Genomic DNA, 56024 nt, shown 5'->3' on the forward strand with positions numbered 1-56024 from the left:
CATTCCGGTCACCCAGGTGGAAACGGTGGCTGGCAAGAAAGCTATTGAGAAAACTCCGTCAGGGCAGTTCATTCAGGTCAATGGCCAGTGGGTGAAGAAATAGCGCTTACTCCATCTCAAGGATCAGTGGCTCCATCAGCCTGTACACCCAGGCTGATCGGCCATCCTGCAGTGTTAACTCCACTCTTTCGTAGCGCACGCCCAGCCGTTCGTACCTGTCCAGTGCCCTGAGCTCGCCGGCGCTCACCTCAATTACTTCACCCTGGGTAACGGCGGTAGGGTCTGGTTGCAAGTCGAGCTTTTCCTTTCGGAATCCAGGCAGGCTGGCGGGTTCGCTGCTGCCGGCACGCCCCATTACCAGCCAGCGCACCCAGGGCCGGGTTAGGGTGCCATAAACAAACACCGAATAGGTTTCGTCCTCGTCTATGGCCGGCAATTCTCCGGTTGGGTTGTAGCCAAAACTGCTGACAAAGGTCAGCCAGAGGTAAGCGATGCCCACCATCAGAAGTGCCATAATCAGCGCCAGTGTGCGTTTGATCGATTTCCTCATAGATGACTACGCAGTCTCTCCGGCATGGCTGATCAGTACCCCGGGCGCACCGGTTTCCAGCTTGTCTCTCAGGCTGTCTGGAATGACGGCTTTGGCCATCTTTGAAGGCTGAATAACCACATAGGTGATGTCGGCATCGGCGATAAACTGCCCGTCACCGTGCCGGAGGAATTCCAGGTGCAGGGTGAAAGACGTATTCCCTAACCGGCCGGCCTTGATGCGTGCCTCCAGAACATCGTCAAACTTCGCTGGTGCTTTCCAGTTAACGGTCATGCTGACTACCTGGATGTCCAGGTCCTGATCAAGCAGGTGCTGGTAATCACCAAACAGTGTGCGGATATATTCATTTACAGCAATATCCACGAAATCCGCATAGCGGGCATTGAACACCACCCCCTGGGCGTCGCATTCACCGTAGCGCACCCGGAAGCGGAAACGGAAAGGATTGTTCTCGTCAGTCATTGGCCTTTGGTCCGATCGGGATATTTATAAGCCCTGCATAGCGAGCTCTGAGCGGCCCATCAGAATGGCTTAATTGATGCCTCGTGCCAAGTTTCGTAGTAGCTCCGCCGCAGAGACCTCCCGGCAACTTCCAGTATTCTGCCCGCACCACAACGGCGAGAAATCCCCTAATCCCTGTGCCTCAGCCGCTGCCCGCAGCGGGGCCATGGCGTTGGTGGCAAGCGGGAAAGCGGGAGCCAGGGCTGATATCGGCCCCAGCTCTCGCATCACCCGATTCATAATGCCTCTTGCCGGGCCCCCGGAGAACAGATTAGTGATGGCCGTGTGCCGGGCCGCCTCACTTTTCAGCGCCTCCCGATGAACCGCCCGGGTTGTCGCCTCCGGACACAACATAAACGCAGTCCCCACCTGGGCCGCCGCAGCGCCAAGTGCCAGTGCCGCCTTTACGCCCCTGGAATCGGCAATGCCGCCGGCTGCAATAACCGGAACACTCACCGCAGCAACCACCTGGGGTAAAAGGGCAAACGTCCCCATCTGCGTGCTCATGTCCTTTGTCAGGAAAATACCTCGGTGGCCACCGGCCTCAAGCCCCTGGGCAATAATGCCGTCGGCACCGTTGCCATCCAGCCAAAGGGCTTCTTCTACCGTGGTCGCGGATGACAGCACTGCAGCTCCAGCGGCTTTGACCCGTTGCAGCAACTCGGGCGCCGGTAGGCCAAAATGAAAGCTCACAACCGCTGGCCGGAATTCCTCCACAATGTCAGCCATCTCTGCGTTGAAGGGTTGCCGCCCGGGGCCATTGGCAATCACGCCTTCATCCAGCCCGAATTCCCGATAATAGGGCGCCAACACCGTCCGCCAGGCCTGTTCCGCTGAGTGGTCTGGTTCTGGCGGGGTATGGGCAAAGAAATTCAGATTGAACGGCCGATCGGTGCTGGCTTTCAGGGTTTCAAGCTCTGCCCTGAGTGCCGCCGCCGACAACATGGCACAAGGCAGCGACCCCAACCCGCCGGCATTGGAAACCGCCGCCACCAGCCGGCTGTCTTGCACGCCTGCCATGGGCGCCTGAATGATGGGTAAGTTCGTTCCCAGAAAGTTCAGCATGTTGATTTCCTATCCTGCATGACGGGCCCTGTTGTGGCTGCGGACCACAGCGGGTAGGGGATGCCGGCCAGGCGATTCATAACAAAAGCATGCGCCAGCAGCAAAGCGACGCCGGCCATCAGTATAGGTAATTGAGCCGTGTCTGGCATCAGCCCCAGACACACGATCAGCGCCGTAGCACCCGCAGGTGGGTGCCCTACCTTGAACACCACCATCAGGCAACTGGCCAGCCCAAGCGACACAGCGGCTGCCCCCACCCGAGGCAAATCGACACCCGTCATAAATGCGGAGGACTGATCCTGCAAACCGAACAGGTAGAGGCTGAACAGCCCAGTGAGTGCGCCGATGAGGTGTCCGCACAGGGTGTTTCTAGGTGAAGCGGGTTGGGCCATGGGCACGTAGAATAGAATAAAGGTAGTTGCCCCGAGCGACGGAAAGATAAACGCTTCCTGGGTGACCAGCGCAACAAAAGACACCAGCGCAATACTGAAACCACCATTGATCAGATTGAACACAGCCATAACGGTGGTTCGACTGTACCGCGTGGCCAGCCGTTCCAGGTGAAGTGCGTTCAGCAATCCTTTCGCTAACTGCCAGCGCAGCTGCTCGTTCCGGCGTCCCATGATCTTCTTTTGCCCTGATTTGGTGCATTGGTTAAAGGGGCGCGATGGTAAACACTGATGAATATCAAGGCAAACAGGGATTTTCGATATGGGTTAAGGGTATTGTGGATAATGTAGGGGCTGAACCTTAAAGTGAAAGGCCAACGTTGGCTGCTCTGCCAAGCCTATGGAATTTCTTGGAAGTCTGAGCCTTGAAGGCTAAGGTTCAGTGATGAGTTCGTTAGCAAGCAATCATGACGGTCAGCGATTTCAGAGTGTCGCCTATTGTCGTCGTCAGCACGGAACGTAATGGATGCAGCAAACCGGAATCTACGAGCAGCTAATCACCAAGCTCATCGAGAGTCGACTGGATAGAGACAAGTTCTATGTCGGCGAGCGCCAGCTCAACAGCGCCGGAGCCTCCGTGTGGCTGTCACGATTCCTGTCCAATATCCTGGAATTCGCCATTGAGGCCGTGCCCTCGGGCGATGATCGGCTGCAGGAGCAGATCGACCTTTCCAATCAGTTGCTGATGTGGCTCAAGGGCAAGATTTCGGATGAGGGCTTTCTGGAAGAGAACCTTCTGGATAGCCAGGGAAAAATCCTGACGGCACTGTACGAACTGGAAAACCCGGTTGCAGCCAACCTCAAACAATACGTAGAAGACATTTTTCCTCTCACCGGCCTTACCCAGAGTGAGCTGTTTTCCGGCAGCAACGCCGGCCTTTCACTGGAATCCGAACTTAAGCGCGAGATTCTTTCCGCCGACAAGATTTATTGGCTGGTGTCGTTTATCAAGTGGGCCGGCATTCGTATTTTCCGGAAAGAGTTGGAGGCGTATACGGCCAGCGGTCGTGAGCTGAAAATCATCACCACCTCTTACATGGGCGCAACCGATGCCAAAGCCGTTGAGTACCTGGCCCGCCTGCCGAACACCGAAGTGAAATTGAGTTACAACACCGAACGCGAGAGGCTGCACGCAAAAAGCTATTTGTTCCTCAGAAACTCCGGGTTTCACACGGGCTATATCGGGTCGTCAAACCTGTCCCGTTCAGCTCTGACCAATGGGCTTGAGTGGAACCTGAAGATCACGTCGAAGGAACTCCCGCACATTATTAACAAGTCCCTCAGTACCTTTGAAACTTATTGGGCATCTGAGGAGTTTGAGCTGTTTGATGGGCAGGCTGAAAGTACTGAAAAGCTCCATCGCGCATTAAAACAACAAAAAGGACTGGACGCGCCTGGAATCTCTCACTTTTTCGAAATCACACCATTTGCGCACCAGAAAGATATTTTGGAACAGTTGGCGGTTGAGAGGGATGTGCACCAGCGCTTCCGAAACCTCGTGGTGGCGGCCACAGGCACTGGTAAGACTCTGATCTCGGCTTTTGACTTTCAGCGGTTCCTGAAATCCAAACCAAACGCTCATTTTTTGTTCGTGGCGCATCGGGAAGAAATTCTGCGGCAGGCTCGCGAAGCCTATCGTGGCGTGCTGCGAAATAATGGCTTCGGCGAACTTTGGGTAGGCGGCCAGTTGCCTGAGCACTATCGACAGTTATTCGTATCGATCCAGACCCTGAACAACCAGCTGGATCAGCTGAAACTGACCGAAGACTATTACGATTACATCGTTATCGACGAAGTGCACCACATCGCCGCATCCAGTTATCGTGCGGTACTGGAGCACTTCTCGCCGGAGATACTGCTGGGGTTGACCGCAACACCAGAGCGACACGACGGTGGTGATATTCTCAGCGACTTTGGTGGCGTGATTGCCGCCGAACTCCGGTTGCCGGAGGCCATCAACCGCCGCCACCTATGCCCCTTCCAATACTTCGGCATAGACGACGATACTGACCTGCGCACCATCCCATGGAATCGCGGCCGTTATGATCCGGTGCAGCTCACCAATCTGTACACGCACAACCAGAGCCGTGTCGACAAGATTCTGCGCAGCCTGCGGGAAATCGTTACCGACATCACCAGCATGAAAGCTCTCGCTTTCTGCGTGAGCCGTGAACACGCAACGTTCATGGTGGAACAGCTCCTGCTGCATGGCATCAAGGCCGACATTCTCACCAGCGACAACAGCCACGAGCGGCAACAAAAACAGCAAGCTATTCGCTCCGGGCAAATTAATGTTCTGTGCGTGGTCGATATTTTCAATGAAGGCGTCGATATTCCGGAAGTCGATACCTTGTTATTTCTGCGCCCAACTGAAAGCCTGACCATCTTCCTTCAGCAACTGGGCCGGGGGTTGCGCCTGGCCGATGACAAAGATTGCTGCACCGTCTTGGACTTTGTTGGTAATTCCCGGCCTGAATATGATTTTGCAAATAAATTCCGGGCACTGGTGGGTAAGTCTGAACGCTCGATCACCGAGGAGCTCAAACAAGGCTTCCCCCATGCGCCCCTGGGTTGTCGAATTGAGCTCACCAAGAAAACCCAAAAGATGGTGCTGAGTAACATCCGCCAGGCCACTTTGACGATCAAACGGCTGGTGTCGCTGATTCGCCAGTTTCCCCAGCATTCCACTCAACCTCTGACTTTGAAGAATTTCATAACGCATCATCCCCACATCGACCTGAACGAGCTTTACAGGCGGGGCAGTTGGGCAGAGTTGGTTTCTAAAGCCAAACATGAGGATGTTTCAGATGACTCGACGTTCAAGCTAGCAAAAAAGGCGATCTACAACCGGATTCTGATCTGCGACGATCACCAGTACCTGCTGTTCCTCAGGAAACTATGCCAGTCAGGATTTCATTGGGGCGACACGAATAATCGCCAAGCGTTAATGTGCCATTACGATTTCTGGCAAAAAGCCGGGCCAGAGTTGGAGTTTTCATCACTCCCCCAAAGCCTGGCAGAGCTCAACAGGTTGGGGTTGGAGCAGGAACTGGTGGACGTGCTTGATTGGAAGCTGGCAAAAACCAAACACGAACAGCCAGGCATGCCGGAACTGCCGCAAGTGCCATTGCGCCTCCATGCCCGCTATTCCCGAGAGCAGATCCTGGCCGGATTTGGTGCTATGACCTTTGAGCACCAGCCGCCTTCAAGAGAAGGTGTTTATGTTATCCAAGATCAGAATACCGAGCTGTTGTTTGTCACCTTAGACAAAAACGAAAAGCAGTTTTCCCCAACCACCATGTATCACGATTACGCCATCAGCGAGCAGCTGTTTCACTGGCAGTCGCAGAACAGTGCCCGGCCAGATAAAGGGAAGGGGAAGGACTATATTCAGCACCAGATCATCCAAAAACGGTTGTTTCTGTTTGTGCGGGAGCAGGCGAAAGATGAATACGGTCGAACCATAGGGTTTGTGAATTATGGTGAGGTGGACTACGTGTCTCACACTGGCTCACAGCCCATGAGTATTACCTGGAAACTCCGAACGCCGATGCCGAATTTTATGTGGCAGCAGGCGGCGAAGCTGGCGGTGGCATGAGTTACGGACCCTACAACAAAAACGCCCAAAAATTCTTCACCCAATACCAGTCCCTGACCTTCGAACAGGTCCACAGCGACTGGCTCCCGCACTTGGACAAGCAAACCGGTCTGGCTCTCGATGTCGGCGCCGGCAGTGGCCGCGATGCGCTGGCTTTGGCGGAGCGAGGCTGGGATGTGGTTGCGGTGGAGCCCGCTGCGGAATTACGCCGCCTGGGTGGGGCGGCAACGGTCCATCGCAGTATCCAGTGGGTGGATGATTCCCTACCGGATCTAAGCGAGATCCGTAAACTAAGCTACCGGTTTGATCTGGTGCTGGTGTCTGCCGTGTGGATGCACCTGGCGCCTACTTCACGGGAGCGGGCGTTCCGTATTTTGACCGAACTGCTGGCGCCGTCTGGCATGTTGGTGATCACTCTGCGACACGGGCCACGAGATGGTGAGCGATCATTCCATGAGGTTAGTAAGACGGAGCTGGATGGCCTCGCACGCGATAGCGTTGTCATGCCAGTTACCTTGCAGTTAACGTCCTCAGTTGACCAGCTGCAGCGCCCCGATGTCTGGTGGGAAACGGTGCTCTATCGCATGCCTTAGATAACAGGTCATTGATATCCTAGGTTCTTGGCCAGAGACATCAGCGGTTTCATCTTACCTTCTAACGAGGCTGCAACCAGATCTGGGTTCAATATCTCATCTGCACTTAGGGATAGCCCCTCAAGGTAAGGTTGGACGATTCGCGGCCAACTTTTTTTGTTCTTAGAGTGGTGTATGTCGATAGCCATTAGATGCTGATCAATAAACGGTTTGAGTGTTTTTTCGCTCGGGATTGCCCGCCCCTTTTTTATGTTTGCTATCGGGTCTGATGGAATGAGATTCCAGAGTTCATCGTGACATATGAACGACCAGGGGATGAAGTGGTCGAGCGCAAACTCTCCTGTTGTTAGTGGTTGATTGGTGTAGATGCAGTGAGGATCGACATTTTCGGAAACAAGCTTCCAATAGTCTGTCTGCTTTTTTAGCGGGGATCTGTTTGTCGGTGGCTGTAGCTTGTTGAGTATCGCTGGTGTACTCGGATTTTTCTTTTGAAGATAGTTTGCCCACTCAAAAAGCGCCCATCCTTGTACAATCCGCCAGTTATCCGAGAGATATTTAAGCCATCTTTCGTGAAGTATTATCTCAGAGTGATCATCGCTAAACCTGTAAATTGAAGGGGAGTTGCTGGCAAAGCTCTGACCAGTTAATTCAATGACTTTGTTGTTGATCTTGGCGTCTGGTAGACCTTTCAGTTCCTTGTTGAAAAAAGGGCTTAATAATCGATAGGGGACATAACGCTCGAGAGATCTTCCTCCGATTTCGTTGAACTGATCTTCGATAGCGATTCTGAGCTCTTCGAAGCTTTTACGGTTGGTTATAGCGGAGCCTTGGATATCAAAATTCAGCATGTCGAGTGAACGAGCAATTTTGTCCTGAACCCCAAAGGATAAATTGAAAAATCTGTGCGGGTACCATGCAAACTGGAGCATGCGAATTGAAAGGCTGTTTAGCTTAATGCTCTGGTTGCGTTCTCCCTTTGAGAGATTTGTTTTTATCTCTTCCATTATGGCTAAGAAGAATAACAACTTATATGAGTTTGTTGTGTTGGAGAATATTGCGGACAGGGCTGAAACGTTCAGCTGAGGATCGTATGGTAAGCTTTGGTTAATGGGCATTGTCTTGCCTTAACATAAAACTCTGTCGCTTGAAGAAATCCGGATCCGGACTGAGCTTGAGTGCCTTCTGACGCTTGACCGGTCGGGGTCCATCGGATCAATTGAATGGCACTGATAGTTGCCGATTTCTACCGGACATGCAAGGAACGATGGAGTTTCAGTTTTCCTCTCGACTTTACCTGGATGTACCCAGTTTTGATGGACTTTCCGAGTAGCGGCTCCCTTGCGCGTTGAATGAACAAAGCGGTCGCCACCTTGCTTTCCCTGAAAACGAATACACAATGTAAATATCTTTCAACCATGAGCTTCACTCTCACCAGGAGTATCCGCAGTGACTGATAGTCCCCAAAAGGTGAAACCAAAAAAGGTGAAGCCCAACAAGAAAGATAGCCAGTTGCTGATTCGAATCAGCAGCGCCGAGCGCGAGCAGTTCATTGAATTTTGTGAACAGCTGGATGCCAGCGCCGCTCGCGAAATCAGGCCGTTCATTCGTGGCTTTATCAAGAAACACAAGCCCGGGAACTAGCCGATACCACGCCCAGGAGGCAGATCATGTCCAAAAAATCCAAGAAAACCGTGAAGAACCTCAAGAAGAAAATCAACGCCCGCAAGGCCAAGGTCGAAAAGCACGAGGCCAAGATCAAGTCGCTCAAGAAAAAGCTGAAAAAAGCGGCCTGATTCGTTGTAAAGGGTCACCATTCACCGTCTTTCTGTTCGCTCAAAGTCAGCTTCCTTAGTCTGGCTTTGAGGCCTTCCTCTTCCATTTCTGCAAGTACATTCGCCAATTGTTCAGCAAGCGATGCGTGCTTGCGATTCAAGTAGTGGTGCAGTGTAAAACGGGTGATCGGCTCCGGAAGTACCGAAAACTGGCTCCAGTCCCCGGTGGCCAGTGGAGAAAGGCCTTCAATGTCTGACACCAGGGCCAGGTCCACCCGGCCCCATTCAAGAAGAGTGCGAATCTGCTCGTAGCTTTCGGTGTACCGGTTCCATGCCGAGCGCTTCGGCGGTTTTCTCTGCAATGATGACGCCCCGGCGCACGGCTACTTTCAGAGGTTTGTCGCTGGGTTCCGGCAGTTTCTGGGCGTGTGGGTTTCTGATAACCGCGTATAGCCCGCCCTCCAGCAGTGGGTAGTTTACTTTGAGCAGGTTCGGGTAGTCAGAGGCCACCGACTCTATCCGGAACAGGTCGCCGTCCAGCTGACCGCTGTCAGCCATCAGCAACGCTCTGCGTGATGGCGACACCAGCGTTTGCATGCTCAGGCCAAGGCGGGCATAGGCTGTTTCCAGCAATCGCACCGCCATGGTGGTACTGGGAACGTCGTCGATAACCGCAATGTGTATTGTATTGCCTTGGTTGTCGGTGTTGGCATTGGCCAGGGGCAGGCAGCTAGTTGCCAGCGCCAGAATCAAAAACAGGAATTTGAAATGCACCAGGAGCTCCCCTCTGGTCCATTGAACGGCTTACCTGATACTAGTTCCTGTTAATGAAAATGCATGTGATTTTCTGTTAATGAACGTCACGGCCGGTGTAATCGGAAAAATCCGGTTTTTGTGACCGGTGATTGTCGTCGGTCATGTAGGCGGAGGTCAGCACGAACTCTGCGGTGGCGCGGTTGCAGGCAACCGGGATGTTCCAAAGGGCGGCGATGCGCAGCAGGGCTTTGATGTCTGGGTCATGGGGTTGGGGTTCCAGTGGGTCCCAGAAGAACACCAGCAAGTCGATTTCGCCTTCGGCGATCTTGGCACCAATCTGCTGGTCGCCCCCCAGAGGGCCGCTCAACAGGCTGTGCATATCGTCACGTTGCAGGCTTTCCCTTAACAGCCGGCCGGTGGTGCCGGTGGCATAAAGGCGCAGCGGCGCCAGGCGGGTACGATTCTCGTTCGCCCATTCCACCAGTTCCTTCTTCTTGTTGTCGTGTGCCACCAGGGCGACGGATGTTACGGCCATTGTGATGGTTTGCTCCTTTGCTGTGCCATGAAAGTGGCCAAGTGTTTCACAATCGGCAAGCATGGGGAATAGTACAAACGGGGCGGGCAACACAGTCTGCAGGGCTGGTCAATAGCCCCGCCGTCGGTGGCCATATTGGCGCCCGGGGCATGGGGTGCGATTTCCGGGGGCGATATGCTTGAAGGTATAACAAGACAACCCGGAGAAACCTCATGGTGCAGCAGGTCTATATCACCGGCGGTGCAAGCGGCATCGGCCTTCATTTAGCGCGAACGTACCTGGGTTCGGGGTCGGCGGTTACGTTATTTGATGTTCAGCCAACGGCGCAGGCGGTAGCGGAGCTGTCGGCTATTGCCGGGCCAGAGCGTGTGCGCGCCTATGCTATGGATGTAACAAAGCCGGGTGAGGTTAGAAACGCCTTCGCCCAAGCCGCTGAAGGCGGGCAACCCGATGTGGTGATTCATTGCGCGGGCATCGCCATAGCTGCGGATTTTGAGGCTATCGATGACGACGCCTATGCCCGGGTGATCAACATCAACCTGATTGGCTCTCGTAATGTGGTGGCTGGCGTGCTGCCTCATATGGCCGCCGGTTCGCACCTGGTTCTCGTGGCTTCCATGGCGGGGTTGGTGGGCTGCTACGGCTATGCGGCTTACTGTGCTTCCAAATACGGTGTGGTTGGCTTGGCCGAGGTATTGCGCATTGAGCTGGCAACCAAGGGTGTTGACGTGTCGGTGGTGTGCCCACCAGAGGTGGAGACCCCGATGGTAGAGGCCGAACGCCTCAATCGCCCAAAGCAGACGGAAGCCCTGAAGCTGATGGCCGGCACTTTGCAACTCGACGATGCCGTGGCGCAAATCCGCAAAGGCATCGACCGCCGCCGATTTATGATCATCCCCGGCTGGCGCGCCCGCAGCCTGTGGTTCACCAACAAACTTCTGCCCGGTTTCCTTACCCGAAAATTCGCCGACTTCCTGGTCAGCCGCTGAAATTGGGGTCAGACCCCAAGACATTTCGTCGGGTGAAATGTCCGGGGGTCTGACCCCAAATTAGATAATCCGGAAATCCGGGTGCAGGTTTTGCCAGTGCTGAGTCAGCTCCTGCCGGTGTCGTGGGATCATTGGTAGCTCTTTCAGAGCCTTGGGCCATTGGTCTCGGGCTTTGTCCAGAGTGTCCTGGAGATGTGGCTTAACGGCTCGCCAGGGAATGCCGGATTTCTCAGCCCAGCTCTGGAACTGCGCCATATCAGATTTGTACCAGTCTTTGGCTTTCGCAAGGTTGAGGGCAAATTCATGCTCATCTGCGATGTAAACGCGAGTGGTTACGATGTCGTAGGCTGGAGAGAGTCTAGGGGTGAAGTGGTCTGGATAGACTAGACTCCAGTTCTTGAGGTGAGCATCTCCGTTGGCGAGCAGGATGTTGACTAGAAGTCTCCGCGCCAGTTGTTGTACATCCGCAAGGTCATCTCCGGAATACTGGTAAAGAATCCGTGCAATTTGTTGGTAGTTCCCGCCCTGATACTTGTCGTGGGGATATTGAGTCAGAATCTGTGCGAAATCTTCCGTGTGGATGCGCACGCCGTGGGCCCGGTCGAACCGTTTGATGGCGAACGCGTATTGCTCATCCGGCAGGTTGATTTGTGGTAGCTGGTCCACTTGGCCCATTGGTACCAGTCGGATTTCGGGAATGTCGATGCCTGCCAGCTTGGCCAGGTGCATGGCCGTGTATTCGTTAAGGGGCACCTGTTCGTGGGTGGTGGAGGGCGTCTTGATGATCCAATCACCGAGCGCGCCGCTGTCCGCAACCTGATATCGACCATCTTGTTCCTGCATGGAGAATTTCATCTGTACGCCCGCCAGGGAGAAGCGGTTGCTTGTACCTTGCGCTCTAGGCTTTACGATGCTGGGTTTGGCGCCCTGATCCAACACAAAGGTAGGGACAGCCTCCGGTTCCAGAGGCGTGGCAACCAGAGCGCCAGGTAAGTCTTTCCCGAGCCAGGAGAAGAGCTCGAATTCGTTGTCAGGGTGTACCTTCAATGCTTGGGCCAGAAACTGTCGCAACGCTCCTTCCGGCAGCAGGTTGGACAATACCGGGTGTAGTCTTTGCCGCCGAACCCAGGGTGAAGCCATTACCTGATCGGATTTGGGAAATGCGGGGTGGGTGATTAGGCTAAAGGTAGGGCGCCTGCTTGTTGCGCGGTATTCCGGACTGAAGGTCAGAATACTTCGGCCATCCCGGAAGCCGGTAAGGTAGCCAACAGTGGTTTCGTGCAGGGTAAGTTCTAGCACGCTGGCAATTGGTGCTTCAGTCATCCTCGTCTCCAAGCAGTCCTTGCCATGGATTGTCCGCCACGTGGTCGCTGATCGGTTCAGCGGTGGCCGTTAAGTCCGTTTGTCCGGTCAAAAACTCTTCAATAGTGCGAACTTTGTCTTCCGGTATCAACATGACTCGCAGGTTAAGGCCTTTCGCCACCAGTTCCAGTGTCTCCAGCCTTGGATTACCACCAGACTCAAGCCGCTGATACTGCTGGCGAGGCATGCCGATGCGCATTTCCATATCCTGCTGGCGCAAGCCGAGTGCTTTGCGGCGTCGTTTCAATTGCTGGTGTAGGTTGCTCATTGCTTACTTTTATGCACCTAAAAGGTTTCATTGTTGGCTCAAAGAATCATATTAGTTTCTTATTGGTGCATTGCAACCTAAATTGGGGTCAGACCCCAAGACATTTCGTTGGGTGAAATGTCCGGGGGTCTGACCCCGAAGGTTACGGGATCAGTTCCAGCTCCTTGCGCATTTCTTCGGCGGTGGGTCGGAGCTGAGCCAGGCCCTTTCGGGTTCTGCGTTCGCTCAGGTTGTAGAGGATAGGCGAGGCGATGAACACGGAGGAGCTGGTGCCGATGACGATTCCGAACAGCATGGGCAGGGCGAAGCTGGATACCGCAGCACCGCCGGCGATGCCCATGGGTAAAAGAGCCAGGAAGGTGGTCACGGAAGTGAACACGGTTCGGGTAAGGGTGGAGGAGATGCTGCGGTTGAGCAATTCCAGCATTGGCATGTCGGGCGTTTGCCGCAGGTTTTCCCGGATGCGGTCGAACACCACCACCTTGTCGTTCACGGAATAACCAATCAGTGCCAGCAAGGCGGCCACGGCGGTCAAGTTGAATTCCACCCCGGCCAGGGCGAAGAAGCCGATGGTCTTGGTGAGGTCCAGGGCGATGGTGATGGTGGCGGCCATGGCGAAATGGGATTCGAAACGAATCCACAGGTAGGCCAGCATGCCGGCGCCGGCCAGCAGGATGGCCAGGATGGTGGCGTCACTGAAGCCACCGCTGACTTTCGGGCCGACCACATCCACTTTGGGGAAGCTGGCATCCGGTTGCAGGCTGGTGACGGCGGATTTCAGGGCGTCTACCGGGTGTGCTGTGCCTGTGCCGGATTTTACATCCGCCGGTAGCCGGATCAGGAAATCACCGTCCTGGCCGAACTCCTGAATGGACGCAGCGCCCAGTTGCTGGCTTTGCAGCGTTGCTCGCAACTCATCCACGGAGACCAAGGGCGCGCGCACTTCCACCAGAGTGCCGCCGGTGAAATCCACACCGTAGTCCAGGCCCGGTTGGATAAACAGGGCGATGGAGGCAATCGACAGAGCGCCAGACAGCACCAGGCCAATCATACGGCCCTTCATGAAGTTGATGCCCCTTTCGCTCATTCGGTCCAGCCAGGCAAACCCTGCGATGGTGAGCGGCTCCCGCTCCCGGCCCTTGATCCACCATTCCATGACTAAGCGGTTGAAGGCGACGGCGGTGAACAGGGAGGTGAGCAAACCGATGCCAATGGTTACCGCGAACCCTTTTACCGGTCCGCTGCCGAACATAAACAGCAGGCTGACGGCAATCAGCGTGGTGATGTTGGAATCCAGAATGGTGCTGTAGGCGCGCCCGAAACCTTCCCGGAGTGCCATCCAGGCGACCTTGCCTTTACGGGATTCCTCCCGGATGCGTTCGTTGATGAGGATGTTGGCATCGACCGCCATGCCAATAGTGAGGATGATGCCGGCAATGCCGGGCAGTGTCAGTGTGGCCCCGAGTATGCTGAGCAATCCCAGAACCAGGCCGATATTCACCGCTAATCCGGCACAGGCGATCAATCCCCAGCGGCCGTAGATGCCAAGCATGAAGGCGATCACCAGGGCTGCGCCCAGCACGCCGGTGCTCACGCCCATGGCGATGGCATCGCTGCCCAGGTCCGGCCCTACCGTGCGTTCTTCGATGACGTGCAGGGGCGCAGGCAGGGCGCCGGCTCTCAGTAACAGGGCCAGGTTGCTTGCTTCCGCTGTGGTGAAGGAACCGCTGATTTCGCCGCTGCCGCCGGCAATCACGCTGCGAATGACCGGCGCGGTGATCACATGATTGTCCAGCACAATGGCCAGTGGCCGGCCGATGTTCTGGCGGGTCATGTCGCCGAACAGGCGGGTGCCCTCAGAGTCGAGTTTGAAGTTGACCACCGGTTCGGTGGTGTCCTGGTTGAAGGCCATCTGGGCATCGCTGATGTGTTCGCCCTGCATGGCTACCCGTTTCTCCAGCACGTATTCCTGTTCGCCGGTGGCGTCGGTTAGCCGAAGAAGGGCGGAGCGCCGGCTTTCATCCGGCTTGGCAACCCAGTGGAAGGTCATCTGGGCGGTGGTGCCCAGCAGTTCCCGGATGTGGGCTGGGTCGGCCACGCCGGGCATCTGCACCAGGATATGGTTCTTGCCCTGGCGGGTGATACTGGGCTCTACCAGGCCAGTTTCGTTAAGGCGCCGGCGTACCACTTCCAGGCTGCGTTCTACGGCATCTTTGAGGAGCAGGTCTTCCGGTTGGCCCGGGTTGTTGGCAAGCAGTTCGGTGGCGTCAACCTCGAGCAGCAAGTGTGAGCCGCCCTGCAAGTCGAGGCCCAGGGCAAGGGTGTTTTCCAGATACCAGTCCGGGAACTTGTCGGCCAAGGTGGCCGGCAACAGATTCGGCATTGCGCTCAGTAGCCCGAGCACAATCACCAGGCCATACACCATGGCCCGTGAACGTAATGATTTCATCGGTAATCCTTGATAAACAGGGTCGCGGTCAGACGGGCGTTACGGCCGGTCTGCGTGATGTTCTGTGCAGGGGATTACGCGATGGGCGGTGCCCGCAGGGGCGGCGTGGTGAAATCGGTGAGGGACGCGGCTCGCTCGGTGCGGTAGTCGGCTGCCGGCACCGGAGCGTGCGACTGCGACCAGATCACTGCATCAAGAAGCCGGGCCAGCTGCTCCGGGCTATCGAGTAACGGCTCATCTTCCGTTGAGCCGGTTTCCGCCACCGCCAACGCCGGGTTGTGGCTGGCAACCACCAGATGGTCCAGGTGATTGACTACAACCTTGCCTGCCGGGCTCGGCTGGGCGTGCGCTTGGGTGATTGAACACAGAAGGACCAGGGCAAACACAGCCACAGCAAAACCGGACACCATCTGGCGCCAGGGCGGCAACTGCACTGCGAGGGATCTGTTCATGGAAATGTTCCCGGAAGATTCCTGCATTATTGGGGCAAGGCCCCCGGGATTCAAGTTGGGGTCAGACCCCAAGACATTTCACCCATTCAAATGTCCTGGGGTCTGACCCCAAATTATTACTGCGGGTGGCGGTTGAAGATGCCGATGATCGGGGTGCCATGGGCCCGCAGGACCGGCTCGATCTCGCGGTGCAGGGCGTGGTACCGGTAGAAGGGCACTCTCGGAAACAAGTGGTGAATTGAGTGCAGATTCTGCCCGAGCCAGAACCACTCCAGCGGTTTCATGTAAGCGGGCATGATCAGGCTGTTGGTGTTGCGGTAGCGTTTGGGCTCTTTGTAGGGAAGGTGCGGCCGATAGGCAAACCAGTAGGCGGTGAAGGCGCCGCCAATCAAATATCCGAGCAAGACTACCACCACTGCGCCGCTCTGGCTCACCAGCGACAGAAACGCAATTCGCCAACCGATGGATACAAACAGCTCTGCACAGTAGATGACTTTTTCCCTTCGGGATGCGCTGCCCCAATGTTGGCGGGCGAAGAAGGTGTTTTGTACCCACAGGAACCTGAGCACCGTCAGCAGGGCGCTGAAAGGTCCCTTGCCCATGCCGCTGATGATGAAATCCGGGTCTTTATCCGGCTGGTTGGTGTAGCGGTGATGGGTGAAATGCTCTAGCCGGTGAGACTGGTAGGGCACGGCAATCAAGGGAGCAACCAGATAACCGCACAGATGGTTGAGCCAGGTTAGCTGGTCTTTTTCACCGTGAATATTATTGTGAACGGCCTCGTGCAGCGGGGTGTAGGAGAAATACGTTAGCGCTCCGATCAGCAGTGTGGCAGCCCAGACAGGCAGAGCGCCGGCCATGAATAATGCCAGGGTGAGCGTGAAAGAAACGACGGTGGCAAAGGTCAGTGCCACGGTGGGCCAGGCTACCTCGCCCATGTGCTGTTTTGCGGCGGCGATGGCCTGCTTGTTGAGGGTGGTGAGGTCTTCGGTCATCGGGTGCTCCGTGTTGTTCTGACAATGCCTACAATAGACTTCGCGCGCCAGTGCAGACAGGGCAGCTATGGCCAATCAACAGGCATAAACGGCCTTGGCACCTTGTGCGCTTGTCCGGCTTGCGGGGGCGGGGCATACTCCCGAGCTATGTCAAATTCCGATACCCTTTTGCACCCAGTTACCATCAGCCAGGTCATGATCAACTTTGCCGTCAGGCAAGGAGTGGATCGCGAGACCTGTTTGCTGGGTACCGGTATTGCAGAGGAGGACTTGCAGGCGGCTGATGGCTTGATTACCCGCGCCCAGGAAATGCGGTTGATCGAGAACCTGATCCTGGCACTGCCAAACACGCCGGCTTTGGGGTTCCGTATAGGTCTGCAATACAGCGTGTCGACCTTTGGAATCTGGGGCTTTGCGTTGCGCACTAGCCGAACCTTGCGGGATGCCACCGCATTAGCCCTGCGATATCTACCGCTCAGTACCGCCTACTGCAAAATGCAGACCTTTGTGGAAGGCGATGACTTCGGCGTTGCGTTTGATCCCGATGACATTCCCCGCCATTTGCGCCAGTTTCTGCTGGAGCGGGATCTGGCCACAGGGCTTAATCTGTTCAAAGAGCTGAGCCTGGCAGGCTTTGACGTGCAGGCGATCGAACTGAAAGGCAAGCCACTGGCCTATGCCTCCTGCTTCGAGGAGCTTAGCGGCGTGAGGCTGACGTTTAATCGGCCGCGCAACGCGCTGGTTATTCTGCGGGCGGATGCCGACCGTCCACTGCCCACCTTCGACCCGCACCTGGTGCAAGTGCTGGACCATCAATGCCGACAACAACTTGAGCGGCGACAAACAGGCGGCTTTGCCGGGCAGGTGCGACAGCAGCTACTCGGGCCGCTGGGTTTGGTGGCATCGCTGGATGAGGTGGCAGGCACTTTGGCCATGTCACCGCGCAGTCTCCGGCGCAAGCTGGACCAGGAAGGCACCAGTTTCCGCAAACTATTGGAAGAAGAACGCCGCCAACTGGCATTGCAGCTGCTGAAGAACAGCGCCATGAAGCTGGACGAACTCGCCATTCACCTCGGCTATACCGACACCGCCAGTTTCACCCGAGCGTTCCGTCGCTGGATGCATTGCTCCCCCGGCGAGTACCGCAAAACTTCGTCACCAACGCAGGACTAAATCAATCTTTGGGGTCAGACCCCAAGACATTTCGCCCCTTCAAATGTTCTGGGGTCTGACCCCAAAGTTTACTTCAGGGCCTGGTGGAGGTCTGCGATCAGATCCTGGGCGTCTTCCAGGCCGACGGACAGGCGCAGCATGCCGTCGCCGATGCCGCGTTTCAGGCGTTCTTCACGGCTCAGGCTGTGGTGGCTGGTGGCGCTGGGTTGGCTGACCAGGCTTTCTACGCCGCCAAGGCTGGTGGCCAGGAGGAAGATTTTCAGGGAATCCGCCACACGTTCGGCTGCTTGCTGGCCGCCTTCCACTTCAATGCTGAGCATGCCGCCGAAGCCGGTCATTTGTTGTTTGGCCAGTTCGTGGCCGTCGAACGAGGGTAGGCCTGGGTAGAACACCTTAGTGATTCCTGGGTGTTGTTCCATGGCTTCGGCAACTGCCATGGCATTTTCGTTATGCTGGCGGATTCTCACCGGCAGGGTGCGCAAGCTGCGGGAAAGCAGGGCAGCGGTTTCCGGTGACAGCAGCTGCCCCAGGTTTTTGCGCCAGGCGGCAACAGGCTTTGCCAGCGCCGCTGTGGTCATCAGTGCTCCGGCGGTCAGGTCACTGTGGCCGCCCAGATACTTGGTGGCACTGTGCAGTACAAGGTCTGCCCCCAGGTTGATCGGGTTCTGGTTAATGGGGCTGGCGAAGGTATTGTCCACTGCCACCAGCGCTCCGCAGCGGTGGGCGATGTCGGCGATTGCACGAATATCCAGAATTGCGAGATTCGGGTTGGCGGGCGTCTCGAAGTACACCAGCTTGCCGGGCACATCCAGCCGGCTTTCCAGCTGTGCCAGCTCTTCCCTGAACAGGAATTGCACATCAATACCCAGCGCCATGCAGTGGTTCTTCAGCAGCTCCTGGGTGCCGCCATACAAATCACCCACGCAGATAATGCCGTGACGGCCATGGGTCAGAACAGTCGCAGAAATAGCCGCCATGCCGGAGGCAAACGCCAGTGCCGCTTCTGCCTGCTCCAGCCCGGCCAACCCCTGTTCTAATTCGTTGATGGTAGGATTAGTGCCCCAGCGGGTATACAGGTTGCCCTCGGTGCGCCTCTCAATGACATCCAGCAGCGCTGCCGTGTTCTCAAACCGGTAGGTGGTGGTGTTATACACCGGCGAGTAAGGGCTGCCGAACGCATCCTGATGGCGACGGTTGTGAATGATGCGGGTGGCTGGGCCTTGGTTCTCTGGCTTGGTCATGGGCGTTCCTGTCTAATTTGGGGTCAGACCCCAGAACATTTGAGGGGGCGAAATGTCTTGGGGTCTGACCCCTTATCCAATCTACTGGAAAGCCATATTATCAAAGTTCTCAGTACTCAGAAGGATCAAACCTTGCCCATCAAATTGACTCAGTTCAGCCACGGTGCGGGATGTGGCTGTAAGATTGCTCCGGACGTACTCGATAACCAAGCCTCTGGGCGTGGGGGTTCTCACCAGCGCCTCCAAGAAGGGCAAGGTGACGCCAGAGGACCTGGCGGTTGCCGTAGAGAACATGGTCACTCTGAACAAGGTGGGCGAAGCCCTGGTGCTTATCGAAGGCTGAATCAGCTGGGGTCAGACCCCAGCACATTTGATGGGTCAAAATGTCTTGGGGTCTGACCCCAAAAATTGGAGGGGGAGGTAGTTGAAGCCGCCGGTGGGGAACATGGCCCACTCGGGGGCGTCGCTACCGACCACTTCGATGCCATTAATCTGCTTCAGCAGCTCTTCCATGAAGACTCTCAGTTCCATCCTCGCCAACGGCGCCCCTGGGCATATGTGGATGCCGGCGCCGTAGAGGAGATTCTTCGGGGCGTTCTGGTGCGGGCAGAAGTTGTCCGGGTCGCCGAAGATGTCCTCATCCCGGTTGACCGAGGCCCACAGCAGGGTGATCTTTTCGCCGGCGGGAATGTGGCGGCCGCCGATCTCCACATCGCGGGTGGTGATGCGCCGGTTGGAGATCAGCGGGGCATCCATCCTCAGGATTTCGTCGATGGCCTTGGGAAGCTGCTCGGGTGCAGCCTTGAGATCGTTGAACAGGTCCGGGTGGTGGGCGAGGTAGTTAGTCAGGATGGAAATGCTGGCGGAGATGGTGGCCAGCTCACCCACCGTCCAGTTACGAAGCAGGCTGACCAGCTGTTCATCGGTCATCGGCTGGCCGTTGACCTGTTCGCGCAGCAGTCGGTTGGTAACGTCATCCGCTGCCTGGTCGCCAGCCTGGCGTCGGGTATCCAGCAAATCACGGATGTAGCCGTCGAACTCTTCTGCCACTTCCGCCATGGCGGCACGGTCGGCGGCCAGGGTTGCCCGGTGATTCTTCATCACCCATTGCGCCAATGGCTGGTGCAGGCTGTCAGGCCAGCCCATAAAGGCACACTGGATTTGCAGGGCGAACGGGCGGCTCAGGGCGTTGACCACATCCACCGACTGTTTCTTTTGCAGATCATTGACGAGCCCCCGAGCGACGTCCCGGCATTGAGGCTCAAACCGGGCCATGGGCTCCGGGGCGAAATAGGGCTCAATCGCTTTGCGGTAGGGCGTGTGCTCGGGCGGGTCCATACCGTTCGGCACGGAAAGATGGGCCGAGACGGCATTGCTGAAGGTGTGGTGGTCTTCCAGAACACGCATCACATCGGCGTGACGGAACAGCGTCCATTGTTGGTAGTCACTCCAGGCCGCCGGGCAGGTCTGACGCATGTCATCGTAAGCCCGGATCTGATCCTGCTGGACGTCTTTGGCTCTGGGGTCCCAGTCCTGGTGACGCTGTTCTGCCATACGGCCTCCTCGGATTATTCGGTTAGCTTGGTGGAAGCCTAACACCGGAGGCCGTCGAGCCTTTGGAGAAATATCAAGTGCTGATATCTGTAAAGGAAACTGCTTATGCTTTTCGGGTAACGCTGACGACTTTCAGGTGAATCGGCTTACGGCCTTTCATTGGCCATTCGATGCTGTCACCAATGCTCAGGCCCAGCATGGCGGCGCCGGCCGGGGCCAGGATGGATACCTTGTGGTCGGCGTCACCCACTTCGTGAGGGTACACCAGCATCATTTCGTGTTCTTTGCCGGCGTCTTCGTCTACGAAGCGCACCATTGAGTTCATGGTGACCACGCCCTCGGGCATCTCTGCCAGTGGCTTGAGGTCTGCACGGCTCAGTTCTTCCTCCAGGCCGTCGGCCACTTCCGATTTGCCGGCCATGCGCTCCAGCAGGGTGCTGAGGCGGTTGTAATCTTCTTCGGCAACAGTAATCGCAGGTAAATCAGACATAGTAATCTCCGGAAAAAAGGTTCAGGTATGTTTGGTTAAGTGCTGAATCCGGGGAAGTGTTTGGAGGGATTCAGCGAAATCAGAGACGGACAGAAGCCCTGCCGGTGTTCGCAAAGGAAGACCGCAGTGCCGGAGGGAATGTGTGAATGCTGGTGCTAGGTTTGTTCACGATGAACTCATCACACGGGAATAGACAATTATCTGAAATCTACCCGCTGTGTCTGAAAAGAGCAACGTGCAATTGAGGCCCGGCCGGTTTATACGGATGGCGGGGCCCTGAGTCAGGTGGGGTTATTTTGGCAGGCAGTTGATAACGGCGTCGGCGATGCTGTACTGGAAGTTGATGTAACCCTCCGCATTGCTCTCGATGTCGGTCGCCAGCGGGTCCCAGGTGCTGAAGGTGACATCAAGGCCTTCGGTGATGGAACGCCACCACTGCCGGTTGAACTGGGGCTCCGTGAGCAGGCAGGGCTGGTTGGCTTGCTGCAGCTTGCGCTGAACCTCGGCGATATGCCGGGCGCCGGGAGACAATTCCGGATTCAGGGTCAGTACGCCGTCCAGGGTCAGGCCGTAATGCTCCGCATAGCGGGTGAAGGCGTCGTGGTAGGCGAACAGGCTGATATTCTGTGCGCCACTGAGTCGAGCGCGAATGTCCTGCTCAGCCTTGGCCAGGCTTTCTTCAAAACGCGCCAGGTTGGCATCAAGTTGGTCGGCATTCATGCCGTCCAGAGTGACCAGCCTGGTACGAACGTCTTTTGCCATCTCCAGTGCCAGCGCAGGATCAATCCATATGTGGGGGTCTTCGCCGTCGCCATGGTCATGGTGGTGATGATGGGCATGCGCTTCTTCCCGGTGGCCATGATCGTCATGATGATCGTGGTGGCCGTGATGATCATCATGATGGTCGTGATGATCCTCTTCTTTATTGGTTTCAGGTCCTTCCATGAAAGCCATTGCGCGATCCTGGAATTCCCGACCGCTCAGTAGCCGGTTCAGGAAAGTTTCCATCTCCGGCCCTACCCAGAAAATCACATCGGACTGCTCCAGGGCCCTGCGCTGGGACGGCTTCATGGTGTAGTTGTGGGGGCTTGAGCCCGCGGGCACCAGGGTAGTTACCTTGGCGTCGTCGCCGGCCACCGCCTTGACGATCAGTTCCAGTGGTTTGATGGAGGTGACAATGTTGGCTGCAGCGACCGGAGCCGAGGCAACCAGGGCACTTAGCCCGAGTGCGAGGTAAGACGCTTTGATCTGCATGGTGAAGGACTGTCCTGATGGGTTTTGCGATACGTTATAATATTACACTTTAAATGCGCGGTGCAAAACCGGATCATGCGAAAACCAGCCATGGCCGCTATAATGCCGGCTTTATTCACTGGTCAGTTATTTTCAGGATGGTTTCATGACTGTACGCACCCGAATTGCCCCGTCGCCCACTGGCGACCCCCACGTTGGTACCGCCTACGTGGCCCTGTTTAATCTGTGCTTTGCTCGCCAGCACGGTGGTCAATTCATTCTGCGCATTGAAGATACCGACCAGGCCCGCAGCACGGCAGAATCCGAGCAGGACATTCTCAAGGCCTTGCGCTGGCTGGGCCTGAACTGGGATGAGGGCCCCGACGTAGGCGGCCCCCACGGCCCCTATCGCCAGTCTGAGCGTAAGCACATGTACGGTCAGTATGCGGAAGACCTGGTGACGGCCGGCCACGCCTTCTATTGCTTCCGCACACCGGATGAGCTGGATGCGATTCGGGAAGAGCGCAAGGCCCAGGGCCTGAACCCGGGCATCAAAGGTGACCTGGAACTGCCCCAGGAAGAGGTCAAGCGTCGACTGGACGCCGGCCACCCTTACGTCATTCGCATGAAAGTGCCAGACGAGGGCGTGTGCGAAATTCAGGATATGCTTCGTGGCACCATCGAGATCGACTGGGCCCAGGTGGATTGCCAGATTCTTCTGAAATCCGACGGCATGCCTACGTACCATCTGGCCAATGTGGTGGACGACCACCTGATGGGTATTACCCACGTGCTGCGCGGCGAAGAGTGGATTAACTCTGCGCCCAAGCACAAGCTGCTGTACCAGTACTTTGGCTGGGATATGCCGGAGCTGTGCCACTTGCCGCTGCTACGTAACCCGGACAAGAGCAAACTGTCGAAGCGCAAGAACCCCACCAGCATCAACTTCTATGAGCGCATGGGCTTTCTGCCAGAGGCGGTCACCAACTATCTGGGCCGGATGGGCTGGTCCATGCCGGATGAGCGCGAGAAGTTCACCCTGGATGAGATGATCGAGAACTTCGACATCCAGCGAGTATCCCTAGGTGGCCCGGTTTTCGATGTGGAGAAGCTGCGCTGGTTGAACGGCCAGTGGATTCGTGACGAGCTGACAGACGAGCAGTTCATGGAGCGGATGAACCAGTGGTGGTTCAACCGTGACGATCTGCAAGCGCTGGTACCGCACATCAAGGGCAGGGCAGAGGTGTTTTCTGACGTGGCGCCCATGGCCGAGTTCATGTTCAGTGGCATGCTGAGCCTGAAGCCGGAAGACTTTGCCCATAACAAACTGGATGAAGGCCAGATCAAGCGGGTGCTGCAGTTTGCCCTATGGAAGCTGGAAGCCCAGCGTCACTGGGGCAAGGACACCATCTTTGCCGACATCAAGGCTCTGGCTAAAGCTATGGATCTGAAGATGGGGGATTTCATGTTCTCCATATTCGTGGCCATTGCCGGAACGCCCAATTCCTGGTCGGTGATGGACTCCATGGCCCTGCTTGGCCCGGACATGACCCGCTCCCGTTTGCGCCATGCCCTGGATGTGATGGGCGGCTTTTCCAAGAAAGAAACCAAGAAAGTAGAGAAGGAATACGCCGCCCTGGGTATTTGATGAGTGGTTTGTTGTTTAATTGAACGACGCGAACAGGGATGTTCAAAAAACTTTAAAAAAAGCGGAATCGGGTGTTGACGCCCCAAGGGCGGATCCTTAATATACGCATCCGTTGAGGGGCCATAGCTCAGCTGGGAGAGCGCAACACTGGCAGTGTTGAGGTCAGCGGTTCGATCCCGCTTGGCTCCACCAATTTCTAGTCCCCTTCGTCTAGTGGCCTAGGACTCCGCCCTTTCACGGCGGCAACAGGGGTTCGAACCCCCTAGGGGACGCCAATTCGGCTTGACGGTTTAGTCCACCGGATAGCTACAAAAAACCGCCTTCGGGCGGTTTTTTTTATGGGGTTTTAAAGGGTCTGTCCCCGAACGGGGTCTGACCCCCATTTGCCCGTCTATTGCACCCAATCAGAGCCCATGGGAAAACCAGACCTCCGCCGGCAGAAGGGTGGGGTCTTCAGGTTTGGTGCCATAAAAAGGGTCAGTCCCCATGCGGGGACAGGCTCCTGAAAACCCATTGGTTCTGATTGGGTGCAATAGACGGGCAAAGGTGGGTCAGACCCCGTTCGGGGTCAGACCCGGCTGGCAATAGCGCCCTTACCAACTCCCTCGTAGGCCTTCACCCGAATCTCGTCCTCCGGAAACTCGGCTTTGAGTTTGTCGGCGATATGGGCGGCGATGAGCTCTACAGTGGTGTCGGTGTTGAGCATGTACACGCGGCTTTCCGGCAGGGTTAGGGCGAATTCGCCCTGGTTGGCTTCGTATTCGAAGGTGATGTAGCCAACGCCGTCTTCGCCAACAAAGCGCCGGGTCACGTCTTCTTCAGTGCCTACGTAGATGTCTTTCCATAACTTGGCCCAGCGGTTTTCCAGCTCGTAGTCCCGGTGGCCATTGCGGTCTATGCGAATCGGGGATCGATGGCCGTGGGCGATGCGTTGGCAGTTGCCCAGGTGCTTCTTCAGGCCATGCACGTAGTGGTAGTAAGCGCCTTCGATCACATCTTCCCGCAGGTTGATCTCAACCGACGTGACGTTGCCGGGCAGAACGGCTTTCAGTTCTTTTTCCAACAGGGCCGCCACGGCAGACGGCACTACCCGGTCGGAAGACAGCCACACCACGGCTTCGTCGGGGGAGCGGTGTTCAATGTGGCCGCCATCGGTTAGGTTCCAAATGAAAGCATCTGGTGTCTCTTCGTCCCAATTCAGGCCTTCATAGCCACGCGGAATCACCAATCGGTGATCGACCCGTTCATCGATTACCCGTTTGATGGTGCGTTTTACCAGGCTGAAATCGAACACCATACCCTGGTCGTCCAGTTCACCGCCCAGGACTACGTCTGTAATCCAGCTTTCACCCACAAGGCCCCTGGCCGGGTCCAGGTAGGCAAAGTCAATCACGGTGATATTGTCGACAAAGAGGTGGTTCATGGGTGGTCCGGCTGATTTGGTTGCATGGTGGCGGAATTCTAGCAAAAATCGGGTGATTCAGCAGTTTACTGCGGCTTGCCTGGATTCCCGCATACCAAGGAGAAGGATATTTTAACCAGCAACGGTGTTACTCACGATCAGCAGTTTCCGGCATTGGTGCTGGCCGCTGGGCGAGCCTCACGGATGGGGCGCACGAAGCAACTCCTGATGCTGCCGGGTGGTGAATCGTTGTTGTCCAGAGCCGTTGGTCAGGCTCGGTTGCTATCCCGACAGGTCAGGGTAGTGGCCGGTTGTGGTTACCCCTTGGTTCGATACCGCTGCGCGCTGCAACCGGGCGCCTGGATCTATCATACGGACTGGTCGAAAGGACTGGCCGGATCACTGGCGGCGGGTATCCATCAACTGGGGCGGCAGGCTCTGGGTGTGTTTGTGGTCTTGGCAGATCAGCCACTGCTGGCGCCTGAAGGGTTGAAGCAGCTGGCAGCGCAGGCTCGCGCTGAGCCAGAGCGGCCATGGGGAGCTAGTTATGGGGAACGCGTGGGGGTGCCTGCCTGGATACCCCGGTCACTGTGGCCGCAAGTGGTGGCTCTGACAGGGGACGCCGGAGCGGGGCGGGTTCTGAATCGTTCAGGCGTTGGAGCCATTGATATTGCCGGGGTGCAACCGGATGTTGACACCCCGGAAAGTTGGCAGGAAGTCAGGCGGTTATTAGCCGAACAAACCTGACAGCCAGGCAATACCCACAGTAAATATGCCGAGGCTGACCGCCAGTCCCAGAGTGTAGATGCGGGAGTTGGCAGAGCGCTGTTGCGATACATACAGATCAATGGTGCGCTGGGCAATGTCTTCGGCGGTTTCACGGGAGATCTCGTGGGCCTGCTGAATGGCCTCAGACTGCAGGGTCTGCCAGAACTCGGTGTCGATGGTCTGAACGCTGGTGATGTGGTCTTTCAGCTCTGCCATGTGCTCAGCGGTGAAGCCCGCATTTTTTGACAGTTCCTTCTTCAGCCGCGCCAGTTCCTGGCTCAGGCTCAGGTTGACCTCGGCGGCAACGTCATCCCGAAGGTTGCGGGTGCGGTCATCCAGCAGCTTGGTGAGCTCGTTCAGCCGTTCTTCTATGGCTGCGTCCTGTTTGCTGCGGTTTTCGTCCAGGGCCCGTTTCAGGTGATCAAACTGTTCGTCGAACAAGTCACTGAGCAGTCCGTGCAGGCGGTTGTTGATGTGGGTTTTTACCGCAGAACGGGCAATCTGCTCGATCAGGTCGCTGGTCAGCGGCACCACGTTCGGGCTGGTATGTCCGTTAGCGCCGATATCGCCTTTCGGTGACATCTCCACTGACGCATCTGTGGGTATGTGCAGTAGTTCGTCTTCAGTATCCGGCAATTCGGCATCGTTTGCGGTGGTAACGTTGGGAGGCAGTGTTCCCTGTTCCACATCACTGGCCAATTGGTCCAGAACCAGGCTGAGGCCATCGGTCTGCGGGGGCTTGGTCAATATGTTGTACACCCCGAAATTGCGGGCCTCTTCCATAAACGAGGAGGACTTCTTCGAGGTGCACATGATGATGGGGATGCCGGCGGTGTCCGGGTTCCCCTTGATGGCTTTGGTGGCCTCAACGCCATTCATGCCGGGCATCAGGTGGTCCATAAAGATCACGTCCGGGCGATCATGGCTTTTCAGGAAGTCCAGTGCTTCCTCGGCAGAGCCCGCCATGTTTACTTCCATGTCCCGACCCTCAAGTAGTTTGCTGAGCGCAAATCTTGCTACTTTTGAGTCGTCCACCAGCAGAGCGTTTTTGATTGCCATGTCACTACCTCAACCTGTTACTGCAAACACGTGGTTACTGCGGCCGGGTGGTTACCAGCCTTCCAGTTGCGGGCATTGCGTTGCCCTATAACTCTTGTCCCGATAACACACACCGGGTTCTGTGGTGCGGGCGGTAAAGACTTCGCCAGCCGCAGTGGTCAGGCGCACCTGTCCGTAGGGTTCGCCATGCCGGAACGTAGCCTCGATCGAACTGCCGTTCGGGTTGCGCAGCAGGCCCCTTCCATGGAATCTGCCTTCTATATACTGGCCGTCGTACTTCTTGCCGTCGGCAAACACTTCCGAGCCCTTGCCGTGGAATTCGCCGTTGGAGAATTCGCCCTCATAGGAGCGGCCGTCCGGGTAGGTCAGGGTGCCCTGGCCATGGAATTCGTCGTTGCGGAAGCCACCAACGTAAAGCATGCCATCGGCAGTGGTGAGCGAGCCATGGCCATTCATGCGGCCGCGGCTCCAGTTGCCGGTGAGGATGTCGCCGTTGTCCAGGGTCAGGGTGCCTTTGCCGTGGAACTGGTCCCGTTCGAACTGACCGGTATAGGCTGAGCCATCAGCGCTGCGCCATTGGCCCTCACCGTGGCGCTCGCCATTGTCCCAGTCGCCTTCGTATCTGCTGCCGTCGGGGTACCAGGCCTTGCCGGTGCCATGGAACTTGCCGTCAACAAAGTGTCCTTCGTAGCGAAGGCCGGCCTCGTCCTGCCAGGTGCCGTCGCCGGTTCGTACGTCACCAACCCACTCACCATTGCGATAATTGACCGTGGTGTAGGCTTCCAGGCGGCCCACCAGCGTCAGCTCCTGGCCAGCGGTCAGTGCTACGCTGTTGGTCCAGGGGTGGTAACCGGGTTTTTCGATGGTTACGTCATAACGGCCAGGCTTCAGTTCCAGATCAAGCCGGGTGGCGCCGTAAGTTTTGCCGTTGATCGTAACCTGGTCGCCCACCACGTTGGACCGCAAGACCAGTTTGCCAGTGCTCGGTGGCGGCGGCTCTTTTGCCTGTTCCGGGGCAGGTTGCTGAACAGGGCGTTCAGCCTGAGGAGTGTCCAGCCGGGTGTTGATGGCTGAAACCGGTTCTGCCACGGCAACCATTTCCGGCTGTTCCGGCATGGGAGGCAGGGTGAAGGGAGTAGCGCTGGCGGTTTCAGAGACCGGTTGCGCGGGCTGTTCGGGTTCCGGTAAGGCAGGTTCCGGTGCTGGCTGTGGCTCTGGTGCCAAGACCGGCTCCGCCGCCGCGGCTATGGTTTCAGCCACGCCGGGAACGGTTACTTCGGGCACGTCTTTTCTGACCGAGGCGAAGCCGGCGGTAACCAGGAGCATTAACGCAAGGGCGTTTACGAACAGTAGTGGTCTGAAATCGACCATGACGAAACCTCGTGATCCAAACTTACCGGATACTTTCTTATGGTTTCATCTTACCCACTGTCTGCAACGTTATGTAACAGAAAGTGTCTGAAGTTAGCCAGAATGCTGGCCAAATCACATTTTGTCCGGAAGCTGATCATGATTGAGCTGCTCCCAGGACTTCATGTACACATCGGCTTCGTATTGATACGGTGACCGAAATGGCGTCAGCACGAAATCGAACACCAGGAAGAAGGACCCGATCGACAGCCAGGCAATGGTCAAGGTGCTGATGGTGGTGGCCTGTTGTTCAGGGTTGGAATTCACAAACCCTTGCAGCAGGGGGATCATATCCGACGCCATCACCACCGGGTTAAAACTGGACAGAACGAACGGTAGCCAGAAAGCGATGAAAATCGGGAAGAACCCGAACGACCACAGCAGGCGGCGCAGCAGGTAAATGGCAACTTCTCGCCAGAAGCGCTGTCTTATTTCGGGCACCTTGCGGATTCGCTCCAGGTACTGGCGTCTTTCCGCCCACCAGGCGGCTACTTCCGGGGCGTCGATATGCTTGGGGGTGCGGTCTGTCATAATTCGGCAGGCTACCTTGTTGAGTCCGTTCCGTGCATCATATCTGAAACTACGTGTTACCCTGTAATTCTCCAATTGTTCAATACACAGGATTGTCTTAATGGCTGCAGCGACCGATAACGCAATTCACCCGGCCTTCGAGAAACTTCGCAGTCACCGGATCAACACGCTGAACCTTGAGGTTGAGGAATATCGCCATAAGAAAACCGGCGCCCGCCACCTTCACCTGGCGGCGGACAACGACGAGAACGTCTTCTTCGTGGCGCTGCGCACCTTCCCGATGGATTCCACCGGGGTGGCTCATATTCTTGAGCACACGGCGCTGTGTGGTAGCGAACGTTATCCGGTCCGCGATCCTTTTTTCATGATGATCCGGCGTTCGTTGAACACCTTTATGAACGCCTTCACCAGCAGCGACTGGACCGCCTATCCGTTTGCCAGCATGAACCGCAAGGACTTTGACAACCTGCTGTCGGTGTACCTGGATTCGGTGTTTTTCTCAAAGCTGGACCCGCTGGATTTTGCTCAGGAAGGCCATCGTCTGGAATTCGATAAACCGGACGACCCGAGCAGCGACCTGGTATACCGCGGCGTGGTCTACAACGAGATGAAAGGAGCCATGAGTGCCCCTACCTCCCAGTTGTGGCAGAACCTGACCAGCCACCTGTTCCCGACCACTACCTACCACTACAACAGTGGTGGTGAGCCGGATCATATTGTTGATCTGACCTACGACGACCTGGTGAAGTTCTATAAGCATCACTACCACCCGAGCAACGCCATTTTTGCCACCTACGGCAACATTCCAGCCCGGGAGCACCATGAGAAGTTCGAGGAGCTGGCGCTACAGCGGTTTGATCGTCTGGATATCGAACTGCCGGTCCGCGACGAGAAGCGTATGTTTGCGCCCCTGCGGGTGGAGCAGGGTTATGCGGTCAATGACGGTGAAGGCACAGAGAACAAAACCCACATTGTGATGGGTTGGTTGCTGGGCCACAGCTTTGACCTGCAGGAGAACCTGGAAGGCCAGTTATTGTCTGCCGTATTGCTGGAAAACAGTGCCTCGCCGCTGATGCGGGCTCTGGAAACCACCGATATTGGCCATGCTCCGTCGCCCATGTGTGGCCTGGAAGATTCCAACCGGGAAATGACCTTTGTGTGCGGCATTGAAGGCAGCGAGCCAGATAGTCGAGCAGAGCTGGAAGCACTGGTTGAATCCACTCTGCAGAGCGTGGTGGATCAGGGCGTGAGTCAGGACCGGCTGGAAGCTATTCTGCACCAGCTTGAACTGCATCAGCGGGAAATAGCAGGGGACAGCTTCCCCTATGGCCTGCAGCTGATCATGAGCGCGATTGCGCCGATGGTGCACGGTGGTGATCCGGTGGAGTTGCTGGATCTGGAACCTGTGCTGGCCAGCCTGCGAGAGAAAATCAAAGATCCGGAATATGTGCCCGGCCTGATTCGCCGCAAGCTGCTGGACAACCCGCACCGTGTGACCCTCACCTTGCGCCCGGATGAGAAGCTGGAGAGCCATCATCAGCAGGCCATTCGTGAGGCCCTGGCGCGCCGCAAAGCCAGCCTGACGGAAGAGGAAGTGAAGGCGATTGTGGAGCGTGCTCAGGCCCTGGAACAACGCCAGCTGCGTAAAGATGACGATTCCATTCTGCCAAAGGTCGGCCTGGACGATGTACCTTTGCAGATGCCCGAGCCAGAGGGCAGCTACGATGCCGGCATCGGAGCAACCGTGTATTCCCGGGGCACTAATGGCCTGGTGTACCAGCAGGTTGTAGTGCCGGTACCGGCGTTGTCAGAGCAGGAATTGTTACTGTTGCCTTACTACACCACCCTGGTTTCCGAAGTGGGTTGTGGTGAACTGGATTACCTGCAGATGCAAGACAGGATTTCCGCGGAATCCGGCGGTATTGGTGCCTCATTCAGCGCCAAGGGGCGTATTGATGATGTGCAGGCCGTGTCTGGCTACCTGATTTTCAGCGGCAAGGCCCTGGCCCGCAACGGCAAGGCCCTTACTCAGTTACTGAAGGATGTATACACCGGCGTCCGGTTTGATGAGAAAGAGCGTATCCGAGAGATTATTGCGCAGGTGCGGGCGCGCCGTGAGCAGGCCGTGACTGGCAGTGGCCACGCCCTGGCCATGGGCGGTGCGGCTCAAGGGTTGAGTGCCGGCTCCTGGCTGACCTTCCGTTTGGGTGGCCTGGCGGGTATCCGTGGGACCAAAGAGCTGGATAAATCCCTGAAGGATGACCAAGCCCTGGCTGAATTCTGTGCCAGCCTGGCGGCGCTGCATGACAAAATCCGCAACCAGCAACGGCAGTTCCTGCTGATTGGCGAAGATGGCCAGTTGGCGCCCATGCTGGATGATCTCAAATCCTGCTGGCAGGGTGATTCCGGCCGGGCGGGCGATGCCTGGGCCATGGCACCGGTCAATTACAGCACCCGTGAGGCCTGGTTGACCTCAACCCAGGTGAATTTCTGTGCCAAGGCCTACAGCACCGTTGCGGTGGACCATCCGGATGCTGCCGCGCTGACGGTTCTGGGCGGTTTCCTGCGCAATGGCTTCCTGCATCGTGCTATCCGGGAAAAGGGCGGTGCCTATGGTGGCGGTGCCGGCCAGGACAGTGTCAATGGCGTATTCCGTTTCTTCTCGTACCGGGACCCGAGGCTGGCGGAAACCCTCGATGACTTCGACGGTGCCCTGAACTGGCTGCGCACGGAAAACCACGATGCCCAGTCCCTGGAAGAGGCCATCCTCGGGGTTATCGGCCAGTTGGACCGGCCGAGGTCACCCGCCGGTGCCGCTCGCCACGCGTTTCATAACAAGCTGTTTGGCCGCACGCCGGAGCAGCGGGCCCGGTTCCGGGAGCGAGTGCTCGCGGTGACGCTGGACGAGCTGCAACGGGTTGCCGATACCTGGCTGGTGCCGGAAAAGGCCAGTGTGGCGGTCGTCACCAACCCTGATAATCGCGGCGTGGCCGAGGGCCTGGGCATGGCGATTCAGGAACTCTGAGGTAGAGTCGCAATAACTGCCTCTCAGTGAATTGAAAAGGGCCCGGAAATCTGATTTCCGGGCCCTTTTCGTTTAAGCCTTTTGGCGGGTATCACCGGTGTCGCTTCAGGCCGGTGGTGACCATGATACGGGTGGATATTTCCTCAACCGAATAGGCCGTCGTGTTCAGGTAGGGAATGCGTTCCCGCTTGTACATCAGTTCAATTTCCTCGATTTCGTGCATGCACTGCTGAATCGAGGAGTAGCGGGAGTTCGGTCGCCGTTCATTGCGGATGGTTGCCAGTCGTTCCGGTTCAATCGTCAGCCCGAAGATCTTCTCTTTGTGGGGGCGCAGAGCCGCAGGCAGTTTCTGATCCTCCAGATCTTCCTCTGTAATGGGGTAATTTGCCGCCTTGATGCCGTATTGAAGCGCAAGGTAGAGGCACGTCGGTGTCTTGCCACTTCGGGAGGCGCCCACCAGGATCAGGTCTGCTTCACTGTAGTGTCTTGTGCGGGCGCCGTCGTCGTTATCCAGTGCAAAGTTCACCGCGTTGATCCGGCGCTCGTAACTGCCTTCGTTATTGATGGCGTGGGATTTGCCCACGGTGTAAGACGACGATGAGTTAAGTTCCTGCTCCAGCGGACTCAGGAAGGTGCCAAAAATGTCAATCATGAAGCCGTCGGCGGTACTGATGATTTCACGGATACTGCTGTTAACGATGGTATCGAGAACCAGGGGCGCGGCACCGTCTACCTCCGCAGCCTTGTTGATGCGTTTGACCAGGTCATGAGCCTTTTCTTCATCATCAATATAGGGCACGGTTATACGTTCAAAATCGATTTTCTCGAACTGGGCAAGCAGGGCATGGCCGAGTGCTTCTGCCGTCAGGCCTGTGCCGTCCGAAATAAAAAAAGCGGTTCTTTTCATGGCTGTATCCGGTTTGGTTTTGGCTGATTGCCGGGAGTTGTTCCGCAGCTCCCTAGGTAATTTCCGCAGGTTACAGTATCATACACGCCAGATTCGAGACTCCGCGCTACACAGACTCAAGGGAGACGTGCTTTGGAAGATTACATCATCTGGTTTGACCACCTGGGAATGTCCGATGTTGACCGGGTTGGAGGCAAGAACGCTTCCCTCGGTGAAATGATCAGTAATCTCGCCAATGCAGGCGTTACCGTTCCCGGTGGTTTCGCCACCACTGCCTATGCCTATCGCGAGTTTCTGGCCACCGATGGCCTGAAAGACAAAATCGACCAGGCTCTTGATGCCCTTGATGTAAACGATGTTAACGAGCTCGCTCGTGTCGGTGCCCAGATTCGCCAATGGGTGGTTGATACTCCGTTCCCCGATAGCCTGGATAATGCCCTGAAAGAGGCCTTTGCGAAACTCCAGAATGGTAACGAAGACATGGCTGTGGCGGTTCGCTCGTCTGCCACGGCAGAAGACTTGCCGGATGCCTCCTTTGCCGGCCAACAGGAAACCTTCCTCAATGTGTCTGGCCTTCAGCAGGTTCGTACCTCGGTCAAAGAGGTGTTTGCCTCCCTGTTTAATGACCGGGCGATTTCCTACCGTGTTCACCATGGCTTTGATCATAAGCTGGTGGCGCTGTCGGCGGGTATCCAGAAGATGGTTCGTAGTGAAACCGCATCCAGTGGTGTGATGTTTACCCTGGATACCGAATCCGGCTTCCGCGATGTGGTGTTCATCACGTCGTCCTACGGCCTGGGCGAGACGGTCGTGCAGGGCGCGGTTAACCCGGATGAGTTTTACGTGCACAAGCCTACGCTCGAGGCCGGTCGTCCGGCGGTACTGCGCCGGAACCTGGGTAGCAAGGCCATCAAGATGGTTTACCATTCCGAGCCGGGCGAAGGCCAGTTCGTGGAAACCGTCAAGGTAGAGCAGGAAGACCGTAACCGCTTCTCCATTACCGATGCGGAAGTGGAAGAGCTGGCCAAGCAGGCCATGATTATCGAACAGCACTACCAGCGCCCGATGGATATTGAGTGGGCCAAAGACGGTGACGACGGCAAGATCTACATTGTTCAGGCCCGCCCTGAAACCGTGAAGAGCCGCGCCTCAGCCAACGTGATGGAGCGCTACCTGCTGAAAGAGACCGGTAAGGTGCTGGTGGAAGGCCGCAGTATCGGCCACAAGATCGGCAGTGGTCCGGTCAAGATTATCACCAGCATTAACGAGATGGACCGTGTTCAACCCGGTGATGTGCTGGTCACCGACATGACCGACCCGGATTGGGAGCCGGTGATGAAGCGCGCTTCCGCCATCGTCACTGACCGTGGTGGCCGTACCTGTCACGCGGCGATCATCGCCCGTGAGCTGGGTATTCCTGCAGTTGTGGGGTGCGGCGATGCTACCGAATTGCTGAAGGATGGCCAGAACGTCACCGTATCCTGCGCCGAAGGCGACACCGGCATGATCTACGAAGGTGCTCTGGACTTCGAGCTGCGTGAAAACACCGTGGATTCCATGCCCAACATTCCGTTCAAGATCATGATGAATGTGGGCAACCCGGACCGGGCCTTTGACTTCCAGGCGCTGCCCAACGAAGGTGTTGGCCTGGCTCGCCTTGAGTTCATCATCAACCGCATGATCGGTGTGCATCCAAAGGCGTTGCTGAACTACGACGGCCTGCCCCGTGATATCAAGCAAACGGTCGACAAACGTATTGCCGGCTACGCATCTCCGGTGGATTTCTACGTCGACAAGCTGGTTGAAGGTATTTCGACCCTGGCCGCAGCATTTGCGCCGAAGAAAGTGATTGTGCGGTTGTCTGACTTCAAATCCAACGAGTACGCCAACCTGATTGGTGGCACCCTGTACGAGCCGGACGAAGAAAACCCGATGCTGGGCTTCCGTGGCGCATCCCGTTATATCTCCGAAACTTTCCGCGACTGTTTCGAGCTGGAGTGCCGGGCGCTCAAGAAAGTCCGTAACGACATGGGCCTGACCAACGTTGAGGTAATGGTACCGTTCGTGCGCACCGTGGGCGAGGCCGAACAGGTGGTTAACCTGCTGGCGGAGAATGGCCTCAAGCGTGGCGACAACGGCCTGCGGGTTATCATGATGTGTGAGCTGCCGGCCAACGCGATTCTGGCTGAACAGTTCCTGGAGCACTTTGACGGTTTCTCAATCGGCTCCAACGATTTGACGCAGCTGACTCTGGGCCTCGACCGGGATTCCGGTATCATTGCGCATCTGTTTGACGAGCGGAATGATGCCGTCAAAGCCCTGTTGTCCAACGCTATCCAGGCCTGTAAAAAGGCTGGGAAGTACATCGGCATCTGCGGTCAGGGCCCGTCTGATCATCCGGACCTGGCCAAGTGGCTGATGGACGAGGGTATCGATACGGTATCCCTGAATCCGGATTCCGTGCTGGATACCTGGTTCTTCCTGGCTGACGAGAAGATTGACTGAGCGCGAATATTTCGGAAAAGGCTAACATTTCGGAAAAGGAGAGTAGCAGGTGAGCAAGATCATTACGCCGGATCTGTGCGACGAGTTTCCGGAAGTGCAGGTGGTTGAGCCTGGCTTCAACAACTACGGTGGTGTGCGCCAGTTTGGCGGCGAAATCGTTACCGTGAAGTGCTTTGAAGACAACTCCGTGGTCAAGGAGCAGGTGGGCCTGCCGGGCAACGGTCGGGTAATGGTGGTAGACGGTGGTGCGTCCAAGCGCAATGCGTTGCTGGGCGACATGCTGGCCGAGAAAGCCGCAGAGAATGGCTGGGCCGGTCTGGTAATTTACGGCTGCATCCGGGATGTGGACGAAATTGGCCAGACCCACCTGGGTGTTCAGGCGCTGGGTACGGTTCCCCGGAAGACTGAAAAGCGTGGTATTGGTGACCTGAACATTCCGGTTACCTTCCACGGCGTGACCTTCCATCCGGGCCACTACGTGTATGCCGATAACAATGGCATCATCGTATCCGAGAAACCCCTGGTTTGATCCGGGGTTGTCCTGGAGAAATACAAAGCGGCGGCCTTCTGGCCGCCGTTTTTTATTGGGTAACTTCTGTGATGTTGACGCCGATCAGATAACCTTCGCCCTCTGGCTCGCAACGAATGACCTCACACACGGTCTCCAGCGGGGGTAGCTGGTTATCTGCGCCTTCCAGGCGAGTTCTGAGTTCACTGCCCACGGCGACAGCCTCGTCAATGAACAGCTGCATGCCCGCGGCGCTCAGGTCCCGGCAGATGCCGGTGAATGTATCGCCCCTGGCATTGGTGATTTCAATGCGGCTGTCTACCTGCATCCGGTGAAAGTCACGTTTTTCCGAGTAATCTTTCATGGCATTTAGGCCCAGTTGTCGGTTTTTCTTGTTGGTTTGAGCATCGGAATGAGCAGGGCCAGCAGAACACCGCCAAGTACCAGGCCGGCGCCTAGCAGCATGAAATCGGAATCCTTGCTGGCTTCAAGCCGTTCATTCTCTGCCGTCAGTACTTCCAGATCGTTACGCAGTTTCTGATTCTCTTCGCGCAGCTCCCGGTTGCGTCGCTCCAGGTTGATGGAGTCCGCAGCGATATTCTTGATGCGGGTGAGTTCTTCCTGAAGTTCACCAGCGCGGTTGGAAAGGCTGCTTTCGGCGTTCTGCAGGTTGTCACGTTCTTCCGTAACCTCAGACAACTGCTCGCGGACACTCGTGAGCTCTGAGCGCGCCTGCTCCAGTTGCTGGGTGGCGCGTCGTAACCGGTCAGCGGCAATCGGCTGGTTGCTGAGATACTGGCTTGAAACCCAGCCTTCAGTGCCTTTGGGAGTTCTCACCTTGGTGTAACCATCGCCGACTTCCAACACCTCTAGCGGTGTGCCGCTGGGAACCGCGTTTTCAATAATCCGGAACTGGGAACCGGCTCCGGATCGAACGGGCAGGTAGAGCTTGTCGTCAACCCATACGGTACGGGCTTGAGCGACGGAAACCGAAGCGATGATAAGCAAAAGGCTGAGAAGAAGACGGAGCGATGTCACGGATTACGTTCCCTGGTATGGTCTATTGACGGTCATTCAAACACGCAATTCTGTCACACAGTGACGGGTATTCAAGCAATCGCGGGTTACAATCCGCTCATGCAGTGCTGTTGTCTGGTTACACTGTCACCAGCTCAGGGCAGCACAACCTTGTAGGGCTTGACGGTCACGGATTGATACACCCCTGCTTCAATGTACGGGTCGGCATCCGCCCACGCCTGAGCCTGTTCCAGTGATTCAAACTCGGCGATGACCAGGCTGCCGCTGAACCCGGCTTCGCCCGGGTCCGGGGAGTCGATGGCCGGGTGGGGGCCGGCTACCAGCAAACGCCCCTCGGCTTTCAGTGCTTCCAGCCTTGCAACATGAGCCGGGCGGGTGGTCATCCGAAGGGCCAGGCTGTTGGGGACATCTTCGCTGATAATGGCGTAATACATGGGTGCTCCGGTACAAATCTCGGTTTGGTTAGGGTCGGATAGCCAACACTGGTACACTGGCGGCTATCGCCCAGTTCAGGACTGTTTGTGACTATACCTCAAGACCCGAAACCGTGCATTGATCTGCATTGCCATAGCACCGCATCCGATGGCGCGTTGACGCCAGAAGACCTGGTTGCCCGGGCGTCAGAGCAGGGTGTCAGCCATCTTGCACTGACCGACCATGACACCATTGCTGGTCTCGCTCAGGCCCGCGCCCGGGGGCAGGAACTGGGGCTGTCACTGATTAGCGGTGTTGAGCTGTCTTGTGTCTGGCGCAGCCACACCATTCATGTGGTCGGCTTGGACTTCGATGAAGCGGATCCGGCGTTTCTGAAAGCACTGGCGCAGCAGAACGAGAACCGGTGGCAGCGAGCGCGGTTGATTGCCGATAGGCTGGCTCGCCTGAAGGTTGACGGGTTGCTGGAGAAAGCGACGGCCCTGGCCGGAGGGGACGTGCCGGGACGACCGCATTTTGCCCAGGTTCTGGTGAACGCCGAGGTGGTGCCAAAGACCGCCCATGCGTTCAAACGCTACCTTGGTTCCGGAAAGCCCGGTGATGTGAAGGCCTGCTGGCCCGAATTATCTGAAGTGGTGCAATGGATCACAGATGCTGGCGGCATCGCTGTGCTCGCGCATCCCCGAAAATACCGGCTGACGGCAACCCGCCTGCGTGAGCTGACAGCGGATTTTCGCCGGGCTGGTGGTCGGGCCATCGAGGTATCGGTATCCGGGCAGTCCAGTGGCGATCTCGGTTTTGTGGCAGAGTTGGCAAGGCGGGAGCAGTTGCTGGCTTCTCAGGGCAGCGATTTTCATTTTCCCGGCGCGCCCTGGTGCGAGCTGGGCCGTATCATGAAAATGCCAGAGGGGCTGGAGCCCGTCTGGCATCATTTCAGGCAACCGGTGAACGCTTAGTCCGGTGCGTGGAACAGCAGGTAGAGGTCCGTCAGTGAATCCGGAATGGCTTCCGCCATGCGGCCTGATAACTTCTCATCGTTACGCACGTTCTGGAAGTCCTCGTCCTCGAACAGGCCAGACAGGGTAAGCATCGGCACCATCAGATCTGCGACGTCTTCCTCGCTGGCGGCATCGAGCCAGGCCTCTTCATTTTCCAGGAAGGTATCAACAAACCCGGCGCACCAGTTTTCCAGTGCGTTCATGGGGTCGCCGTCTTCCGGTTCCGGCAGTTCCAGCGGCTGGCCCATGTCCAGGGCGTGGGCCATATCAGAAGCCAACACCTTCACACAGTGAGCGAAGGCCTCCGGTACCTTGCCGTTTGGCAGGGTGTCTGCGCCGGTGGCGAGGCGGAAGAGATCTTCCGCCTCCAGGCTGACCGGGCCGATAACGCTGGCACACACCACGCCGTGGAATCCGAAGAAATCCAGGGCTTCATCTCCCCAGGGCTCAGCGAACAGTATGTCTTCCAGCGCCTCGATATCCGAATTGGTCAGCATATTCAGTTACTCCCGGCCTTCTTGGCTTCGGCGGCCGCACGCTGGCGCTTACGGACCTCACGTGGGTCATTGTATGCACGGCCCGGAGTGACCGGAACGTCTGGCATTTCGTCCTGTGCGGGGGCGTTCTGCGCATCGTCGGCTTTTGCTTCTGCCTTGGGCTCTGCGTCAGTCTTAGCCTCAGCTTCCGGTTCTGCCTTGTCAGCCTTGGCCTCCGGCTCGGGGCTCTCTGGCTGGGCTTTTGGCTCTTCGCTCCTGGGCTTCTCTGTGGTTTCAGTCTGCTCCGACTTTTCAGCCTTCAGAGCATCCGCCGTTTCGCTGTTTGCTGCCTTGCTTTCGGTCTTTGGAGCTTCTGTCGCTTCAGCAGGCTTGCTCTCGGACTTCGGCGTTGCTTCCGGCTTGTCAGTTGCCTCTGTTGCTTTTGCTTCGCTGTCGGTCTTGGTGGCCGGCGCTTCAGCATTGGCGCTATCTGCAGCCTTGTCTGCGGCTTTCGGTTTGCGCTGACGGTTTGCCGGGCGAGCCTTGCGGGGTTCCCTGGGCTCCTTGTCCTTCTCGGCGTTACTGGATTCAGGCGCGTCAGCCTTGGCGTCGGTTGTTTCGCTCGCCTTCTGGCCGTCAACCTGGTTGCCTTGCTCTGCCGGCTGGGCAGGTTGTTCGGCTTTCTCTTCCGGCACCTTGTCGGCTTTCGGCTGTTCCTGCTTGTCAGCCTTGGGTGTCTCCACCGTGGCCTTGTCTTCGGTGGCAGCGCTCTTCGGTGCTTCAACCTTCTTGGGCTGTTCAACCGATTGCTGGGCTGGCTGTTGCTTCGCCTCTTCGTTACCGGTCTCTACGCCTTTCTCGGGCTGAGTGTCCTTCTGGTGACTTTCGCTCCGTTCTGCCTTGCGAGCGGCCGGTGTGCTGGCCGGAGACTCAGCAGGTGAGCCGTCGCGATTACGCTGGCGGCGCGGCTTACGACGCTTGTCGTCGCCACCTTGCTTGTTCTCGGCCTGGGCTTTTTGGCCGTCCTGCGGCTCGCGGTTGTCTTTCTGGTCTTTTGCGTCGCGCTGAGGACGATTGCGGTTCTGGTTGCGACCCTGTGAGTCCTTGCGGTTATCCCGACGGTTCTCACCGCCCTTGTTGTCGGTACCACGGTTATCGCCACCCTTGTCCTGCTGCCCTGAGCGATTCTGGGCGGCACGGGACTGGTCTTCGTTGCGGTTGCCGCGATTACGGTTGCGGTTGTCATCGGCGCGGTTTGGCTGGCCACCCTGTCGGCGGTCGTTGCCGGTGCGATTGCCACCCTGGCGCTGGTCGTCACGGGCTACCCTTGATTTACGACGGTCCTGGCGGCCCTGATTGCGACGGTCTCCGGCGCGGTCACGGTTGCCGGCGGCTTGTTTGGTGTCGGTTTGCTCCTGCTCGCCGCGGAAGAAACAGGCGATTTTCTTGCCGAGCTTGCGGAACAGGCCTTCCTCGGGCTCCGCTGGTTCAGCGGCGGCCTGGGGGGCTGTCGGGGCAGGGGCTGTGGGGCGGATGGCCTTCACGGCAGCCTGCTCACGAACCGGCTTTTCGGTGGTCGTTACTTCGGTGCTTTCTTCTTCCCGCTCGTTGTATTCCTGGGCAACCTGATGGCTGGCAATGTGCTCAGGGGTTGCTTCATCCTGACGCAGGCGGATGATCTCGAAGTGCGGTGTTTCCATATTTGGCACCGGAGCAACCACCACGGAAACGCCCTGGCGTGCCTCGATGTCGGCCAACTGCTTGCGTTTTTCATTCAGCAGGAAGGTAGCCACGGACACCGGCACGATGGCGCGGACTTCGGCGGTCTTTTCCTTGGACGATTCTTCGTAGATCAGTCGCATGATGCTCAGGGCCAGGGATTCGATACCCCGGATGGTGCCCTGGCCTTCACAGCGAGGGCACACTTCGCTGCGTGTTTCACCCAAAGATGGGCGCAGGCGTTGACGGGACATTTCCAGCAGGCCGAAACGGGAAATCTTGCCGACCTGAACACGGGCCCGGTCGATTTCCAGGGCTTCACGCATTTTCTGCTCGACTTCGCGCTGGTGCTTGGCCGGGGTCATGTCGATGAAATCGATAACGATCAACCCGCCCATGTCTCGCAGGCGCAGCTGGCGGGCGATTTCTTCTGCCGCTTCCAGGTTGGTCTGCAGGGCAGTCTCCTCAATGTCGTGGCCTTTGGTGGCGCGGGAGGAGTTGATATCAATGGAGACCAGTGCTTCGGTGGGGTCGATTACAATGGAGCCGCCAGAGGGCAGCTTCACTTCCCGCTGGAACGCGGTTTCGATCTGGCCTTCGATCTGATACCGGCTGAACAGGGGGATCTCATCCTTGTAAAGCTTGATCTTGTTCTCGAAGGTGGGCATTACGGCGCGTACAAAACTGAGTACGTCTTCGTAAACGCCGTCAGCGTCGATCAGGACTTCGCCGATGTCCTGGCGGAGGTAGTCACGAACCGCCCGGATAATAACGTTGCTTTCCTGGTGAATCAGGAAGGGCGCCTTGCGCTCCCCGGCGGCCTGGGTGATGGCTTCCCAGAACTGCACCAGATAATCAAGATCCCACTGGAGCTCTTCGGTGGTGCGGCCAATACCGGCAGTACGCACGATGATTCCCATGGACTTGGGAACCTGTACGCCGTTCATGGCGTCTTTCAGCTGCGCCCGGTCATCGCCTTCAATGCGACGGGAAATGCCACCGGCGCGGGGGTTGTTGGGCATCAGCACCAAGTAGCGACCGGCCAGAGAAATAAAGGTGGTCAGGGCTGCGCCCTTGTTGCCACGCTCTTCTTTATCAACCTGCACGATGACTTCCTGTCCTTCAGACAGAACATCCTTGATGTTGATTTTGCCTTCGATCTGGCCGGGAGACTTCTTGAAGTACTCTTTGGAGATTTCTTTCAGCGGGAGGAAACCGTGGCGCTCTGCGCCAAAGTCGACGAACGCCGCTTCAAGGCTGGGTTCTACGCGGGTGATACGACCTTTGTAAATGTTGGCTTTTTTCTGTTCACGGGTGCTGGATTCTATATCCAGGTCAAAAAGCCGTTGGCCGTCTACCAGAGCTACGCGCAACTCTTCAGGGTGAGTTGCATTGATCAGCATTCTTTTCATGGAAAGAAAGGGTTCCTGTCGTTTGTTAGTGACAGAAAACCGGGAGCGTTCGCATCAGCGAAGCGGGATGTGCGTGCCGCGGGCCCGTTACAGCAGGGCGGCCGGCGGCCAGACGGATCAAACCCTAATGGGTTGCGATCCTGTAAGTCTGAGACCACCGCCGACAATCCGCCTGCCTGACAGCAGGGAGAGGTCGAATAGGGTGAATGTCTGTTGACGCATAATATCCGTTTTCAGGTTCACACAAACTCCTGGGTCTCACGTCGTATTGGTTTGCTGGACGGCCCGGATTTGCATGGTAGTGATTCTTCGCGATGTCGCCCGACGGTTTTCCGGTCGGTTTTTCCTCTCCCGGAGCAGGTCGCAGCCTCTCTGGGTCTGCCCTGTGGTCCGGGAGTTTGTTTCACGCCGGGCCCGGTAATGATTGGGCTTCGGCGTTCAATCTCTTAATCAGTGTCGGTATACTGCTGCCGCTCCGGCTTCTGACCAGAGTTCGTCAGGCCGTAGACAAACGGCAGAGCACGCCGGAATATAACAGTAAAGCGGTGTTCGTTCAATCCCGCGTTTATCACCCAGTAAAAGGTATCCCATGTCGCGCAAGCCAGCAGCCCGTCGTCAGCCGCCGAAACGCGGCAATCCGTCCCATGGGGGATCGGGCCGGGCAGGGCCGGTGTACTCTAATGGGCGTCGCGGAGAGTTGCCGGCAGGCCAGGTGCAGAAGGGTGTCCAGTGGGTGACGGTGGACGAGGATATGTCCGGCCAGCGCGTAGACAACTTTCTCCTCGTCCGCCTGCGGGGTGTGCCCAGAAGCATTGTGTATCGAATCGTTCGCAAGGGTGAGGTGCGGGTTAACAAAGGTCGAGTAAGGCCGGATTCCCGCCTTCAGGCTGGCGACGTGGTGCGCATTCCGCCGATTGTCCAGAAGAGCAAGCCGGAGTCGCCTACGCCCGGTGATCGGGTGCAATCGGTTATGGAGGCGGCCGTGGTCTTTGAAAATGACGATATGCTGGTGGTGAACAAGCCCTCGGGTATTGCCGTTCATGGTGGTAGTGGTCTGAGTTTTGGTTTGATCGAAGTGCTCAGGTCGGCCCGGCCGCAGGCAAAGTTCCTGGAGTTGGTGCATCGGCTGGACCGGGATACGTCCGGTTTGGTGATGGTGGCTAAGAAACGCTCGGCGTTGCGTTTTCTTCAGGATGAACTGCGGCACAAGCGCATTCGTAAGCATTACCACGCCCTGGTGGCGGGCACCTGGCCAGCGGCCGTTGGTCGGGTTGATGAGCCACTCCTGCGCTATGAGATGCCGAATGGCGAGCGGAGGGTGAAAGTAAGTCCCGAAGGCAAGGAATCGCTGACGCTGTTTCGCTGTTTGCAGCAGTACCATGGGTACAGTCTGGTGCAGGCTTCGCCGGTAACCGGTCGCACGCACCAGATTCGCGTGCACAGTGCCTCGGCTGGTCACCCGATAGCCGGCGATGACAAATATATGGACGACGCCAGTCTCAAGGCATTTCGGGCCATCGGTGGGCAGCGGCTGATGCTTCATGCCAGGGCCCTTGAGTTCACATTGCCGGGATCTGATGAGGCAATGAGCCTCGAAGCGCCGTATGATGAGCCATTCGCCAAGGTGCTCAAAGAGCTTGAGCAGCGTAGCAAGGGTACTTATTGATGGATGTAAAGGTTGTTATTTTTGACTGGGACGGAACGCTCATTGATTCCGTGGACCATATCGCCGACAGCTTGCACCAGGCTGCGACTGAGCTGGGGTATCCGGAGCTGGAGCGTGAGGCCTATCGGGATATTATTGGGCTGGGCATGATCGAGGCTCTAGAACGTCTTTACCCGGGGTTGAGCCGCGAGGAAATGATGCGGATTCGGGAGGGTTATGCAGGTTACTTTTTCCAGAAAGTGACCACGCCCCAGAACGTATTCGAGGGTATGGCGGACATGCTGGCGGAGTTGCGTGGCTCTGGCCGGAGCTGTTCGGTGGCCACCGGCAAGAGCCGACGGGGGCTGGAGGTGGCACTCACCTCCAGCGGGCTGGGCAGCCATTTCGACATTACCCGGTGCGCTGACGAAACCAAATCCAAGCCTGACCCGCTGATGCTTGAGGAAATTCTGGATTTCTACGGTTACCGGCCGGAGCAGGCGGTGATGATCGGTGACACCCGCTACGACCTGGATATGGCTCGCCGTATTGGTATGCCAGCCATCGGGGTTGAGTGGGGCGTGCATAAGCGTGACGTGCTGGAACAGTATGATCCCCACGCAGTAGTGAGTTCTGTTGACGCGCTTCGGCGTACGCTGGGGCTATGATCGTTTGTGGTTAAGGAATAGCGGATGAGTGACTGGGAATCGGATAAGAAGCCGGGCTGGGGTGACAAGCCTGCAGAGCCTGAGCAGAGTGCGCCGGCGCGAAAGCGAGGTTTGTTTGGCAGTAAAGAGCCGGCGTTGCCGCCGGAATCGGGGCGCGACTGGCGACTGATCGAGAAGCTGGTGATGTCACTGCAGGCCGAGCAGCGCCGAAGCCGTCGCTGGGGGATCTTTTTCAAGATTTTGACTTTTGGTTACCTGTTCGCGCTGCTGTTCTTTATACGCTCGCCTCTTGGTGACAGTGTTGATTCCGTTGCCGGTCACCACACCGCGTTGGTGGAGGTCAGGGGCACTATCGCCGCAGATGAGCTGGCGAGCGCCGATAACCTGGTGGCATCGCTGCGCAATGCCTTTGAGGCTGAGCGCTCAAAGGCGGTGGTGTTAAGGATCAATAGTCCCGGCGGCAGCCCGGTGCAGGCAGGCTACGTCTACGATGAAATCAAGCGCCTGCGGGAAGAGTATCCGGATAAAAAGGTATATGCCGTCATTTCGGACATCGGAGCCTCGGGAGCCTATTACATCGCGGCGGCGGCTGATGAAATCTACGCCAACCGTGCCAGTCTGGTGGGATCGATCGGCGTAATTGCCGGCGGATTCGGGTTCAGTGAAATGCTGGACAAAATCGGTGTGGATCGCCGCCTCTATACCGCCGGCGAGAGCAAAGCTTTCCTTGACCCGTTCTCGCCAGAGCGCGATGAGGATGTTGCGTTCTGGCAGAGCGTGCTGGAAAACACTCACCAGCAGTTCATTAGTGCCGTAAAAGAGGGCAGGGGTGATCGCCTGGCAGACGACGAGCGGTTGTTCAGTGGTCTGGTGTGGAGTGGCGAGCAGGCTGTTGAACTGGGGCTGGTGGACGGGCTGGGCAGCACCTCCTGGGTGGCCCGTCAGTTGGTGGGTGAGGAGAACTTGGTGGACTACAGTCGCCGTCGCTCGCCCTTCCGCGAGCTTGTGGACCAGTTGGGCGTCTCGGTCGGCGAGGGTGTCGCTACCCGTATGTTGGAATCGCGCCTCGAATTGCGTTGATCTTCTGCTACACCCCGGATAATGGTTCGGGGTGTAGCAGCGGGTTGTTACCGAGCCGGATCAGAATCTCGTTCAGGGCAATCAGTGGCAATCCAATCAGGCTGTTGGGATCTCGCCCTTCCAATCCCTTGAACAGGGTTATGCCCAATCCCTCCATTTTAAAGCTGCCGGCGCAGTCATAGGGTTGCTCTCTGCGCAGGTAATTGCTGATTTCCTCCCTGGTAAGGTCGCGGAAATGTGCAATAAAGGTTTCGCAGCAGTGTTCGAGAGCGCCTGTCCGGGTGTCGAGCACCGCCAGGCCGGTGAGGAAGTGCACGCTTTTCCCGCTGCTCTGGCTGAGTTGTTCAAGCGCCTGCTCATAGCTGCCTGGTTTGCTTAACAGTGTACCGTTCGGCAGGGCGGCGACCTGGTCCGAGCCGATGATGAGTTTTCCTGGGTGCTCCGGTGCAAGCGCCTGGGCTTTCTGGGTGGCCAGTCGAACCGCCAAAGCATCCGGTAGTTCGCCTTGTAGCGGCGATTCGTCGATATTTGGGCTGGCTGTCTCAAAGGGCAGGCCGAGCTGTTCGAGCAGGCGTTTGCGGTAAGGGGATGATGACGCTAGCAAAAGGCCGGATGAGGTCATGGTTGCCTTGTAGAGGTGGTGGGTGGATGGATCTGGTCAGGTTTGCCGGTCCATATCGTAAAATACCCCTACACGGAGCGGAACCCCTGGCAGAAAGTGGATTAAGTCTTTGACAGAGGCGGGTCGCGCCCCTAAAATTGCGCGCCTATGTCTAAAGCGCCGATCGCCGAATTGCCGAAATCCGTTGACCCTATCCGGTTGGCTGAGCAGAACAGAACACTTGAGGGGGTAGTTCCACTCAAGGGTCTCGCTCGTTTTCGAGAAGCAGTTCCTGGCTTGCAGGATGGCAGTGAATGCCATGTTAAGCTGTCCTTTTATCAGGATAGTGAGCGCCGAAGGGTTGTGTCAGGTGAGTTGTCTGCACCGGTCACACTGGAATGCCAGCGTTGCATGAGTGATATGCAAACGACACTGGAATCCCGTTTTGATCTCGGGTTGGTCATCAACGATGAGCAGGCCCAGCGATTGCCGAAAGCACTGGAACCGTTCCTGTTTGAGGATTTCAGTGCAGACTTGTGGGCCATGGTGGAAGACGAGCTATTGCTGGTATTACCACCCTTTCCTCTTCATGAGAGGGAAGAATGCCCGGCAAAGGAAGACCTGGAGGCACTGGAGCCATCAAAGGCTGCCAGTGAGCCAGAGGTAAAGAAAAGAGAAGACAACCCGTTCAGTGTGCTGGCGGGTCTCAAGACGACAAAGCATTAACGTTTTCGTAAATAGGTCAGGAGCATAACCATGGCTGTACAGCAAAATCGCAAGACCCGTTCCAAGCGTGGCATGCGCCGTTCGCACGACGCACTGAGCGCCGCCGCTCTGTCCACAGACGCAACCACCGGCGAAGTTCATCGTCGTCACCACGTCTCTCCGGACGGTTTTTACCGCGGAAAGCAGGTTGTTGAGGCTCGCGACGAGTAAGATCGTCGGGATACCCTTCTGACCCGTGACGCATGGACGAGCGGTGAGTAAACCGGTCACCATTGCTATCGACGCCATGAGCGGTGATCGTGGCGCCGAGGTGGTGGTTCATGCTTCGCTGGAAGCAGTGCGTGAAAATGAGGCCTTGAGTCTTGTTCTGGTGGGAATCCGGAGCGAGCTCGAGGCCTTGTTGATTGATGGGCACGAACGGATCCGCATCGTTGAGGCGGCGGACGTGGTGCGCATGAACGAGCGCCCTTCCCATGCCATTCGTCATAAGAAAAACTCCTCCATGGCCATTGCGCTCGGACTTGTCCGGGACGGCGAGGCCCAGGGGTGTGTCAGTGCTGGCAATACCGGCGCCCTGATGGCGTTCGGCCGGTCGATTATCCGCATGTATCCCGGTATTGAGCGGCCGGCCATTGCCAAGCTTATTCCTTCCCTCCGTGGCCGTTGCCACGTTCTGGATCTCGGTGCGAATGTCGATTCCACGGCGGAGAACCTGTATCAGTATGCGCTGATGGGGTCGCTCATGGCCTCGGCCATTTGTGCTCAGCCTGAGCCTCGTGTTGCTTTGCTTAATGTTGGCGAGGAAGAGATCAAGGGCAACGAGCAGGTTCGCCTTGCCTCTCATATGTTAGCCCAATGCGACACTATCAATTACATTGGTTATGTCGAGGGCAGTGACCTGTTTCGGGATGTGGCCGACGTAGTAGTCTGTGACGGTTTTGTCGGCAACATTGCATTGAAAACCGGCGAAGGTGTCGCCGGGTTGTTGATAGAGCTTCTTGAGCAGGCATTTACCCGCTCGATTTATGGTCGCTTTGTGGGCTGGTTGGCAAAACCGATTATCGGCCGCCTCCTTCAGTTGATGGACCCGTCCCGTCATAACGGTGCGAGCCTGCTTGGGCTCCAGGGTGTGGTCATTAAAAGTCATGGCAATGCCAACGAGCGAGCCATGCTGGCCGCTATTCGCCAGGCCGTTCGGGAAGTAGAGCTCGAAGTGCCACGAAGGATCAACGAAAGACTCGATGATCTGATGTTATGATGCCTGTCCCGGTCGGGTCCCGACTAAAGTAGACCCGCATTTTCAGGGTTAATCGCGGATAATTGGCTTGAATTGTACTATTGGCTAATCTCCAGTAACCCATCAATGACGATAAGATTCCGCTTATGAAATCAGCGTTTATTTTCCCCGGACAAGGCTCCCAATCGGTCGGCATGCTTAAGGATGCTGCCGAGGCGTGGCCAATGATCAGCGAAACCTTCGATGAGGCGTCTAACGTTCTTGGCTACGATCTCTGGCACCTATGCCAGCACGGTCCTGCTGAAGAGCTGAATCAGACCATGGTTACCCAGCCGGCCCTGTTAACCGCCAGTGTTGCCCTGTGGCGCCAGTGGTGTGTCTCGGATGGGCCACGTCCTGATTTCGTCGCGGGTCATAGTCTGGGCGAGTACAGCGCGCTGGTGGCCGCGGAAAGTCTGGACTTCATTGAAGCAGTCAAACTGGTTCAGCTTCGTGGCGAACTTATGCAGGATGCTGTCCCTGCCGGTGAAGGTCGCATGGCTGCCATTCTGGGGCTCGAGGACGCAGACGTTGTTGCGGCCTGTGAAGAGGCGGCCCAGGGCGATGTAGTGGCTGCGGTGAACTTTAACGCCCCGGGGCAGGTGGTTATTGCCGGCTCCGCCGCAGCCGTTGAGCGGGCTATTGAAGTCTGTAAGGGCCGCGGGGCGCGTAAAGCGATGCCGCTGCCGGTGAGTGTGCCGTCCCATTGTGCCCTGATGAAAGGTGCTGCCGAACAGTTGGCCGAAGCACTGGAAGATGTCCGGTTTAACGATGCTGTCATCCCGGTGGTCCAGAATGTGAATGCTACGGTTGTCAAAGAGGCAGACACGCTCAAGAGCAATCTGCTGAAGCAGCTATACTCTCCTGTGTTGTGGACGGACTCCGTTCGTACGCTGAGCGCTGAGGGAGTGACGGTTGCGGTAGAGTGCGGTGCTGGTAAAGTGCTTGCAGGCTTGATTAAGCGGATTGAGCGCGGTTTGCCGGTGCACGGTATTGAAGATCCCGATTCTCTGGCCGGCGCCCTGGCGGCATTCGGCCAGTCCTGATAAACGGAGTTGTTTATGTCTTTGGAAGGCAAGGTTGCGCTGGTTACCGGCGCAAGCCGTGGTATTGGGAAAGCCATTGCCCACGAGCTGGCCCGCCAGGGTGCAGAAGTCATTGGTACCGCGACCAGCGAAGCCGGCGCAGAAGCCATCACCAGCGGACTGAAAGAAGCCGGCTACCAGGGTTATGGCATCGTGATGAACGTGGCCGAACCGGAAAGTATTGAAGCGGGCCTGAAGCAGCTGACTGAACAATCCGGTGCGCCTGCGATCCTGGTCAACAATGCCGGTATCACCCGTGATAACCTGCTGATGCGTCTGAAAGACGATGACTGGGCTGCCGTGCTGGAAACCAACCTTTCCAGTGTGTATCGCACCAGTAAGGCGGTGCTTCGCGGCATGGCCAAGGCCCGTTGGGGTCGGATTATCAACATCAGTTCGGTGGTCGCCGGTATGGGCAACCCCGGGCAGGGTAATTATTGTGCAGCCAAGGCCGGAGTGGAGGGTTTCACTCGTAGCCTGGCGAAAGAGATGTCTAACCGTGGCATTACCGCCAATTGCGTGGCACCCGGTTTTATTGACACGGATATGACCAAAAAACTGGACGATAAGCAGCGTGAGGCTATGCTGGAAATCATACCGGCTGGTCGCCTCGGGTCACCGGAGGAGGTTGCCTCGGTGGTGGCGTTTCTGGCATCGGAAGGCGCTGCTTACGTTACCGGAGAAACCATTCATGTGAATGGCGGCATGTACATGGGTTAAGCCCGTTGCGGGCTGGTGTGCAACCCCTTGTCGCACAACATGTTTGACAGAATCCCTGCTTGTTTGCAGGTAGGGTTTAAACTAAACTGGCAGCCATAGAGTTGCTTGGTTGACACATAAAGTGAGGACATTATGAGTACAGTTGAAGAGCGCGTTAAGAAGATTGTTTGTGAACAGCTGGGCGTGAAAGAGTCCGAGGTTCAGAACACATCTTCTTTTGTAGAGGATCTTGGCGCTGACTCACTGGACACTGTTGAGCTGGTTATGGCCCTGGAAGAGGAATTCGAGACTGAAATTCCTGATGAAGAGGCCGAAAAGCTGGGCACGGTTCAGGACGCGATCGACTACATCGTCGCGCACACCTGATACTCTGCTGATCAGATAGCCAGGCTAAAGCCGTCCTTTGGGGTTGATGAAGGACGGCTTTTTTATTGGTGGAACGAAAGTCTCAGTGTTTCGATGTTACACGGAATAATCGGGTGAACAGGGTTATGAGTAAACGACGGGTTGTTGTCACGGGCATGGGAATGCTTTCTCCGGTGGGGAATGATGTACAGTCGTCATGGGCGGCCATCCGGGCAGGGCGCAGCGGTATCGGGCTGATTGATCGGTTTGATGCAACTGACTACGGCACCCGGATTGGAGGGGCAATAAAGGATCTTGATATTGAACCCTATCTGTCCAGCAAGGAAGCGCGCAAACTGGATGCCTTTATCCACTACGGACTCATTGCTGCCCAGCAGGCGGTGGACGACAGTGGCCTGGAGCAGTTTGGCGATCTCGACAAGGAACGGGTTGGTATTGCCATCGGATCCGGCATCGGTGGCCTGGAGTACATCGAGAAGAACGTGATCCAGATGGAGAAATCGGGCCCCCGTAAGGTGTCTCCGTTTTTTGTGCCCGCCTCGGTCATCAACATGATCTCTGGTAATGCTGCCATTCGCTTTGGGTACAAGGGGCCGAATATTGCCATTGTCACCGCCTGCACCACAGGTACCCATAATATTGGCTACGCTGCCCGAACCATCGCCTATGGCGATGCGGATGTCATGCTGGCTGGTGGCTCGGAAATGGCGACAACCCGCTCTGGCGTGGCGGCCTTTTCGTCGGCCCGTGCTTTATCGACCCGTAACGATGAGCCGGAAAAAGCCAGCCGTCCCTGGGATAAAGGCCGTGACGGTTTCGTATTGAGTGACGGTGCCGGGGTGGTCGTGCTGGAAGAGCTGGATCATGCTCGGGCTCGCGGAGCCACCATCTATGGCGAGGTGATCGGTTTTGGCATGAGCGATGATGCTCATCACATCACGGCGCCACCCGCCAGTGGCGAGGGTGCCGGCCGCTCCATGGTCAACGCTATCCGTGACGCGGGTCTGCAACCTGAGCAGGTTGACTACATCAATGCCCACGGCACCTCCACCCAGGTCGGGGATGTAGCGGAAGTGGCTGCGGTCAAGGCGGTGTTTGGTGCGCACGCACACAAGCTTGCTATGAGCAGCACCAAGTCCATGACCGGCCATTTGCTGGGGGCCGCTGGCGCTGTCGAAGCGATTTTCTCGATACTGGCCGTGCGCGACGGGGTTTTGCCGCCGACCATCAATCTGGACGAGCCAGACGAGGGCTGTGATCTGGACTTGGTGCCGCACAAGAGCCGAGAGGCGGACGTCCGGATTGCTCTGTCGAATTCGTTCGGTTTTGGCGGCACCAACGGTACGCTGATTGTAAGTCGTTACGAAGACTGACCCTACCGTGTTTGATCTGTATTGGGCCGAAGACGGTGGTGTTCCACCGGGAGACCGGGGCCTTGCCTATGGCGATGGTCTGTTCGAGACCATTGCCATCATGGGCGGTAGGGCCAGCCTGTTGGGTTATCATCTTGACCGGTTGGTCCGGGATGCCGGCCGGCTTGCCATCCCGGTGGCGCGCCCGGAACTTGAAGCAGCCTGCACCCGCGCTCTGGAACGGTATTCCGGCCTGTATCCGTCCTTGAACTGGGTGCTCAAACTGACCCTGACCCGTGGTTCGGGTGGGCGGGGCTACCGCCCGGAGCCGCGCATGAAGCCGTCTCTCATTGTGTCCCATTCCGCTTTCCCCAGTGTTCCCGGGCCGGAAGGTGTGGTGGCCGATTTCTCCCGTGTTCCGCTGACAGTGAACCCGCTTCTGGCCGGGATCAAGTCGTTGAACCGACTTGAGCAGGTGATGGCGGCCAGGGAGCTTCAAGGGGATGTCTTTGAAGTGCTGATGAGCAATCGTGATGGTCATGTGGTGGAAGGCACCCGGACCAATCTGTTCATGCTGTTTGAAGACGTATGGCTGACACCGCCTGCCTCAACCCTGGCGGTTGCCGGTGTGATGCGTCGTTACGTGCTTGACCGGCTGAGAATTGCCGGCCACGAATTCCGGGAGATGCCGCTGACGCTCGATACACTGTTGGGTGGCAGCTGTCAGGGGCTTTGGCTCAGCAACAGTGTTGTCGGGGTGGTGCCGGTTCGCAATCTGGCCGGGCACGATTTGCCTGTTGACCAGCGACTTGCGACAATCGTCGGTTCACCGGCAAGACTGGATTGATTCGCGTGTTCAAGAAGTTACTGATCGTTGTTGTTGCTGTATTCGTGCTCGCTGCTGCCGGCGGTGGATTGTGGGCCTGGCAGGGTTTGCAAGCCCTGAAGAAACCCGTCGCACTGGACGAACCGGTGCTGTTTAACGTGCCGGCAGGCACAGGGTTCAGCCGGGTGGCACGGCAGCTGGAGAATGAAGGCTATGTGTCGGATGCGCTCTGGCTCAGGCTCTATGGCCGCCTCTATCCGGACCAGACCAGGATCAAGGCGGGTGACTATGAATTCTTACCCGGCATGACACCAGTTGCCATGGTAGACGCCATGGTCGAAGGTAAGGTAAAGTTTTGGTCAGTCCAGTTTATCGAAGGCTGGACGTTCCGCGACATGCGTGCTGCGCTGGCGCGTTCTGAACGCCTCAAAAAGGTCACCAGTGACTGGACTGATGAACAGATCATGGCGGCGGTTGGCGCGGAAGGCCAGCATCCTGAAGGTTGGTTTTTTCCAGATACCTACATGTTCAGCTCCAGTGAGTCTGATCTGGACGTTCTCAAGCGTGCCCACAACCGTATGGTGAGCGTGCTTGAGGACGAATGGCAGAACCGGGCGGAAGGCTTGCCCTACGATACCCCATATGAAGCCTTGATCATGGCTTCTATTGTAGAGCGTGAAACCGGTGTGCCCTGGGAGCGTGGGGAAGTGGCGGGCGTGTTTGTGCGGCGACTGCACAAAGGCATGCGGCTGCAGACTGATCCCACCGTTATCTACGGTATGGGGGATCAGTACCAGGGTCGTATCCGCCGCAGCGACCTTCAGACCTACACCCCTTATAACACCTATCGAATTAACGGTCTTCCGCCCACACCGATTGCGCTGCCCGGGCGGGACTCTGTGCACGCCGCTTTGCACCCGGAGGACGGCGATACCCTCTACTTTGTTGCTCGTGGTGATGGTAGCCACAAGTTCTCCCGAACCCTGGCGGAGCACCAGAAAGCGGTCAGGGAGTATCAGTTGAATCGCCGTGAGGGCTATCGCTCGTTTCCGGCACCGGGAACCCTGAACAACAGCCGGGAAGAATGATGCACAACAGAGGCCGTTTTATTACCTTCGAAGGTACCGAGGGCGTTGGTAAATCCACACAGCTGGAAAACGCTGCGAACACCCTCAAGGACCTCGGCGTTGATTTTATCGTCACTCGTGAACCTGGTGGCACGCCTATGGCGGAAAACATTCGGGAGTTGTTGTTGTCGCCCCGGGAAGAGCCGGTTCATGAAACCACAGAATTGCTGTTGATGTTCGCAGCGAGGGCCCAGCACCTGTATAACCGGATTCTTCCGGCACTCGACAAGGGGCAGTGGGTGCTTTGCGACCGCTTCACCGATGCCACCTTTGCCTATCAGGGCGGCGGCCGGGGGGTGCCCGCCGAGCGTATCGCGTTGCTGGAAACCCTGGTTCAGGGTGAGGTACGGCCAGACCATGTCATCCTGCTGGATGCACCCGTGGAAACCGGTATGGCCCGGGCGAAAAAGCGGGGAGAGCTAGACCGATTTGAGCAGGAAACCCTGGCCTTTTTCCAGCGCATTCGCGATACCTACCTGGCGCGGGCTACGGCGATGCCTGGCAACTACCATGTGGTTAACGCAGCACTGCCGCTGGAGCAGGTGTCGGCCAGTGTGTCGGCGTTGTTGGCTGCCCTGGTTAAAATGGCTGAATCCGCCTGATTAGCCGAAGTACGGCCATAGTTGTGTCGATTTCGTGCACTTTTTGTAATGTTCTGCTTTAATTGATGTACATTCTCAGTTAACGGCCGGCAGCATTAATGCTCAACGCAAAACTTCTCAAGCTTCCCATCGCCGCTCACCAGCATCGGCACGAACACCACCAGATTGTCATCGGGGTGAGGGGAGAGGCTGAGTTGAGTGTCGGTGGCACCGGGGCTCACCTGGATACCTGGAAAGCCTGTGTTGTGCCCACTGAGGCAAGCCACGATTACAGTGGCGATGATCAGAACCACGTTCTGGTGATCAATCTTGACCCGCTCACCCCTGCTATCAATACGCCGGCCCATGCGGATTACGAACGGATGATGCGGTTTTTCGAGAAGCCGCGCACCCTGCAGATGGACAGCCGGCTACAGGGACTGGTTCAGTTTACCGCCGGTGAATTTGACCGCGCGCCAGACAACCTCACCCTGCAGCAGCATCTGGCTTCGAGTATTCTTTACTGCATGGCTGACCGCATTGTGGACCGTCAGGTCCAGTCTTCCAGCCGGGCAAGCATCAGCCCTGAGGTGATCCGACGTTATATCCTGGCCAACCTGCATCGAAAAATTACTGTCGAGGAAATGGCCAGTGAGGCGTGCCTCAGTGTCAGCCGATTCCATGAGGTTTTTCGGGAGTTGGCGGGCATAACCCCTCATCAGTTTCTGCTGCAGACCCGCCTTGAGCAGGCCGCTCACCTGCTCGCATCATCGTCTCTCTCGGTGTCGGAAATAAGCTACCGAACCGGGTTCTCCTCCCAGAGTGCCTTGACCAATGCGTTGCGCAAATACAAGGGCACAACACCCTCCAGATTGCAGATTAATGAAAGTGTTGCCTGAACTGGGCGGTATATTCGGTAGTCCCGTAGGATTATGCAAAAGAATCGTAGGATTTTGTAAGCCGTAGGTCCGTAGTAATACTAACTTAATGCATCTGTAGAATCGCACTTTTTGCTCGGCAATCCTGGTCGTAAAGGTGTGAATAATAACTATAGTGAAGGAGTGGCTGTGCGGGGGCTTGCCTCGCTCCAATTCGGATGGATTTTGGGTAAACAAGAACAACGGCCAGTCAACCAACAGTGATGTGGGATCTGTGCCTTAAGAGCGGACTCAGTCCGACTCAATAAACCGGAGGAGCCTTATGGCTATTGGCGTTTGGATCAGTCTATTTGCGTATTTTGCGATTATGATCGGCATTGGCATCTATGCCATGCGGAAAGCCTCGGCGACAGCTGAAGATTATATGTTGGGTGGGCGTGGGCTCAGCCCGAAAGTAGCGGCCTTGTCGGCTGGTGCTTCGGACATGAGCGGCTGGCTGCTTCTGGGCCTGCCCGGTGCGCTGTATGTAACCGGCCTGGCGAGTGCCTGGATCGGTATCGGCCTGTTTGTGGGGGCGTTCATCAACTGGGTGATTGTTGCGCCCAGGCTGCGTGAGCAAACCGTACATTACGGCAATGCCCTCACCATACCTGCTTTCCTGGCAAACCGTTTCCCGACCAAGGCGCTGCCTCTGCGCACGGTATCGGCGATTGTTATTGTTGTTTTCTTCGCGGTTTACACCTCCTCCGGCTTGGTTGCCGGCGGTAAGCTGTTCGAAAGTGCTTTTGCGGGCATCTTTAATTTCGGCGGGTTGAGCGACTACGGCGTGGGAATCGTGATCACGTTGGGTGTGGTTCTGGCGTACACCGTGGTTGGCGGCTTCCTGGCTGTAAGCATGACCGACTTTGTGCAGGGTTGCATCATGATGCTGGCCCTGGTGATCATGCCCGCGGTGGTGTTGTTCGGCGAAGGTGGTGGCGGCCTCGGCCAGGCATCTGAAACCCTGAACAGTGTTGATCCAACCCTGCTGTCCTGGACCGAGGGGCTGACCTTGGTTGGCTGGCTGTCAGCGGTCGCCTGGGGTCTGGGCTACTTCGGCCAACCGCACATCATTGTGCGTTTCATGGCCATCCGCACGGTACATGAAGTGTCTGTGGCCCGTAACATCGGCATGTCCTGGATGGCCATCTCCCTGATCGGCGCCATCTCCCTGGGCGTTTTCGGTCGTGC

57 protein-coding genes and 2 tRNA genes (2 of these 59 only partly in view) are annotated in these 56024 nt (G+C 57.1%); 31 read left to right on the plus strand and 28 right to left on the minus strand.

The features are described 5' to 3' along the window. Positions 1–103, plus strand: partial view of a YdbL family protein gene (locus ACTZWX_RS00540; RefSeq protein ID WP_444712299.1) — the end only. Its footprint begins 242 nt before the window's first position; the window shows 103 of its 345 coding nt (coding positions 243–345); the start codon falls outside the window, past its left edge; the stop codon is at positions 101–103. Positions 104–106: 3 nt separating this feature from the next. On the opposite strand, the gene ACTZWX_RS00545 is transcribed toward ACTZWX_RS00540, so the two are convergent. The 4 genes from ACTZWX_RS00545 to ACTZWX_RS00560 form a co-directional block, all read right to left on the minus strand. After that, the gene (locus ACTZWX_RS00545) at positions 107–514 is read right to left on the minus strand and encodes a gamma-glutamylcyclotransferase family protein (RefSeq protein ID WP_444712300.1); all 408 of its coding nucleotides are present in this window, start codon (positions 512–514) and stop codon (positions 107–109) included. Positions 515–556: 42 nt separating this feature from the next. Then, complete coding sequence (locus ACTZWX_RS00550) at positions 557–1012, minus strand: acyl-CoA thioesterase (RefSeq protein ID WP_444712301.1); 456 nt, start codon at positions 1010–1012, stop codon at positions 557–559. Positions 1013–1081: 69 nt separating this feature from the next. Beyond that, on the minus strand, positions 1082–2122 hold the full coding sequence (locus tag ACTZWX_RS00555) for an NAD(P)H-dependent flavin oxidoreductase (RefSeq protein ID WP_444712832.1): 1041 nt from the start codon (positions 2120–2122) through the stop codon (positions 1082–1084). After that, the gene (locus ACTZWX_RS00560) at positions 2110–2739 is read right to left on the minus strand and encodes an HPP family protein (RefSeq protein WP_444712302.1); all 630 of its coding nucleotides are present in this window, start codon (positions 2737–2739) and stop codon (positions 2110–2112) included. The genes ACTZWX_RS00555 and ACTZWX_RS00560 overlap by 13 nt, the downstream gene beginning before the upstream one ends. A 292-nt stretch (positions 2740–3031) precedes the next feature. On the opposite strand from ACTZWX_RS00560, the gene ACTZWX_RS00565 reads away from it, so the two are divergent. Beyond that, entirely contained in the window at positions 3032–6163 is a 3132-nt protein-coding gene (locus tag ACTZWX_RS00565; RefSeq protein ID WP_444712303.1) for a DUF3427 domain-containing protein, read from the plus strand. After that, positions 6160–6756 carry a class I SAM-dependent methyltransferase gene (locus ACTZWX_RS00570; protein WP_444712304.1) on the plus strand — a complete coding sequence of 199 codons (597 nt, stop codon included), beginning with the start codon at positions 6160–6162 and terminating at the stop codon, positions 6754–6756. The genes ACTZWX_RS00565 and ACTZWX_RS00570 overlap by 4 nt, the downstream gene beginning before the upstream one ends. 8 nt (positions 6757–6764) lie before the next feature. Here ACTZWX_RS00570 and ACTZWX_RS00575 read toward each other — a convergent pair whose 3' ends face one another. Beyond that, on the minus strand, positions 6765–7871 hold the full coding sequence (locus tag ACTZWX_RS00575) for an HNH endonuclease domain-containing protein (RefSeq protein ID WP_444712305.1): 1107 nt from the start codon (positions 7869–7871) through the stop codon (positions 6765–6767). Between the two features lie 331 nt (positions 7872–8202). On the opposite strand from ACTZWX_RS00575, the gene ACTZWX_RS00580 reads away from it, so the two are divergent. Further along, positions 8203–8397, plus strand: coding sequence for a hypothetical protein (locus tag ACTZWX_RS00580; protein WP_444712306.1), 195 nt, complete (start codon positions 8203–8205; stop codon positions 8395–8397). Positions 8398–8423: 26 nt separating this feature from the next. Next, positions 8424–8549 carry a hypothetical protein gene (locus tag ACTZWX_RS00585; RefSeq protein ID WP_444712307.1) on the plus strand — a complete coding sequence of 42 codons (126 nt, stop codon included), beginning with the start codon at positions 8424–8426 and terminating at the stop codon, positions 8547–8549. 14 nt (positions 8550–8563) lie between these two features. On the opposite strand, the gene ACTZWX_RS00590 is transcribed toward ACTZWX_RS00585, so the two are convergent. The 3 genes from ACTZWX_RS00590 to ACTZWX_RS00600 all read right to left on the minus strand — a co-directional run bounded on the left by ACTZWX_RS00590 (position 8564) and on the right by ACTZWX_RS00600 (position 9819). After that, positions 8564–8890 (minus strand): hypothetical protein, encoded by a 327-nt coding sequence (locus tag ACTZWX_RS00590; protein ID WP_444712308.1) that lies wholly within the window; start codon positions 8888–8890, stop codon positions 8564–8566. After that, entirely contained in the window at positions 8814–9302 is a 489-nt protein-coding gene (locus tag ACTZWX_RS00595) for a hypothetical protein (RefSeq protein WP_444712309.1), read from the minus strand. Before ACTZWX_RS00595 ends, ACTZWX_RS00590 begins: the two co-directional genes overlap by 77 nt. Before the next feature lie 76 nt (positions 9303–9378). Next, on the minus strand, positions 9379–9819 hold the full coding sequence (locus ACTZWX_RS00600) for a methylglyoxal synthase (protein WP_444712310.1): 441 nt from the start codon (positions 9817–9819) through the stop codon (positions 9379–9381). Between the two features lie 212 nt (positions 9820–10031). On the opposite strand from ACTZWX_RS00600, the gene ACTZWX_RS00605 reads away from it, so the two are divergent. Further along, the gene (locus ACTZWX_RS00605) at positions 10032–10808 is read left to right on the plus strand and encodes an SDR family oxidoreductase (RefSeq protein ID WP_420195515.1); all 777 of its coding nucleotides are present in this window, start codon (positions 10032–10034) and stop codon (positions 10806–10808) included. Positions 10809–10868: 60 nt separating this feature from the next. On the opposite strand, the gene ACTZWX_RS00610 is transcribed toward ACTZWX_RS00605, so the two are convergent. From ACTZWX_RS00610 to ACTZWX_RS00630, 5 genes are all read right to left on the minus strand, one after another. Then, the gene (locus ACTZWX_RS00610; RefSeq protein ID WP_444712311.1) at positions 10869–12131 is read right to left on the minus strand and encodes a type II toxin-antitoxin system HipA family toxin; all 1263 of its coding nucleotides are present in this window, start codon (positions 12129–12131) and stop codon (positions 10869–10871) included. Then, complete coding sequence (locus tag ACTZWX_RS00615; RefSeq protein ID WP_444712312.1) at positions 12124–12438, minus strand: helix-turn-helix domain-containing protein; 315 nt, start codon at positions 12436–12438, stop codon at positions 12124–12126. The genes ACTZWX_RS00610 and ACTZWX_RS00615 overlap by 8 nt, the downstream gene beginning before the upstream one ends. Before the next feature lie 142 nt (positions 12439–12580). Continuing rightward, positions 12581–14887, minus strand: coding sequence for a protein translocase subunit SecD (gene secD, locus ACTZWX_RS00620; RefSeq protein ID WP_444712313.1), 2307 nt, complete (start codon positions 14885–14887; stop codon positions 12581–12583). 74 nt (positions 14888–14961) lie between these two features. Further along, entirely contained in the window at positions 14962–15339 is a 378-nt protein-coding gene (locus ACTZWX_RS00625) for a hypothetical protein (protein WP_444712314.1), read from the minus strand. 116 nt (positions 15340–15455) lie between these two features. Then, complete coding sequence (locus ACTZWX_RS00630) at positions 15456–16334, minus strand: fatty acid desaturase family protein (RefSeq protein WP_444712315.1); 879 nt, start codon at positions 16332–16334, stop codon at positions 15456–15458. A gap of 147 nt (positions 16335–16481) precedes the next feature. Between ACTZWX_RS00630 and ACTZWX_RS00635 the strand changes: the two genes are divergently transcribed. Continuing rightward, complete coding sequence (locus ACTZWX_RS00635) at positions 16482–17507, plus strand: AraC family transcriptional regulator (protein ID WP_444712316.1); 1026 nt, start codon at positions 16482–16484, stop codon at positions 17505–17507. Positions 17508–17575: 68 nt separating this feature from the next. On the opposite strand, the gene ACTZWX_RS00640 is transcribed toward ACTZWX_RS00635, so the two are convergent. Continuing rightward, a complete protein-coding gene (locus tag ACTZWX_RS00640; protein ID WP_444712317.1) occupies positions 17576–18748 on the minus strand; it encodes a trans-sulfuration enzyme family protein in 1173 nt (390 codons plus the stop codon). A 172-nt stretch (positions 18749–18920) separates the two neighbouring features. Between ACTZWX_RS00640 and ACTZWX_RS00645 the strand changes: the two genes are divergently transcribed. Further along, positions 18921–19091 (plus strand): hypothetical protein, encoded by a 171-nt coding sequence (locus ACTZWX_RS00645; protein WP_444712853.1) that lies wholly within the window; start codon positions 18921–18923, stop codon positions 19089–19091. Between the two features lie 35 nt (positions 19092–19126). Here the strand turns inward: ACTZWX_RS00645 and ACTZWX_RS00650 are convergent, their stop codons facing one another. From ACTZWX_RS00650 to ACTZWX_RS00660, 3 genes are all read right to left on the minus strand, one after another. After that, positions 19127–20302, minus strand: a complete 1176-nt coding sequence (locus ACTZWX_RS00650; protein WP_444712318.1) for a cytochrome P450 — start codon at positions 20300–20302, stop codon at positions 19127–19129. A 103-nt stretch (positions 20303–20405) separates the two neighbouring features. Continuing rightward, on the minus strand, positions 20406–20792 hold the full coding sequence (rnk, locus tag ACTZWX_RS00655; protein ID WP_058090393.1) for a nucleoside diphosphate kinase regulator: 387 nt from the start codon (positions 20790–20792) through the stop codon (positions 20406–20408). Between the two features lie 291 nt (positions 20793–21083). Then, positions 21084–22046, minus strand: a complete 963-nt coding sequence (locus ACTZWX_RS00660; protein ID WP_444712319.1) for a zinc ABC transporter substrate-binding protein — start codon at positions 22044–22046, stop codon at positions 21084–21086. A 145-nt stretch (positions 22047–22191) separates the two neighbouring features. On the opposite strand from ACTZWX_RS00660, the gene gltX reads away from it, so the two are divergent. From gltX to ACTZWX_RS00675, 3 genes are all read left to right on the plus strand, one after another. Then, entirely contained in the window at positions 22192–23673 is a 1482-nt protein-coding gene (gene gltX / locus ACTZWX_RS00665; protein WP_444712320.1) for a glutamate--tRNA ligase, read from the plus strand. 116 nt (positions 23674–23789) lie between these two features. Further along, a tRNA-Ala gene (locus ACTZWX_RS00670) sits at positions 23790–23865 on the plus strand. A 7-nt stretch (positions 23866–23872) separates the two neighbouring features. Beyond that, a tRNA-Glu gene (locus ACTZWX_RS00675) sits at positions 23873–23948 on the plus strand. Positions 23949–24241: 293 nt separating this feature from the next. On the opposite strand, the gene ACTZWX_RS00680 is transcribed toward ACTZWX_RS00675, so the two are convergent. Beyond that, the gene (locus tag ACTZWX_RS00680; protein ID WP_444712321.1) at positions 24242–25096 is read right to left on the minus strand and encodes a 6-pyruvoyl trahydropterin synthase family protein; all 855 of its coding nucleotides are present in this window, start codon (positions 25094–25096) and stop codon (positions 24242–24244) included. A 75-nt stretch (positions 25097–25171) separates the two neighbouring features. On the opposite strand from ACTZWX_RS00680, the gene ACTZWX_RS00685 reads away from it, so the two are divergent. Then, positions 25172–25822, plus strand: coding sequence for a nucleotidyltransferase family protein (locus ACTZWX_RS00685; RefSeq protein WP_444712322.1), 651 nt, complete (start codon positions 25172–25174; stop codon positions 25820–25822). Here the strand turns inward: ACTZWX_RS00685 and ACTZWX_RS00690 are convergent. The 3 genes from ACTZWX_RS00690 to ACTZWX_RS00700 all read right to left on the minus strand — a co-directional run bounded on the left by ACTZWX_RS00690 (position 25805) and on the right by ACTZWX_RS00700 (position 28843). After that, positions 25805–26902, minus strand: a complete 1098-nt coding sequence (locus ACTZWX_RS00690) for a response regulator (protein ID WP_444712323.1) — start codon at positions 26900–26902, stop codon at positions 25805–25807. The two genes, ACTZWX_RS00685 and ACTZWX_RS00690, sit on opposite strands and share 18 nt — an antisense overlap. Before the next feature lie 51 nt (positions 26903–26953). Then, positions 26954–28273, minus strand: a complete 1320-nt coding sequence (locus ACTZWX_RS00695; protein WP_444712324.1) for a PEGA domain-containing protein — start codon at positions 28271–28273, stop codon at positions 26954–26956. A gap of 114 nt (positions 28274–28387) precedes the next feature. Further along, complete coding sequence (locus ACTZWX_RS00700; RefSeq protein ID WP_061331891.1) at positions 28388–28843, minus strand: hypothetical protein; 456 nt, start codon at positions 28841–28843, stop codon at positions 28388–28390. A 100-nt stretch (positions 28844–28943) separates the two neighbouring features. Between ACTZWX_RS00700 and ACTZWX_RS00705 the strand changes: the two genes are divergently transcribed. Then, on the plus strand, positions 28944–31868 hold the full coding sequence (locus tag ACTZWX_RS00705) for an insulinase family protein (RefSeq protein ID WP_444712325.1): 2925 nt from the start codon (positions 28944–28946) through the stop codon (positions 31866–31868). A 91-nt stretch (positions 31869–31959) separates the two neighbouring features. Here ACTZWX_RS00705 and ppsR read toward each other — a convergent pair whose 3' ends face one another. Next, complete coding sequence (gene ppsR, locus ACTZWX_RS00710; RefSeq protein WP_058090402.1) at positions 31960–32775, minus strand: posphoenolpyruvate synthetase regulatory kinase/phosphorylase PpsR; 816 nt, start codon at positions 32773–32775, stop codon at positions 31960–31962. A gap of 132 nt (positions 32776–32907) precedes the next feature. On the opposite strand from ppsR, the gene ppsA reads away from it, so the two are divergent. Together ppsA and rraA are read left to right on the plus strand one after the other, a co-directional pair. Then, positions 32908–35280: a phosphoenolpyruvate synthase gene (ppsA, locus tag ACTZWX_RS00715; protein ID WP_444712326.1), complete on the plus strand. Its 2373-nt coding sequence runs from the start codon at positions 32908–32910 to the stop codon at positions 35278–35280. A gap of 49 nt (positions 35281–35329) precedes the next feature. Continuing rightward, positions 35330–35809, plus strand: coding sequence for a ribonuclease E activity regulator RraA (rraA, locus tag ACTZWX_RS00720; RefSeq protein ID WP_061331895.1), 480 nt, complete (start codon positions 35330–35332; stop codon positions 35807–35809). Positions 35810–35861: 52 nt separating this feature from the next. On the opposite strand, the gene ACTZWX_RS00725 is transcribed toward rraA, so the two are convergent. The 3 genes from ACTZWX_RS00725 to ACTZWX_RS00735 all read right to left on the minus strand — a co-directional run bounded on the left by ACTZWX_RS00725 (position 35862) and on the right by ACTZWX_RS00735 (position 37260). Then, on the minus strand, positions 35862–36152 hold the full coding sequence (locus ACTZWX_RS00725; RefSeq protein WP_444712327.1) for a PilZ domain-containing protein: 291 nt from the start codon (positions 36150–36152) through the stop codon (positions 35862–35864). 5 nt (positions 36153–36157) lie between these two features. Beyond that, the gene (locus tag ACTZWX_RS00730) at positions 36158–36826 is read right to left on the minus strand and encodes a TIGR04211 family SH3 domain-containing protein (RefSeq protein ID WP_072677589.1); all 669 of its coding nucleotides are present in this window, start codon (positions 36824–36826) and stop codon (positions 36158–36160) included. 134 nt (positions 36827–36960) lie between these two features. Continuing rightward, the gene (locus tag ACTZWX_RS00735) at positions 36961–37260 is read right to left on the minus strand and encodes a YciI family protein (RefSeq protein WP_444712328.1); all 300 of its coding nucleotides are present in this window, start codon (positions 37258–37260) and stop codon (positions 36961–36963) included. Between the two features lie 87 nt (positions 37261–37347). On the opposite strand from ACTZWX_RS00735, the gene ACTZWX_RS00740 reads away from it, so the two are divergent. Then, entirely contained in the window at positions 37348–38214 is an 867-nt protein-coding gene (locus ACTZWX_RS00740) for a PHP domain-containing protein (protein ID WP_444712329.1), read from the plus strand. Here ACTZWX_RS00740 and ACTZWX_RS00745 read toward each other — a convergent pair. After that, positions 38211–38753: a YecA/YgfB family protein gene (locus ACTZWX_RS00745; RefSeq protein ID WP_444712330.1), complete on the minus strand. Its 543-nt coding sequence runs from the start codon at positions 38751–38753 to the stop codon at positions 38211–38213. The genes ACTZWX_RS00740 and ACTZWX_RS00745 overlap by 4 nt on opposite strands. A gap of 2 nt (positions 38754–38755) precedes the next feature. Then, a complete protein-coding gene (gene rne / locus ACTZWX_RS00750; protein ID WP_444712331.1) occupies positions 38756–41863 on the minus strand; it encodes a ribonuclease E in 3108 nt (1035 codons plus the stop codon). 589 nt (positions 41864–42452) lie between these two features. Here rne and rluC point away from each other — a divergent pair. Genes rluC through ACTZWX_RS00765 form a run of 3 tightly spaced genes read left to right on the plus strand, consistent with a single transcriptional unit; the run spans position 42453 to position 45256 of the window. Then, on the plus strand, positions 42453–43529 hold the full coding sequence (gene rluC, locus ACTZWX_RS00755; protein WP_444712332.1) for a 23S rRNA pseudouridine(955/2504/2580) synthase RluC: 1077 nt from the start codon (positions 42453–42455) through the stop codon (positions 43527–43529). Beyond that, positions 43529–44176 carry an HAD family hydrolase gene (locus tag ACTZWX_RS00760; RefSeq protein ID WP_444712333.1) on the plus strand — a complete coding sequence of 216 codons (648 nt, stop codon included), beginning with the start codon at positions 43529–43531 and terminating at the stop codon, positions 44174–44176. Before rluC ends, ACTZWX_RS00760 begins: the two co-directional genes overlap by 1 nt. 24 nt (positions 44177–44200) lie before the next feature. Continuing rightward, positions 44201–45256 carry a S49 family peptidase gene (locus tag ACTZWX_RS00765; RefSeq protein ID WP_444712334.1) on the plus strand — a complete coding sequence of 352 codons (1056 nt, stop codon included), beginning with the start codon at positions 44201–44203 and terminating at the stop codon, positions 45254–45256. 7 nt (positions 45257–45263) lie between these two features. Here the strand turns inward: ACTZWX_RS00765 and ACTZWX_RS00770 are convergent, their stop codons facing one another. Then, positions 45264–45878: a Maf family protein gene (locus ACTZWX_RS00770; protein ID WP_444712335.1), complete on the minus strand. Its 615-nt coding sequence runs from the start codon at positions 45876–45878 to the stop codon at positions 45264–45266. Between the two features lie 147 nt (positions 45879–46025). Between ACTZWX_RS00770 and ACTZWX_RS00775 the strand changes: the two genes are divergently transcribed. The 12 genes from ACTZWX_RS00775 to putP all read left to right on the plus strand — a co-directional run. Further along, positions 46026–46583, plus strand: a complete 558-nt coding sequence (locus ACTZWX_RS00775; protein WP_444712336.1) for a YceD family protein — start codon at positions 46026–46028, stop codon at positions 46581–46583. Positions 46584–46613: 30 nt separating this feature from the next. Next, positions 46614–46793, plus strand: coding sequence for a 50S ribosomal protein L32 (gene rpmF / locus ACTZWX_RS00780; RefSeq protein ID WP_011785345.1), 180 nt, complete (start codon positions 46614–46616; stop codon positions 46791–46793). A gap of 43 nt (positions 46794–46836) precedes the next feature. Next, complete coding sequence (plsX, locus tag ACTZWX_RS00785; RefSeq protein WP_444712337.1) at positions 46837–47841, plus strand: phosphate acyltransferase PlsX; 1005 nt, start codon at positions 46837–46839, stop codon at positions 47839–47841. Positions 47842–47966: 125 nt separating this feature from the next. Beyond that, positions 47967–48905, plus strand: a complete 939-nt coding sequence (gene fabD, locus ACTZWX_RS00790) for an ACP S-malonyltransferase (protein ID WP_444712338.1) — start codon at positions 47967–47969, stop codon at positions 48903–48905. A 15-nt stretch (positions 48906–48920) separates the two neighbouring features. Further along, positions 48921–49664, plus strand: a complete 744-nt coding sequence (fabG, locus tag ACTZWX_RS00795) for a 3-oxoacyl-ACP reductase FabG (RefSeq protein ID WP_061331907.1) — start codon at positions 48921–48923, stop codon at positions 49662–49664. 132 nt (positions 49665–49796) lie between these two features. Continuing rightward, positions 49797–50030, plus strand: a complete 234-nt coding sequence (acpP, locus tag ACTZWX_RS00800; protein WP_008938713.1) for an acyl carrier protein — start codon at positions 49797–49799, stop codon at positions 50028–50030. 125 nt (positions 50031–50155) lie between these two features. After that, positions 50156–51403, plus strand: coding sequence for a beta-ketoacyl-ACP synthase II (gene fabF / locus ACTZWX_RS00805; protein ID WP_444712339.1), 1248 nt, complete (start codon positions 50156–50158; stop codon positions 51401–51403). A gap of 7 nt (positions 51404–51410) precedes the next feature. Further along, complete coding sequence (gene pabC, locus ACTZWX_RS00810; protein ID WP_342632286.1) at positions 51411–52229, plus strand: aminodeoxychorismate lyase; 819 nt, start codon at positions 51411–51413, stop codon at positions 52227–52229. A gap of 5 nt (positions 52230–52234) precedes the next feature. Continuing rightward, complete coding sequence (gene mltG / locus ACTZWX_RS00815) at positions 52235–53296, plus strand: endolytic transglycosylase MltG (protein WP_444712340.1); 1062 nt, start codon at positions 52235–52237, stop codon at positions 53294–53296. Continuing rightward, entirely contained in the window at positions 53296–53937 is a 642-nt protein-coding gene (tmk, locus tag ACTZWX_RS00820; protein WP_444712341.1) for a dTMP kinase, read from the plus strand. Before mltG ends, tmk begins: the two co-directional genes overlap by 1 nt. A gap of 98 nt (positions 53938–54035) precedes the next feature. Next, positions 54036–54815 carry an AraC family transcriptional regulator gene (locus tag ACTZWX_RS00825; RefSeq protein ID WP_444712342.1) on the plus strand — a complete coding sequence of 260 codons (780 nt, stop codon included), beginning with the start codon at positions 54036–54038 and terminating at the stop codon, positions 54813–54815. 301 nt (positions 54816–55116) lie between these two features. Beyond that, on the plus strand, positions 55117–56024 hold the 5' portion of the coding sequence (gene putP / locus ACTZWX_RS00830; protein WP_444712343.1) for a sodium/proline symporter PutP. The gene runs 583 nt beyond the window's last position; the window shows 908 of its 1491 coding nt (coding positions 1–908); its start codon is at positions 55117–55119; its stop codon lies off the right edge, out of view.

It is taken from the genome of Marinobacter sp. NSM, assembly GCF_052380025.1.
Taxonomy (GTDB): domain Bacteria; phylum Pseudomonadota; class Gammaproteobacteria; order Pseudomonadales; family Oleiphilaceae; genus Marinobacter.

Coding starts and splice junctions, on each gene's coding strand:
- ACTZWX_RS00765 (WP_444712334.1), top strand. CDS start 44,201: ATGAGTGACTGGGAATCGGATAAGAAGCCGGGCTGGGGTGACAAGCCT.
- ACTZWX_RS00705 (WP_444712325.1), top strand. CDS start 28,944: ATGGCTGCAGCGACCGATAACGCAATTCACCCGGCCTTCGAGAAACTT.
- ACTZWX_RS00605 (WP_420195515.1), top strand. CDS start 10,032: ATGGTGCAGCAGGTCTATATCACCGGCGGTGCAAGCGGCATCGGCCTT.
- ACTZWX_RS00770 (WP_444712335.1), bottom strand. CDS start 45,878: ATGACCTCATCCGGCCTTTTGCTAGCGTCATCATCCCCTTACCGCAAA.
- ACTZWX_RS00615 (WP_444712312.1), bottom strand. CDS start 12,438: ATGAGCAACCTACACCAGCAATTGAAACGACGCCGCAAAGCACTCGGC.
- ACTZWX_RS00650 (WP_444712318.1), bottom strand. CDS start 20,302: ATGGCAGAACAGCGTCACCAGGACTGGGACCCCAGAGCCAAAGACGTC.
- ACTZWX_RS00625 (WP_444712314.1), bottom strand. CDS start 15,339: ATGAACAGATCCCTCGCAGTGCAGTTGCCGCCCTGGCGCCAGATGGTG.
- ACTZWX_RS00680 (WP_444712321.1), bottom strand. CDS start 25,096: ATGAACCACCTCTTTGTCGACAATATCACCGTGATTGACTTTGCCTAC.
- ACTZWX_RS00735 (WP_444712328.1), bottom strand. CDS start 37,260: ATGTATTACGCCATTATCAGCGAAGATGTCCCCAACAGCCTGGCCCTT.
- ACTZWX_RS00585 (WP_444712307.1), top strand. CDS start 8,424: ATGTCCAAAAAATCCAAGAAAACCGTGAAGAACCTCAAGAAGAAAATC.
- fabG (WP_061331907.1), top strand. CDS start 48,921: ATGTCTTTGGAAGGCAAGGTTGCGCTGGTTACCGGCGCAAGCCGTGGT.
- ACTZWX_RS00600 (WP_444712310.1), bottom strand. CDS start 9,819: ATGGCCGTAACATCCGTCGCCCTGGTGGCACACGACAACAAGAAGAAG.
- ACTZWX_RS00695 (WP_444712324.1), bottom strand. CDS start 28,273: ATGGTCGATTTCAGACCACTACTGTTCGTAAACGCCCTTGCGTTAATG.
- tmk (WP_444712341.1), top strand. CDS start 53,296: ATGCACAACAGAGGCCGTTTTATTACCTTCGAAGGTACCGAGGGCGTT.
- ACTZWX_RS00745 (WP_444712330.1), bottom strand. CDS start 38,753: ATGCTGACCAATTCGGATATCGAGGCGCTGGAAGACATACTGTTCGCT.
- acpP (WP_008938713.1), top strand. CDS start 49,797: ATGAGTACAGTTGAAGAGCGCGTTAAGAAGATTGTTTGTGAACAGCTG.
- ACTZWX_RS00630 (WP_444712315.1), bottom strand. CDS start 16,334: ATGACCGAAGACCTCACCACCCTCAACAAGCAGGCCATCGCCGCCGCA.
- ACTZWX_RS00690 (WP_444712323.1), bottom strand. CDS start 26,902: ATGGCAATCAAAAACGCTCTGCTGGTGGACGACTCAAAAGTAGCAAGA.
- ACTZWX_RS00640 (WP_444712317.1), bottom strand. CDS start 18,748: ATGACCAAGCCAGAGAACCAAGGCCCAGCCACCCGCATCATTCACAAC.
- ACTZWX_RS00575 (WP_444712305.1), bottom strand. CDS start 7,871: ATGCCCATTAACCAAAGCTTACCATACGATCCTCAGCTGAACGTTTCA.
- rpmF (WP_011785345.1), top strand. CDS start 46,614: ATGGCTGTACAGCAAAATCGCAAGACCCGTTCCAAGCGTGGCATGCGC.
- ACTZWX_RS00570 (WP_444712304.1), top strand. CDS start 6,160: ATGAGTTACGGACCCTACAACAAAAACGCCCAAAAATTCTTCACCCAA.
- gltX (WP_444712320.1), top strand. CDS start 22,192: ATGACTGTACGCACCCGAATTGCCCCGTCGCCCACTGGCGACCCCCAC.
- rnk (WP_058090393.1), bottom strand. CDS start 20,792: ATGTCTGATTTACCTGCGATTACTGTTGCCGAAGAAGATTACAACCGC.
- ACTZWX_RS00700 (WP_061331891.1), bottom strand. CDS start 28,843: ATGACAGACCGCACCCCCAAGCATATCGACGCCCCGGAAGTAGCCGCC.
- ACTZWX_RS00825 (WP_444712342.1), top strand. CDS start 54,036: ATGCTCAACGCAAAACTTCTCAAGCTTCCCATCGCCGCTCACCAGCAT.
- ACTZWX_RS00545 (WP_444712300.1), bottom strand. CDS start 514: ATGGCACTTCTGATGGTGGGCATCGCTTACCTCTGGCTGACCTTTGTC.
- ACTZWX_RS00550 (WP_444712301.1), bottom strand. CDS start 1,012: ATGACTGACGAGAACAATCCTTTCCGTTTCCGCTTCCGGGTGCGCTAC.
- ACTZWX_RS00565 (WP_444712303.1), top strand. CDS start 3,032: ATGCAGCAAACCGGAATCTACGAGCAGCTAATCACCAAGCTCATCGAG.
- fabD (WP_444712338.1), top strand. CDS start 47,967: ATGAAATCAGCGTTTATTTTCCCCGGACAAGGCTCCCAATCGGTCGGC.
- rluC (WP_444712332.1), top strand. CDS start 42,453: ATGTCGCGCAAGCCAGCAGCCCGTCGTCAGCCGCCGAAACGCGGCAAT.
- ACTZWX_RS00610 (WP_444712311.1), bottom strand. CDS start 12,131: ATGACTGAAGCACCAATTGCCAGCGTGCTAGAACTTACCCTGCACGAA.
- rne (WP_444712331.1), bottom strand. CDS start 41,863: ATGAAAAGAATGCTGATCAATGCAACTCACCCTGAAGAGTTGCGCGTA.
- fabF (WP_444712339.1), top strand. CDS start 50,156: ATGAGTAAACGACGGGTTGTTGTCACGGGCATGGGAATGCTTTCTCCG.
- ACTZWX_RS00560 (WP_444712302.1), bottom strand. CDS start 2,739: ATGGGACGCCGGAACGAGCAGCTGCGCTGGCAGTTAGCGAAAGGATTG.
- ACTZWX_RS00760 (WP_444712333.1), top strand. CDS start 43,529: ATGGATGTAAAGGTTGTTATTTTTGACTGGGACGGAACGCTCATTGAT.
- ACTZWX_RS00775 (WP_444712336.1), top strand. CDS start 46,026: ATGTCTAAAGCGCCGATCGCCGAATTGCCGAAATCCGTTGACCCTATC.
- ppsR (WP_058090402.1), bottom strand. CDS start 32,775: ATGAAAAGAACCGCTTTTTTTATTTCGGACGGCACAGGCCTGACGGCA.
- secD (WP_444712313.1), bottom strand. CDS start 14,887: ATGAAATCATTACGTTCACGGGCCATGGTGTATGGCCTGGTGATTGTG.
- ACTZWX_RS00660 (WP_444712319.1), bottom strand. CDS start 22,046: ATGCAGATCAAAGCGTCTTACCTCGCACTCGGGCTAAGTGCCCTGGTT.
- ACTZWX_RS00635 (WP_444712316.1), top strand. CDS start 16,482: ATGTCAAATTCCGATACCCTTTTGCACCCAGTTACCATCAGCCAGGTC.
- ACTZWX_RS00725 (WP_444712327.1), bottom strand. CDS start 36,152: ATGAAAGATTACTCGGAAAAACGTGACTTTCACCGGATGCAGGTAGAC.